General features: G+C 68.6%; 48 protein-coding genes. 23 read left to right on the forward strand and 25 right to left on the reverse strand.

Going from position 1 to position 57,671, the window contains the following annotated elements; genetic code table 11:
- A partial coding sequence (locus ACFQ4H_RS09385) for a hypothetical protein (RefSeq protein WP_377569286.1) occupies nucleotides 1–556 on the forward strand: 556 nt, incomplete at its 5' end.
- Nucleotides 557–648: 92 nt separating this feature from the next.
- Here the strand turns inward: ACFQ4H_RS09385 and ACFQ4H_RS09390 are convergent.
- The 3 genes from ACFQ4H_RS09390 to ACFQ4H_RS09400 are packed head-to-tail and all read right to left on the reverse strand — an operon-like array spanning nucleotide 649 to nucleotide 4,312.
- Nucleotides 649–1,866, reverse strand: coding sequence for a cytochrome P450 (locus tag ACFQ4H_RS09390; protein ID WP_377569287.1), 1,218 nt, complete (start codon nucleotides 1,864–1,866; stop codon nucleotides 649–651).
- Complete coding sequence (locus ACFQ4H_RS09395) at nucleotides 1,863–3,575, reverse strand: non-ribosomal peptide synthetase (protein ID WP_377569289.1); 1,713 nt, start codon at nucleotides 3,573–3,575, stop codon at nucleotides 1,863–1,865. The genes ACFQ4H_RS09390 and ACFQ4H_RS09395 overlap by 4 nt, the downstream gene beginning before the upstream one ends.
- Entirely contained in the window at nucleotides 3,572–4,312 is a 741-nt protein-coding gene (locus tag ACFQ4H_RS09400) for a hypothetical protein (protein WP_377569291.1), read from the reverse strand. Before ACFQ4H_RS09400 ends, ACFQ4H_RS09395 begins: the two co-directional genes overlap by 4 nt.
- A 91-nt stretch (nucleotides 4,313–4,403) precedes the next feature.
- On the opposite strand from ACFQ4H_RS09400, the gene ACFQ4H_RS09405 reads away from it, so the two are divergent.
- From ACFQ4H_RS09405 to ACFQ4H_RS09415, 3 genes are all read left to right on the forward strand, one after another.
- Nucleotides 4,404–6,071, forward strand: a complete 1,668-nt coding sequence (locus ACFQ4H_RS09405; RefSeq protein ID WP_377569292.1) for a condensation domain-containing protein — start codon at nucleotides 4,404–4,406, stop codon at nucleotides 6,069–6,071.
- 179 nt (nucleotides 6,072–6,250) lie between these two features.
- Entirely contained in the window at nucleotides 6,251–7,018 is a 768-nt protein-coding gene (locus ACFQ4H_RS09410; RefSeq protein WP_377569294.1) for a hypothetical protein, read from the forward strand.
- Between the two features lie 194 nt (nucleotides 7,019–7,212).
- Nucleotides 7,213–7,875 (forward strand): DUF6882 domain-containing protein, encoded by a 663-nt coding sequence (locus ACFQ4H_RS09415; protein ID WP_377569295.1) that lies wholly within the window; start codon nucleotides 7,213–7,215, stop codon nucleotides 7,873–7,875.
- A 103-nt stretch (nucleotides 7,876–7,978) separates the two neighbouring features.
- Here ACFQ4H_RS09415 and ACFQ4H_RS09420 read toward each other — a convergent pair whose 3' ends face one another.
- On the reverse strand, nucleotides 7,979–8,218 hold the full coding sequence (locus ACFQ4H_RS09420) for a hypervirulence associated TUDOR domain-containing protein (protein ID WP_377569297.1): 240 nt from the start codon (nucleotides 8,216–8,218) through the stop codon (nucleotides 7,979–7,981).
- A 170-nt stretch (nucleotides 8,219–8,388) separates the two neighbouring features.
- Here ACFQ4H_RS09420 and ACFQ4H_RS09425 point away from each other — a divergent pair, with 170 nt between their 5' ends.
- Nucleotides 8,389–9,276 carry a hypothetical protein gene (locus ACFQ4H_RS09425; protein WP_377569299.1) on the forward strand — a complete coding sequence of 296 codons (888 nt, stop codon included), beginning with the start codon at nucleotides 8,389–8,391 and terminating at the stop codon, nucleotides 9,274–9,276.
- A 714-nt stretch (nucleotides 9,277–9,990) separates the two neighbouring features.
- Nucleotides 9,991–10,929 (forward strand): DUF1963 domain-containing protein, encoded by a 939-nt coding sequence (locus ACFQ4H_RS09430; protein ID WP_377569301.1) that lies wholly within the window; start codon nucleotides 9,991–9,993, stop codon nucleotides 10,927–10,929.
- 224 nt (nucleotides 10,930–11,153) lie between these two features.
- Here the strand turns inward: ACFQ4H_RS09430 and ACFQ4H_RS09435 are convergent, their stop codons facing one another.
- The 3 genes from ACFQ4H_RS09435 to ACFQ4H_RS09445 form a co-directional block, all read right to left on the reverse strand.
- Entirely contained in the window at nucleotides 11,154–11,549 is a 396-nt protein-coding gene (locus ACFQ4H_RS09435; protein ID WP_377569303.1) for a hypothetical protein, read from the reverse strand.
- 32 nt (nucleotides 11,550–11,581) lie between these two features.
- Complete coding sequence (locus tag ACFQ4H_RS09440) at nucleotides 11,582–13,591, reverse strand: hypothetical protein (protein ID WP_377569478.1); 2,010 nt, start codon at nucleotides 13,589–13,591, stop codon at nucleotides 11,582–11,584.
- Between the two features lie 447 nt (nucleotides 13,592–14,038).
- A complete protein-coding gene (locus ACFQ4H_RS09445) occupies nucleotides 14,039–14,890 on the reverse strand; it encodes a DUF5937 family protein (protein WP_377569305.1) in 852 nt (283 codons plus the stop codon).
- Nucleotides 14,891–14,893: 3 nt separating this feature from the next.
- On the opposite strand from ACFQ4H_RS09445, the gene ACFQ4H_RS09450 reads away from it, so the two are divergent.
- Nucleotides 14,894–16,342 (forward strand): MFS transporter, encoded by a 1,449-nt coding sequence (locus tag ACFQ4H_RS09450; RefSeq protein WP_377569307.1) that lies wholly within the window; start codon nucleotides 14,894–14,896, stop codon nucleotides 16,340–16,342.
- Between the two features lie 537 nt (nucleotides 16,343–16,879).
- On the opposite strand, the gene ACFQ4H_RS09455 is transcribed toward ACFQ4H_RS09450, so the two are convergent.
- Nucleotides 16,880–17,872, reverse strand: a complete 993-nt coding sequence (locus ACFQ4H_RS09455; protein WP_377569480.1) for a DUF1152 domain-containing protein — start codon at nucleotides 17,870–17,872, stop codon at nucleotides 16,880–16,882.
- Between the two features lie 176 nt (nucleotides 17,873–18,048).
- Between ACFQ4H_RS09455 and ACFQ4H_RS09460 the strand changes: the two genes are divergently transcribed.
- Nucleotides 18,049–18,546 carry a YcxB family protein gene (locus tag ACFQ4H_RS09460; protein WP_377569309.1) on the forward strand — a complete coding sequence of 166 codons (498 nt, stop codon included), beginning with the start codon at nucleotides 18,049–18,051 and terminating at the stop codon, nucleotides 18,544–18,546.
- Between the two features lie 39 nt (nucleotides 18,547–18,585).
- On the opposite strand, the gene ACFQ4H_RS09465 is transcribed toward ACFQ4H_RS09460, so the two are convergent.
- Nucleotides 18,586–19,581, reverse strand: coding sequence for an RNA polymerase subunit sigma-70 (locus ACFQ4H_RS09465; protein ID WP_377569311.1), 996 nt, complete (start codon nucleotides 19,579–19,581; stop codon nucleotides 18,586–18,588).
- Here ACFQ4H_RS09465 and ACFQ4H_RS09470 point away from each other — a divergent pair.
- The 3 genes from ACFQ4H_RS09470 (at nucleotide 19,580) to ACFQ4H_RS09480 (ending at nucleotide 21,070) form a co-directional block, all read left to right on the forward strand.
- On the forward strand, nucleotides 19,580–19,960 hold the full coding sequence (locus ACFQ4H_RS09470) for a nuclear transport factor 2 family protein (protein WP_377569313.1): 381 nt from the start codon (nucleotides 19,580–19,582) through the stop codon (nucleotides 19,958–19,960). The two genes, ACFQ4H_RS09465 and ACFQ4H_RS09470, sit on opposite strands and share 2 nt — an antisense overlap.
- Nucleotides 19,947–20,279: a TfoX/Sxy family protein gene (locus tag ACFQ4H_RS09475; protein WP_377569482.1), complete on the forward strand. Its 333-nt coding sequence runs from the start codon at nucleotides 19,947–19,949 to the stop codon at nucleotides 20,277–20,279. The genes ACFQ4H_RS09470 and ACFQ4H_RS09475 overlap by 14 nt, the downstream gene beginning before the upstream one ends.
- Before the next feature lie 170 nt (nucleotides 20,280–20,449).
- The gene (locus ACFQ4H_RS09480; RefSeq protein ID WP_377569314.1) at nucleotides 20,450–21,070 is read left to right on the forward strand and encodes a pentapeptide repeat-containing protein; all 621 of its coding nucleotides are present in this window, start codon (nucleotides 20,450–20,452) and stop codon (nucleotides 21,068–21,070) included.
- A gap of 211 nt (nucleotides 21,071–21,281) precedes the next feature.
- Here ACFQ4H_RS09480 and ACFQ4H_RS09485 read toward each other — a convergent pair whose 3' ends face one another.
- Both ACFQ4H_RS09485 and ACFQ4H_RS09490 read right to left on the reverse strand, forming a co-directional pair.
- Nucleotides 21,282–21,506 (reverse strand): hypothetical protein, encoded by a 225-nt coding sequence (locus tag ACFQ4H_RS09485; protein ID WP_377569315.1) that lies wholly within the window; start codon nucleotides 21,504–21,506, stop codon nucleotides 21,282–21,284.
- A gap of 347 nt (nucleotides 21,507–21,853) precedes the next feature.
- Nucleotides 21,854–22,324 (reverse strand): GNAT family N-acetyltransferase, encoded by a 471-nt coding sequence (locus ACFQ4H_RS09490; protein WP_377569317.1) that lies wholly within the window; start codon nucleotides 22,322–22,324, stop codon nucleotides 21,854–21,856.
- Nucleotides 22,325–22,515: 191 nt separating this feature from the next.
- Between ACFQ4H_RS09490 and ACFQ4H_RS09495 the strand changes: the two genes are divergently transcribed.
- Both ACFQ4H_RS09495 and ACFQ4H_RS09500 read left to right on the forward strand, forming a co-directional pair.
- Complete coding sequence (locus ACFQ4H_RS09495) at nucleotides 22,516–24,129, forward strand: DUF885 domain-containing protein (RefSeq protein WP_377569319.1); 1,614 nt, start codon at nucleotides 22,516–22,518, stop codon at nucleotides 24,127–24,129.
- A 202-nt stretch (nucleotides 24,130–24,331) separates the two neighbouring features.
- Nucleotides 24,332–24,544 carry a helix-hairpin-helix domain-containing protein gene (locus ACFQ4H_RS09500; protein ID WP_377569320.1) on the forward strand — a complete coding sequence of 71 codons (213 nt, stop codon included), beginning with the start codon at nucleotides 24,332–24,334 and terminating at the stop codon, nucleotides 24,542–24,544.
- Nucleotides 24,545–24,758: 214 nt separating this feature from the next.
- On the opposite strand, the gene ACFQ4H_RS09505 is transcribed toward ACFQ4H_RS09500, so the two are convergent.
- The gene (locus tag ACFQ4H_RS09505) at nucleotides 24,759–25,457 is read right to left on the reverse strand and encodes a class I SAM-dependent methyltransferase (protein ID WP_377569321.1); all 699 of its coding nucleotides are present in this window, start codon (nucleotides 25,455–25,457) and stop codon (nucleotides 24,759–24,761) included.
- Between the two features lie 190 nt (nucleotides 25,458–25,647).
- Here ACFQ4H_RS09505 and ACFQ4H_RS09510 point away from each other — a divergent pair, with 190 nt between their 5' ends.
- The 4 genes from ACFQ4H_RS09510 to ACFQ4H_RS09525 all read left to right on the forward strand — a co-directional run bounded on the left by ACFQ4H_RS09510 (nucleotide 25,648) and on the right by ACFQ4H_RS09525 (nucleotide 31,258).
- On the forward strand, nucleotides 25,648–26,976 hold the full coding sequence (locus ACFQ4H_RS09510; RefSeq protein ID WP_377569323.1) for a BTAD domain-containing putative transcriptional regulator: 1,329 nt from the start codon (nucleotides 25,648–25,650) through the stop codon (nucleotides 26,974–26,976).
- Nucleotides 26,977–27,056: 80 nt separating this feature from the next.
- Nucleotides 27,057–27,599 (forward strand): hypothetical protein, encoded by a 543-nt coding sequence (locus ACFQ4H_RS09515; protein ID WP_377569325.1) that lies wholly within the window; start codon nucleotides 27,057–27,059, stop codon nucleotides 27,597–27,599.
- A 360-nt stretch (nucleotides 27,600–27,959) separates the two neighbouring features.
- On the forward strand, nucleotides 27,960–28,883 hold the full coding sequence (locus tag ACFQ4H_RS09520) for a trypsin-like serine peptidase (protein ID WP_377569326.1): 924 nt from the start codon (nucleotides 27,960–27,962) through the stop codon (nucleotides 28,881–28,883).
- Between the two features lie 512 nt (nucleotides 28,884–29,395).
- On the forward strand, nucleotides 29,396–31,258 hold the full coding sequence (locus ACFQ4H_RS09525; protein WP_377569327.1) for a S8 family serine peptidase: 1,863 nt from the start codon (nucleotides 29,396–29,398) through the stop codon (nucleotides 31,256–31,258).
- A 632-nt stretch (nucleotides 31,259–31,890) separates the two neighbouring features.
- Here the strand turns inward: ACFQ4H_RS09525 and ACFQ4H_RS09530 are convergent.
- The 8 genes from ACFQ4H_RS09530 to ACFQ4H_RS09565 form a co-directional block, all read right to left on the reverse strand.
- Nucleotides 31,891–32,301 (reverse strand): DUF6188 family protein, encoded by a 411-nt coding sequence (locus tag ACFQ4H_RS09530; protein ID WP_377569328.1) that lies wholly within the window; start codon nucleotides 32,299–32,301, stop codon nucleotides 31,891–31,893.
- 290 nt (nucleotides 32,302–32,591) lie between these two features.
- A complete protein-coding gene (locus tag ACFQ4H_RS09535) occupies nucleotides 32,592–33,113 on the reverse strand; it encodes a hypothetical protein (RefSeq protein WP_377569330.1) in 522 nt (173 codons plus the stop codon).
- A 146-nt stretch (nucleotides 33,114–33,259) separates the two neighbouring features.
- Nucleotides 33,260–34,297: a tellurite resistance/C4-dicarboxylate transporter family protein gene (locus tag ACFQ4H_RS09540; RefSeq protein WP_377569331.1), complete on the reverse strand. Its 1,038-nt coding sequence runs from the start codon at nucleotides 34,295–34,297 to the stop codon at nucleotides 33,260–33,262.
- Nucleotides 34,298–34,908: 611 nt separating this feature from the next.
- The gene (locus ACFQ4H_RS09545; RefSeq protein ID WP_377569333.1) at nucleotides 34,909–36,279 is read right to left on the reverse strand and encodes an L-serine ammonia-lyase; all 1,371 of its coding nucleotides are present in this window, start codon (nucleotides 36,277–36,279) and stop codon (nucleotides 34,909–34,911) included.
- 28 nt (nucleotides 36,280–36,307) lie between these two features.
- Entirely contained in the window at nucleotides 36,308–37,261 is a 954-nt protein-coding gene (locus ACFQ4H_RS09550) for a TolB family protein (RefSeq protein WP_377569335.1), read from the reverse strand.
- Nucleotides 37,258–38,490 carry an MFS transporter gene (locus ACFQ4H_RS09555; RefSeq protein ID WP_377569484.1) on the reverse strand — a complete coding sequence of 411 codons (1,233 nt, stop codon included), beginning with the start codon at nucleotides 38,488–38,490 and terminating at the stop codon, nucleotides 37,258–37,260. Before ACFQ4H_RS09555 ends, ACFQ4H_RS09550 begins: the two co-directional genes overlap by 4 nt.
- A gap of 69 nt (nucleotides 38,491–38,559) precedes the next feature.
- Nucleotides 38,560–41,601: a metallophosphoesterase gene (locus ACFQ4H_RS09560; protein WP_377569336.1), complete on the reverse strand. Its 3,042-nt coding sequence runs from the start codon at nucleotides 41,599–41,601 to the stop codon at nucleotides 38,560–38,562.
- A gap of 690 nt (nucleotides 41,602–42,291) precedes the next feature.
- Nucleotides 42,292–43,905 (reverse strand): S8 family peptidase, encoded by a 1,614-nt coding sequence (locus ACFQ4H_RS09565; RefSeq protein WP_377569338.1) that lies wholly within the window; start codon nucleotides 43,903–43,905, stop codon nucleotides 42,292–42,294.
- Nucleotides 43,906–44,332: 427 nt separating this feature from the next.
- Here ACFQ4H_RS09565 and ACFQ4H_RS09570 point away from each other — a divergent pair, with 427 nt between their 5' ends.
- Nucleotides 44,333–45,268 (forward strand): hypothetical protein, encoded by a 936-nt coding sequence (locus tag ACFQ4H_RS09570; RefSeq protein WP_377569340.1) that lies wholly within the window; start codon nucleotides 44,333–44,335, stop codon nucleotides 45,266–45,268.
- Nucleotides 45,269–45,463: 195 nt separating this feature from the next.
- Nucleotides 45,464–46,927 (forward strand): nitroreductase family protein, encoded by a 1,464-nt coding sequence (locus tag ACFQ4H_RS09575; RefSeq protein WP_377569342.1) that lies wholly within the window; start codon nucleotides 45,464–45,466, stop codon nucleotides 46,925–46,927.
- Between the two features lie 6 nt (nucleotides 46,928–46,933).
- Here ACFQ4H_RS09575 and ACFQ4H_RS09580 read toward each other — a convergent pair whose 3' ends face one another.
- The gene (locus ACFQ4H_RS09580) at nucleotides 46,934–47,083 is read right to left on the reverse strand and encodes a hypothetical protein (RefSeq protein ID WP_377569343.1); all 150 of its coding nucleotides are present in this window, start codon (nucleotides 47,081–47,083) and stop codon (nucleotides 46,934–46,936) included.
- A gap of 264 nt (nucleotides 47,084–47,347) precedes the next feature.
- Here ACFQ4H_RS09580 and ACFQ4H_RS09585 point away from each other — a divergent pair, with 264 nt between their 5' ends.
- Complete coding sequence (locus ACFQ4H_RS09585; RefSeq protein WP_377569345.1) at nucleotides 47,348–48,202, forward strand: GNAT family N-acetyltransferase; 855 nt, start codon at nucleotides 47,348–47,350, stop codon at nucleotides 48,200–48,202.
- A gap of 169 nt (nucleotides 48,203–48,371) precedes the next feature.
- Here ACFQ4H_RS09585 and fdhF read toward each other — a convergent pair whose 3' ends face one another.
- The 4 genes from fdhF to ACFQ4H_RS09605 all read right to left on the reverse strand — a co-directional run bounded on the left by fdhF (nucleotide 48,372) and on the right by ACFQ4H_RS09605 (nucleotide 54,382).
- Nucleotides 48,372–51,113 (reverse strand): formate dehydrogenase subunit alpha, encoded by a 2,742-nt coding sequence (gene fdhF / locus ACFQ4H_RS09590; protein ID WP_377569347.1) that lies wholly within the window; start codon nucleotides 51,111–51,113, stop codon nucleotides 48,372–48,374.
- Nucleotides 51,053–52,774 (reverse strand): NAD(P)H-dependent oxidoreductase subunit E, encoded by a 1,722-nt coding sequence (locus ACFQ4H_RS09595; protein ID WP_377569349.1) that lies wholly within the window; start codon nucleotides 52,772–52,774, stop codon nucleotides 51,053–51,055. Before ACFQ4H_RS09595 ends, fdhF begins: the two co-directional genes overlap by 61 nt.
- A 402-nt stretch (nucleotides 52,775–53,176) precedes the next feature.
- Complete coding sequence (locus tag ACFQ4H_RS09600) at nucleotides 53,177–53,770, reverse strand: STAS domain-containing protein (protein WP_377569485.1); 594 nt, start codon at nucleotides 53,768–53,770, stop codon at nucleotides 53,177–53,179.
- A 204-nt stretch (nucleotides 53,771–53,974) separates the two neighbouring features.
- Entirely contained in the window at nucleotides 53,975–54,382 is a 408-nt protein-coding gene (locus ACFQ4H_RS09605; protein WP_377569351.1) for an STAS domain-containing protein, read from the reverse strand.
- A gap of 201 nt (nucleotides 54,383–54,583) precedes the next feature.
- Here ACFQ4H_RS09605 and ACFQ4H_RS09610 point away from each other — a divergent pair, with 201 nt between their 5' ends.
- Genes ACFQ4H_RS09610 through ACFQ4H_RS09620 form a run of 3 tightly spaced genes read left to right on the forward strand, consistent with a single transcriptional unit; the run spans nucleotide 54,584 to nucleotide 57,182 of the window.
- Entirely contained in the window at nucleotides 54,584–55,261 is a 678-nt protein-coding gene (locus ACFQ4H_RS09610; protein WP_377569353.1) for a response regulator transcription factor, read from the forward strand.
- Nucleotides 55,258–56,616 (forward strand): sensor histidine kinase, encoded by a 1,359-nt coding sequence (locus ACFQ4H_RS09615; RefSeq protein ID WP_377569355.1) that lies wholly within the window; start codon nucleotides 55,258–55,260, stop codon nucleotides 56,614–56,616. The genes ACFQ4H_RS09610 and ACFQ4H_RS09615 overlap by 4 nt, the downstream gene beginning before the upstream one ends.
- Complete coding sequence (locus ACFQ4H_RS09620; RefSeq protein ID WP_377569356.1) at nucleotides 56,613–57,182, forward strand: GerMN domain-containing protein; 570 nt, start codon at nucleotides 56,613–56,615, stop codon at nucleotides 57,180–57,182. The genes ACFQ4H_RS09615 and ACFQ4H_RS09620 overlap by 4 nt, the downstream gene beginning before the upstream one ends.
- Nucleotides 57,183–57,671 lie beyond the last annotated feature (489 nt).

The raw sequence follows: 57,671 nt of genomic DNA on the forward strand, positions 1-57,671 counted from the left end.
GTCCCCGAGCCACCTGGCGGGGATCGACCGCGCCGGGCGCCTGCCCGCGCTGCTCGACGTGGTCGGCCACAGCGTCGAGCAGGCCATCGGGCAGCAGGACTTCGCGATCGGCCTGCCGGTGACCAGGCGCGCCAGCGCGGCCACCGAGCACCTCGTCGCCTGTCTGATCGACACGGTCAGCGTGCGCCGCCGCCCCGGCACCGCGACCTCGGCCACCGTCGCGGCGGTGTTGCAGCACGCGGATCTGCCGTTCGCCGAGGTGGCGCGGATGAGTCCGCGCGTCGGTGGCGGCCGCAACCCGGTCTACCAGGTCATGGCGGTGCTGCAGGACAGCCCTGAGCCGCAGCTGCTTCTGCCGGGCAGCCAGGTACGGCTCAGCCATGACGCCGAGGCCCATCGTCCGCTGTCCGAACTGATCATCGAGTTCTTCCCCGGCGCCCACAGCCGGCCCCGGTTGCGGATCATGCGCGATCCGGACCGGGTCGGCCACGCGACGATGGCTGCGGTCGTGGCGGGCCTCACCGCCCGGCTGGACACACTGGCCCGCGCGTCCTAGCCGCGACCTTGCCGCCCTGCCCGGCTGGACACTGGCCCGCAGGTCCTAACCACCGACCTCACCGCCCGGCCGGACACACTGGCCCCCCAGTCCTAACCACCGACCTCGACCGGCATCGAGGTGAAACCCAGGATGAAGTTCGACCGCATCCGGATGACCTCGCCGGCCAGCCGCAGCCGCAGCCCGCTGCCGAGCAGCGCCGAGAACGCCTCGGTCATCTCGGCGTCGCCGGTCGGTGCGCCGATACAGCGGTGGCTGCCGCTGCCGAAGGACAGGTGACGGTTGGGGCTGCGCGTGATGTCGAACCGGTCGGGCTGCGCGAACTCGTCCTCGTCGCGGTTGGCCGACGCGTTCCACAGCGTCACCACGTCCCCGGCGGCAATCGTCACGCCCCGCACCTCGACGTCACGCAGCGCGACCCGCTGTACGTAGGCGTTGGCCGAACTCCACCGCAGCACCTCCTCCAGCGCGCCGCGCATCAGCTGCGGCTGCTGGCACAGCCGGTCCCACTGCTGCGGGTGCTCGATGAACGCCAGGATCCCGGCGCAGGTGCTGTGTGATGACGTCTCGTTGCCGCCGACGGCGATGTTCATGCAGTTGTACAGGATCTGCTCGTCGGTGACGGGTCTGCCGTTGATGTCGGCGCGCAGCATCATGCTGATCACGTCGTCGCCCGGCGAGGTGCGCCGCTCCTCCAACAGTTCGGCAAAGAAGCCGAAGATCTCCGCCTGGACCTGGGCCAGCACCAGCCGCTGCTCCTGCGGCGCCGTGCCGACGGCCGACGCGTCGCGGAAACAGATCATGCGGCGGGTCAGGCCCACCAGGTGCAGCGCGTCGGCGCGTCCGATGCCGAACGCGACCATCAGCGCCCCGGCGGGCAGTTCGAGGACGAAGTCGGTGGCGATGTCACAGCCCCCGGCCGCCTTCATCGCGGCGAGCGCCCGGTCGACGAGCTGGCGTACCCGCTCGGCGATGCGGCGGACCATCACCGGGTCGAACGCGGGATGCAGCATGCGCCGCAGCTGGCGGTGCTGCGGCTGGTCGGACGCAACGAGCATCAGCCCCGACGCCGAGTCCTTCTCCCGCTGGAACGACCCTCCCATGATCGCGCCATACGCGGAGCTGAACAGGTCGTGCTGCCGATAGGCGTCCACCACGTCGCCGTACCGGGTCAGCGCCCAGAAGCCGCCGTCGCCGCTCTGGTTCCAGTGCACCGGCGACTCCTGCCGCAGCCGCCGTAGCAGTTCGTGGTGGCGGTTGGCGACGAAGACGTCGGTGTCGGCCAGGTCGATCATGGTTGCCGCCGTCATGCCACGACCTCCGGCTGCGCCTGCTGGTCGAGAAACGCGGCCAGCTCACGCAGCACCGGGCGGGCGAATATGTCGCGGAAGTCCAGCACGACGCCGGTCTGCCGGCGGATACGCTGCTGGGCGCGGAAGGCCATCATCGAGTTTCCGCCGAGCCCGAAGAAGTCGTCGTCGGCACCGACGACCTCCACCGCCAACAGCTCGGCCCAGATCCCGGCCAGCAGCACCTCACCGGGGGTGCTCGGTGGCGCATGCGCCGAGCGCCGCGCCCGCTCGGCCTCGCACAGCCGCTCCAGCGCCTGCCAGTCACGTTTGCCGTGATCGCTGGCGGGCATCTCGGCGACGACGAGGAAAGCACTGGGCACCATGTGCTGCGGCATCAGCTCGGCGGCGTACGCCCGCAGTTCGTCGGGGTGCACCGGGCCGTGCCGGGTGACGACCGCGACCAGCGCGCGGTCCTGCCCGTCGCCGGCGGTGAGCACGGCGACCTCGCGCACCTGCGGATGGCCGCCGAGTACCCGTTCCACCTCGCCGAGCTCGACCCGGTAGCCACGGACCTTGACCTGCCGGTCGGCGCGACCGAGGAACTCCAGCGCCCCGTCGGGGCGCCGGCGGGCCAGGTCGCCGGTGGCATACATTCGCCCGCCGGGCTGGAACGGATCGGGCAGGAAACGTTCGGCGGTCAGGCCGGGGTTGCCGAGGTATCCCCGCCCGACGCCGTGCCCTCCGACGTAGAGCTGCCCGCTCGCATCCGCCGCGACCGGCCGCAGCGCCTCGTCAAGCACATACACCCGGGCCCCGGCCACCGGATGACCGATCGGCACCGACTCCGCCTGCGCGGGCACGTCCACCACGGGGTACGCGGTGCAAGCCGTGGTCGCCTCGGTCGGCCCGTACAGGTTGTGGAACTCTCCGGAGAAGTCACCGGCGAGCAGTTCACGGCAGGTGCCGGGCAGGATGACGTCACCGCCGGTGCACAGCACCCGCAGCGACGAGAAGGCGTCGCGGTCCTCGCGCACGACGTGGTTGACCGCCATGGTCGGCACCAGCATCGCCGTGATCCGGCGCCGACGCAGCTCCTTGCGCAGGTCCGCGGCGAGCATCTCGGGAATCGTGGGCAGTACGACGATCGCGGCACCGTGCGCCACCGCGCACCACAGCTCATAGTGGAAGGCATCGAAGGACAGGCTGGAGATCTGCCCCATCCGGTCGGTGGAACGCAGTGGGGGCAGCGAGCTGTTGCGGGCGAACCCGCACACGTTGCGGTGTTCGAGAACCACGGCCTTGGGCGTGCCGGACGACCCTGAGGTGAACAGGACGCAGGCGGCATGGGCCGGACCGACCTCGACCGCAGGCGGCCCGTCCTCGGCGGCGGCGCGGTCGGGCAGCTCGGCCTCGGTCAGGGTGGTCACCGCCCCGCTGGCCTCGACCATGAGGTCACGCCGGGCGTCGGGATACCGTGGGTCGACGGCCACGTACGCCCCGCCCGCCTTGAGCACGCCCAGGATCGCCGCCAGGACGTCGACCCCGCGCGGCAGGCAGACCGCCACCCGGTCCTCCGGACGCAGCCCGCGCCGGTGCAGGTGCCATGCGATCGTGTTGGCGTACCGGTCGAGTTCGGCATAGCTGAGGGTCACGTCGTCGTGCTGCACGGCGGGCCGGTCACCGTAGCGCCGCACCGCGTCAGCCCACATCAGTACCAGGGTCGTCATCGGGCGTCCTCCCACCGTCGCAGAATCCGCAGCACCGCTTCACGTGCCGAGTCGTCCGCCAGCAGCCCGTTGCGCTCCACGTCCAGACGCACCACACTGGTCGCCGCCGCGCCCGGCCACGGATCGATCACCTGGTGCTCCCGTGATGCCACGTGCACGACTTCGCCGCCCCACGCGGGGAAGTCCGCCCGGCAGGCGGCGACGAGGTGCGTGATCCAGTCCACGTACGCGGTCACGACCGGTTCCGCCACCTCATCCAACTCCTCCCCCTCCAGCCCCGCCCCGTCCGCGAGACCCGCCCGCACCGAGGACCGCACACTGTCGCGTACCAGCGTCAGCACGTCGGCGGTGCGTTCCCGCAGCAGTTCGCGGTCCCACCAGGCCGGCAGCCGTCCGACACCGGTCGCCGTCGGGCGCAGCACCAGCCGCAGCTCGCGCTCGACCGCCTCGGGGGTGGACGGCTCCCCGTCGAGGAGCACCAGCAGCGGGGCGCCGGTGGCCGCGGCCACCTCCTGGGCCAGCGGGGCGGCCATGCAGTACGCGAGCACCGCGTCAGGCGTCGTGTCACGCGGTCCGACAGCCGACAGGGCCGACCGGGCGTACGCCTGGGCCGCGTGATCGGTCGGCAGCGACCGGGACAGCAGGTACACGACGTCATGGCCGGCGTCTTCCAGGCACAACTCGGCCACCTTCGCCTCGGCCCGGTGTCCCGGATAGTCCAGGACGAGAAGATTCATGACTGACCACTCTGGTCGGTGCCTTCACGGCAACCCAGTCGGGAATTTCCCCGACCGCTGCCGCGACCCGGTCTCGGCTAGCCTGCGGCTCATGTACCGCCCGACATCGTACGAGCAGCACGGGATGTGGGTCGCTCAGAACCTGCGCGGCCGGGACAACACGTCGTTCGCCATCCAGCAGGCGTTCCGCCTCCAGGGACCGCTGGACACCGACGCCCTGGCGGCCGCGCTGACGGATCTGGTGGCACGCCACGAGCCGCTGCGCACCACGTTCGCGGTACGGGAGGGCACGCTCGTCCAGGTGGTCGGCACGCCGTTCGCCGTGGCGGTCCCCGTCGAGCCGGTGCCGGTCGGCACTTCGGTCGACGGCGCCCGCTGGGTGCACGACCGGGCCGACGAGATCCACCGCGCCGGCTTCGACCTGCGCACCGGTCCGCTGCTGCGCGCCGAACTGTTCGCCGAGGCTCCCGAGCGGCACACACTGGTGGTCACGCTGCACCACATCGCCGCCGACGGCTGGTCCATGAACCTGTTCTACCGGGACCTCGCCGAGTTCTACGCCGCCCGCGTCCACGGCCGATCCGCGCGGCTGCCCGAGTTGCCCACCACGTACGCCGACTGGGCGCAGAACTGCCGCCGGCGACTGGACGCCGACAGTGAGGAGGCCCTGGCGTACTGGCGTGCGCAACTGCGCGACATCCCGGCCGCGGTGTCGCTGCCGACCGACCGACCGCCGCCGCCCGGGCCCGCTCCGCAGGGTGAACGGGTCAGTGCCGACCTCGACGAAACGGTCATGGCGGCTGTCGCGAGCCTGGCGAAGGCGTCGCGGACGAGTTCGTTCATGGTGCTGCTTGCCGCGTTCGCCACGCTCGCGGCACGCTGGTCCGGGCAGGATGACCAGGTGCTGGGCACGGCCACCGCCAACCGGTCCGATCCGGACACCTACGACCTGGTCGGCTGCTTCGTCGGGGTGCTGCCCATCCGGGTCCGGGTGCGACCGGAACGGTCCTTCGCCGACGTGCTGCAGGCGACCCGGTCGGCGCTGCTGGAGGGCCAGCACCATGAGCTCCCGTACGAGCTGATCGTCCGGGAGTTCCCACGGCCGGCGACGGAACCGGTCTTCCGGATCGGGATTTCCTCCTTCGAAGGGCTGGGCAGCGACGGGCTACGGCTGCCAGGGCTCGACATCTCGGCGCTGCCGGCGCACGTGAAAGACTCCCCGTACGATCTGTCGGTCTCGCTGGCGGTGGCCGATCATCGGGGACGTGTCGACATTGCCTACCCGTTCGCCCTGTTCGACCGGTCGACCATCGACACGCTGCTGGACGCGTACGTCGAGTTGCTGCGGGCCGCCGTCACCGAGCCGGGGCAGACGGTCGGGCGGCTCCCCCTCGCCGGACTGCGACGGGCCACACCCGACCTCCCCACTCCCTCCGTGGACGCACCCGACGTGAACGTGTCCGACGTGAACGTGTCCGACGGTGACGCGCCCGACGGTGACGGCGAGCCACCGGCAGGGCCGATGGAGGAGTTGATCCGTACGGTGTGGACGTCGGCGTTGCAGGCGCACGTCACGTCCCGGCACGACGACTTCTTCCTGCTCGGCGGGAGTTCACTGAGCGCGGTGCAAGTCAGCGCGGAGCTGTCCGACGTGCTCGGTTTCGCCGTGCCGCTGCGCACGGTCTACGAGTACAGCGACCTGTCCGAGCTCGCCGAGCGTCTCGACGAGCTGAGCGCCCGCCATGTTCCTGCCGATTGATCCATCCGCGAGAATTGCCAGCTGACCCCATCCTCGGCCAATCCGCCGGACCCGTTCTGCCCGGCCTGGTCTGCCGACGCTGGTCTGGTCTGCCGACGATTGCAGGTGTTCCACACCCGCTACGGCAAGATCATTGAATTCGGTGGTTGTGGCGCAGAGGAATACCGTACGCTGCGCCGATGCCGTCTCAGCCGCTGCCGCAGGTAGATCAGACCCGCCGCGTCACGAACCTCGCCCCTGCTGGGCGGCGCCGTGTCTTCCGCGTCGCCGCCGGGCTCGTCGCGCTGGCAGCACTGTCCGCCTGCGGCATCCTGCAAGGCGAGACGGTAGAAGACCGGACCTTGTCGTACGACTACTACCCCAGTTACGGCGAGGGATACATGAACCAGCTCCTGTCCATTTCCAATCACACCCAGCAGTCGGTGGTGCCGACGCTGGCCCTGCAGGCGCTGGACACGCACGGCAAGGTGCTGCAGGACGTGTCGGTCACCACCGTCTTCGGCAGCGACAGGGGCAAGGTGGTCGTGCTGCCCAACGGGGCCACCGACGTACTGATCTTCAATGGTGCGAACCTGGAGCGCGTGGCGGATGTCCGCGTCGTCGCCCGACAGATGGAGGTCATCGAGTTCCCTCGGGCAGAGGTCGATGTCCGTACCGAGCCACTCGACGCAGCGGGCCGGTCCGTGACGAGGAACGATCTCTTCAAGTCCGTTGTGCTGTACAACGACAACCCTGCACCGGTGACGGTCCGCCTCGTATACATCGTCTGGGACGTACCGTTGCCTGATCGCACCCAGCAGGCCCAGCAGGTGGTGCCGGTCGGTGACCTGATCTCGGTGCCCGGCAAAGGGTCGGTCACGGTACCGATGGACGGCGAGGCTGGAGCGGTGATTGAGAGGACCGCCGGCTACGCCCCCGCCAGCATCAAGGTGTACTTCTCCCGTTAGCGTTCCCGCACTGAGCACGGTCTGGCGGAACCGGTCGCCCGAATTCTCCTTACTTCGAGGCTCGCGCTCCGTCCCGCGCTGCAACACGAACTGATCACCGACAACACCGGCGGACCACGCACCCGCGTCGCCGCCGCGATCCGCCGACACGTGCTCGACATCGAGGCGCTTCCGCGGTCTGGCACACTGTGGCGATGTCCCTGTTCAACCGACTCTTCGCCGAGCATGTCGCCACCGGGCTAGCCCGCCAAATGGCGCTAGGCGACCTGATCGGCAAGCGTGGCTGGCAACTCGACCTGGCCAGCGGCACCGTGACGTTCGGGGACGACCTGCGGTATCACATCCAACTCCTTGGCACGGAGAGCCACGACGACGGCAGTTGGCTGTGGGCATGGGCCAACGAGGCAAGCAACCTCCCGCCGGCGCTGCTGCATCTGTCCGGCTGGCTTCGCGAGTACGGTCACCGCCAGGGAGTTGCCGAGTTCACCGAGCCCACGTTCCCGCTTCGGCGCGCAGACGGTCACCGCCTCGCCCTGCTGGCCTCTGGCCTGACCGGCCGCTGTTACTACCGCGGCCCGTACCCCGGCGGTGCGGTCTTCTTTCACCTCGACGACGCCCCGCCGCAGATCACCGCGCCGATCCGGCCGGAGCGCGCGCTAAGCGTCCTGGGTCAGGTCATTCAGGGTTTCCCGGTGGACCACCGCGTCGCCGTGGAGTCGTTCCTGCACCAGCAGTCGTGGCGCCTGGAACCGGCGCCCATGTCGGTGACCGCGCACCATGGCGACGGATCCACCCTGCGCATCGACTTCGACGCCCTGGGCCGCGTCAGCAACATGTCCGGCGCGGTCAGCCCGTAGCCCGGGGTCGTCTCATGGGTTCGGGCTCTGTCGGCCAGGCCGCCTCGCTGGCCCTCGTGTACGTACTGGCACAGGCTGGACCGAGGGTTGCTCCTCGCTGTCCTCAGGTGTCCCGGCCGTCTGCACTTCGCTCACGGCGTAGCGCCTCCGGCCGGTGTGCGACGTCTCTACCAGAGTCGTCGTTGCGGATCCGGTACTGCGGGTGCTCCAGTGACGCGTTGACCGGGTGCCCCCGGACCTTCACGCGTTCGGTGATTTCCTCCTTGACGATCCCGTATGCCCGACCGGAATGGCTGGCCCACGAGACGTGGTCACCCTTGCGGAATTTGTCACCCTTAGCCATGTTGCTGGGTTACCCGCGGCCCGCACCCCGAAACGACCGGGCGATGGGCTGGCCCGCGCTCTCCGGCCGTGCCCATCCCCCTGATGATGACGCCTGGAATGTCACCCGTGCCGGCCTTGCCGGGAGGCGTTCTGGGAGTCGGGAGGCTGCCCGCCCGTACGATCTCGGCCGTGCATACCACTCCGCAGGCCCCGATCGACATGGACGCGGTCTTCCCACAGTTGCGTGCGTATGCACGGACCACCACCCGGCTGCATCCACGACAGGGCTCGCCATCGGTCGAGCAGAGCTCCGTCGGCGGACCACTGCTGTGGCCAGCGAACGAGCCCTGGCCGACCTGCGACGGTAGCGGCCTGGACGATCATCCAGCTGAGACTGCGGTGCCGCTCGTGCCGGTCCTGCAACTGTTCGCCGACGACGTGTCCGACCTGCCATTCCCAGAGGACTCGGACGTGTTGCAGGTGTTGTGGTGCCCGTTCGACCATGCTCCCTGGAACTCTCCGCTTCCACGCTTGCGCTGGCGGCGGCGATCGGCGATCGACCCCCGGCTGACGACGACGCCGGCACCGCACGTGGACGCCGAGGCATGGTACGTACCCGACGCGTGCCTCATCGATCCCGAGCGGGTGACCGAGTACCCGTCGTACGACCTGCCGGACGAGGTGTGGTCGCAGATCCGGGAAGCGGCACGCCGGGTCGAGGCTGACCACGGCTGGGAGTACGACACCGACCTGGCAGTCGCCTCCGGGAGCAAGGTCGGTGGCTACCCCGGCTGGACGCAGTCGCCTGATTGGCCGGTTTGCATTTGCGGGGTTCGGATGGAGCATCTGCTCACCATCGCCACCTGGGAGTTCAGCCGGGGCGACGAGCAACGTTGGGTCCCGCTGGAGGACCGGCCCGCAATGCTCGGCTGGGGCTTCGACAGCCCGGATGACCATCCATGGCGATCGCTTCAGAACCCGTCAGGATTGATGCTCGGCGACGCCGGAGGCAGCTACATCTTCGTCTGCACATCATGTCCAGGGCGTCCCTACGACCACCGATTCGACTGCTCCTGATCCGACAGGAATCACCGACGACAGCCAAACCGACATCCGCATCTGGCCGGGTGTAGGTTCTCATCGCCGATGACGGATTCTCACGATCTTGGCGGGCGCTTTGGCAGGTCCGCCAAGATCACGAGAACCTATGGGCCATGGCGTCGAACTCCTGGATGTCAAGTAAGCACCATGTAGGGCGCGCCAGAAGGCGATGTCGCCTGGTCGGGCGAGCATGTCGAGGTTCGGTACCGGCGAGCGGATGATGCGTTCGCCGAAACGACCCTGGGTCGCGTATCCGTGGATCTGTTGATCATCGGGCTGCCGGTCCGGGCGCCCGGCTGCTGTTCGACGGCGAGGTCGTGGAGGTCTTCGCCGTGGAGGGCACCCGGGTGACTCTGCGCACGGTACGCACCGACGGTATGCAGACCGTCGGGTTGACCCACCTGGTCACTACGGCCCGCTGCGTGGTGGAGCCACCCGGCAAGAACGTCGTGGTGGGTGTGGTGCTGGTCGGGCTGACTGCAAAACAGCGCGAACAGGTGGCGCAGCGGGCCGAGCACGTGCGGGAGGTACTGACCGGGGTCAGCAGCGGTCGGGCTGACCGGGCAGCGCCGGGTCAGCCGGACCTGCGGTTCGCTGAGCAGGTGCCGTTGCAGCAGCGTTATGTGAGCAAGGCGGCGCAGCTGGGGTGGGGCTACGCAGGGTGGAGCGGTAGGTCGCCGGCTGCGGGCCGTGGGGCACCCGGTCGCCGGGCTCGCCCCCGTGGCACCATGTTGCGCCATGGATCATCAGGGGCAGCTTCGTCGTGCAGCGCTCGCCTTGGGCATCCCGGACGACGAGATCAGCAGGTTCACCAAGCACCTCCGTTTGTCGATCCGGTTGAGCGGAGGATCCAGCGGTGTTCCGGTCGGGCAGTTCGGTGGGCTGCCCCGGCTGCCGGTGGGCATGGACTGGCCGTCCGACGGGGTCAGTCCGTTGCCGTTCATCTTCTCGGTCGACTGTGCGGCGCTGCCAAGAGTCGACGGCTTCGGCCTGCCGGCAGACGGCTCGCTGCTGTTCTTCCTAAACCACGAGCAGGCCGCTGCCACCGGGGAGCGGAGGTACGGGCGAGTCGTGTATGTGCCGGCCGGCACCGATACCGAGGTGGCGACAGGATCCACCGACCACGCGTTCGTCGACATGCAGTACGACGTCGGCGCCACGCTGCGCCCGGAGTTCCCTGACTGGTTCGGGGCGGACGAAAACAACGAGGACGAGGAGGACGAGGACGACCTGTCGCCCTTCCAGCAGCAGTTGGCCCGTGACCTCGAGCGTGACCTGCCGCACCTTGACGAACTCTGTGCTCTGGCCAACGATCTCTGGCCGCCTGACAACGGGTACGCCAGCGCCTATATCGGCGGGTATGCCGACGAGGAGGTAATCAAGAGTATTGCGGAGCAGACCCTCGCGTGGCGCGAGAAGACCGGCGAGATCGTCATCCCGGTCGCGAAATGGTATTCCCATGTGGAAAAGGAGACGCACCGGCTGACGATGGAGTGGGTGTCGCTCGCCCGCTTTCCCGTAGACAACGAGTTCTATTACCGGAGCGACGGGAGTTTCGTGATCCGTCACGACGACCTGGCCGCTGGTCGGCTGGACGAGGCGCTTTCCGTGGCTGAGTTGATCCCATAGAACACCGGCGGCGCCGGATACGGCCACGATCTGCGTTGCCGGCAACGCCGACGCCAGATGCTGGGCATCCGCTGTTGCCGATGAGCGGCGTCGCGCTCGCTGTCGTACCGATGTGAGTTCGCCGAGAAGTGGCCGTGGGTGCCGGCCTGGTCGCACAAGTCTTGCATGCGACCGTACTTCTCGGCGACGTGCGGGCTGCCGGCAGACGCTGGATTGTCAGCGGGCTACAGGTTGTTGATTCGGGCCAGCAGCTCTGCCTCGGTCAGGCTTTCCAGGACCGCGTCCTGCTTGCGGCCCAGGACTGCCAGCAGCTTTTCCTTCTCCAGTTTCTTGGCTGCCGCTGCCTTCGCCGCCTGGTCCTCCGCGAGGCGGATGGCGATGACGTGCTTGACGACCTCCAACTTGGTCTCCAAGATTGCCTTGGCCGGATTGGTCTCGGTGGCCACGAACGACTCGGTGTCGATGGCCTTGAGTTCGGCGTTGACCGCCTTGGCCACGTCATCGAGGCTGAAGCCGGACTTGGCGGTCAGCGGAAGCTCCCACAGCTGTTCCGTGGTCAGCAGTCCCTTGGCCGACGGGTAGCGGAATTTCTCCCGCGTGGCCTTTTCAAAAATGGTCACGATGGCCTCTCTCAGATTTTCTGGGTAGGAAATCAGAACTGGATACTGATGAGGTGGCGCCGGCCGTCGGTCATGGTCACCTTGGCGACCACAGAGCTGCGGACCGTGGAGCTGAAGCCGAGGCCGGACAGCTGATCCGGGGACGGCTCGCACTTGGTGCGATCGCCGAGAACCTCGAACACCTTGCGGTGCGGTTGCAGGTCGCCGCGGAGGAACTCGTTGTAGATTCCCCGGGTCGGCTGGTCGTTCACGCACCCTTTCAGGATGAAGAGGTAGTGGCGGTTGCCGACCTCGCCGTCGTCGAAGTAGTTCGGCGAGTACATGATGGTGGACACCGGCACGAACTGTTCGGTGGTGATTCCCCACAGGTCCTTGCCTGCGCTGCCCGGCTGCATGTCCTTACCCGGCCGGAAAGCGGTGATCACCTCGTCGGCGACCGTCATCCGGCCCACCTCGACGGTCTCCTTGTGGCCGACCGCCCGCTCGTGGCGGTAATGCTCGATCTTCCCGTTGCTCTCGGTCTCGATCACGAAGCCGACCTCGGTGCTTTCCCGCTTGTTGAACTGGTTCACCTCGATCCGGTACTCCCCGTCGGGGACGTTGTCGGTCCAGGTAACGTTCTCCACCGGCTCGCGCGAGAACGTCCCGCCCGCGTTCATGTCCACGTCCAGCTTGTTGCGTTTGTCCTTGTACCAGATGTGGTCGCCGTTGGGTTCGAACACGTGCAGGTCGAGGTCGTCGTGGTTGAACCAGGACAGGCTCACCCGCAGCTTGCCGGTGACGTTGCCGCCGGCCCGCTTGACCTTCTCCTTGATCGAGTCGGTGACGTTGCCGTTGTAGGACCAGCCGAAATCGTTGTCCCAGGTGAACAGCCGCGGGGCGGCCGGGTGCCGGCCGGTGGTGAGACTTACGAAGTTTGGCTCGTGGCTGTTGGCGACCCACAGGTCGATGGTCGCGGCGCCAGGCAGGATGTCTTTCATGAAGGTGACCACGGGAATCTCCTCCGGCTTCGCGTCACGAAGGCGCGCACCTGCCGACCTCATGGTGGCCGCCTGCATGAGCAGCCCTTCGATGCCGTCCTTCATTCGCGACTGTGTGTCGTTGTCGACCCATAGCACGTTGGTGACCGACACGTCGGACAGCCGGGCGAACCGTCGCTGCAACGACTCCTCGATGCCCAACTCGTCGATGGTCTTCATGGCAGCCTTGACCATGGCCGGGGTGATCAACGCCGTGGGGCGCTGGTAATTCTGCGGTGCCACCTTCGTCTCGAACGACCGGACCGCCTGCTCCAGGTCGACGCCCGCGGAGAGATCCTGGACGAGGGTGCCGATCACCGTGTTGCGGAACCGGGCCGCCGGATTCATGGCGTTGGCGAAAATGAAGGCCTGTCCGTCGGTCGCCTTCGTCCACCGGTTCTGCAGTGACCGGAACTCGGTCACCGCCCGACGATGCTCCGTGCCGCGGTAGAGGGCGTTGTCGTCGATGAGGTCGACGACGGTGTCCAGAGCGTGCTGGGTCAGCTCGGCCAGGCCACGCTGGAACACCTGCACCGCGGCGTCGAAGGTGCCCCGTGCCGCGCCGACGTCTTTGATGCGATGCCGCTTCTCCACCCGGCCGTGCAGGTGGTGCCACACCTCGACCTGGCCGTCGCGCAGCGTCCGGGTCGTCCTCGTCCCGTACTGCGCCTCGGTGGACCGGAAGATGGTGGACAACGGCAGCGTGCTGACGAATTCGTCCATTGCGGCGGCGACGACGGAGAAGACCGGGTCGGATGCAGACACCCCGGACCAGACGGAGCGAACCTGTCCGTTGTGGATCTCGACGACGTTACCGAAGTTCTTGATAAACCCGCGGCAGGTCGAGCAGTCGTACTCGGACCGCTCACGGAACCGGAGATTGGTGCCGGCGGGGAAGGATTCGAGAAAGGTGAGCCAGAGTGAGTCCCGGTCGAGACCGTCGCCGACGACGTACAACTCGCCCTTGGACATCGTGGACAGACGTACAGTCACGTCCGTCACGAACTGCTGGAAATCACCCACCGTGTCATCCTCCTTGGTCACCGGAGATCCTATGGAGTGCCTGCAATCGGAGAAACGCATTTCCGGCTGTCCGCACGGTCACGGACGGGCGCCGGTGGCCGGCGGTCAGTCGACCGGATTCGCGTACGGCGGTAGGGTGCCGAGATCGCGAGGGTCGCCTGAGACCTGACCCGAGTAGCCGATCCCAAACAACTTCTCAAGCACGCCAGGCTCGCACCGAGGGACCGTGTGAACGTGCGCTTGATCAGGTGCTCGCTCATGCCGCGGACCGAGCGCCACGGAGCATGGCCCGCCGGCACGGGATGAAGACATCCGGACGTGTTGATGAGTGGGTGTTCGACCTTGGCGGTGAGTGTCCTGGGTGGCTGCGTCGTGGGCGCCTGACCGACTTTGGGACGTCGGGTTGGGTGAGATCGCCTGGGCCGCGTTGCTGGTGTATCGGCCGGATCAGTTGCCAAGGAGCGCGTTGCCTCGTGGGGTACGTACGTAGAAGACCAGGCGCCCGGCTCGCTGCCGAGTGACCAGGCCAGCGGTCACGAGCCGCGAGAGGTGGGCCGAGACTCCGCTTGGGGTCAGCCCGGTGCGGCGGGCCAGCGCCGTTGTCGTCGACGGGGTCGTCAGCTCGACCAGCAGGGTTGCGCGAGCCTGGCCGATCACCGGGGCGAGATCGGCCGCGGGCGGGTCGCTGTGCCACATCGAGCCTATGCCGCGAGTGGGATATCGCAGCACCGGAGCCCAGGGCTCGGACGCCTTGACGAAGACGTTCGGCCACGCGAACAGCGACGGCACGAGCACCAGACCGCGACCGCCGAGTTCGTAGTCCCGGTCCAGATCGGGTCGGTCCACCGACAGGATGTCGTTCGACCACGAGATCGCGGGATTGAGTTCGGGGAACATCCGGTGCGGGCCGTCGTCCGCCAGCCGCCGCGCCCGAAACATCACGTCGCTCTCCAGGATCCCGCGGATCCGCCCCCAGTATGGCGCCAGCGTGAGGCCCCAGTAGGTCCGCATCTGGCCCACGATCACCGGCAGGGTACGGCGCGGCGCGCGGCGCAGGTCCGACAGCGAGGCAGGCAGCCGGTCGCCGTACACCGTCTCCAGTTCCTCGCGCACAACCGCCGCCGGCGTCTCCCGCACCGCCGCGAACTCCGCCTCGGGCTCGGCGACAGGTGAGTGCGGCGCCGGCGCGAGGAAGCCCGGCAGGTGCCGCTGCGGTGCGATCACCAGGTCGCGCAGCTGACGCAGGCCGGGTGAGGCCAGCACCGCGGCCCGGTGTTGGGTCACCCATGGCAGGTGCACGGCGTGCGCACCGGGATCGCGGAGTACGCGCAGACTCGCGACGACCTCCCAGGCGGGGGAGATCGCGAACCTGACACTCGCGAGATCGGCCAGGGACAACGACATCCGCAGCATCAGATCGGCTCCACGAGGATTCACTCTAGTCTGAATCGTTGGCGTGCGGGGGCGGCCGGCTCCGAAGGTGCGGGCATGTCGATCCAGCACGCGCCCCGTCGTGGGCATGACACAGCCCAGGCCCTGTCCCGCGACTTCACTCGCTACCTCGTTGCCGCGGTGGCGGCGAAATGGGGCTTCAACATCGCCAAGGTGGCCATTCCGCTCGTCGCGATCGCGTCGCTCGGCGCTGGTCCGGGCGCGGCGGGTTCGCTGGCCGCTGCGGGCACTGCTCCGTTCCTGCTACTCGGGCTGCCGGCCGGCGCGTGGCTCGACCGGGTTGCTCGTCGCCCAGTCATGATCGCCATGGATCTGACCCGGTTCGTGCTGATCGGCTCGGTACCGGTCGCTGCCGCGGCTTCCGCACTGACCATGACCCAGTTGTGGGTGGTGGTGTTCCTCAACGGCGTCGCGACCGTCTTCTTCGACGTCGCGATGCAGAGCCACCTGCCGGACCTTGTCGGGGGTGGGGACGGCCGACGCCTGGTCGCAGCCAATGGACGGTTGGGCATCGTGGACCAGATGGCGTTGATCGGCGGCCCCGCGCTGGCCGGCTGGCTGATCGGCCTGTCGACAGCGGCGGCGGTTCTGGTCGCGACGGCACTGGGCTACCTGTGGTCGGCGCTGTGGATCCGCCGCATCCAGCGGCCGGAGCCGCGCCCGGTTGACCTCGTACGACGCTCGCTCGCGGCCGAGGTGCGGGAAGGCCTGTCGTTCGTCCGGCGCAACCACACCCTGCGTGCGATCGCCGTCGCCGGCGCGCTGGTGAACTTCGCGACCGCAGGCACGGTCGCGATGCTGCCGCTTCTCCTGGTTCAGCAACTGCACTGGTCGGAGAGCCAACTGGGCCTCTTCCTCGGTGCCGGCGGAATCGGTGGGCTGCTCGGGGCGTTCTGTGCGCAGCGGTTGTCGAGGGTCCTCGGCGTTGGCCGCTCGGTGCTTGCGATCGGGCTGGCCGTCGCCCCCGTCTCGCTCGTGCTGCCGCTCGTCGGTCAACCCGTTCCTGGACTGGTCGCCGCGCTCGCGTGGGCGCTGGTGATCTTCAAGGTCGGCTTCGACAGCGTGGTTCTGATGTCGTTCCGCCAGCACGTCACGCCGTCACGACTCCTGGGACGCGTCAACGGCACCCTGCGCGTGATGTTCAGTGGCGCGCTCACGCTCGGCGCGGCAACGGCGGCACTCGTCGGTGACTACGCCGGCCCGCGCGCTGCCACCTTCGTCGCCTGCGCCGCACTCACGCTGGTGTGGGTGCCGATCCTGCGCTCCCCGATACGCCACCAGACCCTCGACGCATCCTGAACAACTGCAGCCCGGCCCAGCCAGAGAACAAGATCGAGTGCACTTTTCTGCCGCGTTCCGGGCGCGCATGCGTCTGCGATGGGGTAACCGAGCGTAGCCGGACGGAGTAACTCCGCCTGAATGGCGAGGGGAACGCGGGTCGGCCATCCTGGGCTCCGTCGTCATGTGGGCCTTTGTACGTAACGACGTACCACCCATGCAGTCTGATCTATACGCCGACAAGTGCGGACCATGCAGGCGTTCCGCTCAGCAGTAACGCACCCGACAACCGTAACGGACACGCCGCCGCCAACCGCCGTGCGGACGGTCAACCGTGCGCTCCACAACCTCCGCGCCGGAACACGGCCAGACCAAGATCACGAGGATTCCGCCAGACCGATGAGAAAACACCACCGACACAACGGCGAGAACGCCGACTCAACCCCAGCTCGTCGAAGCAGGCTCCGCCATCTTCAACGCGAACCTACACCGGGCTGCGGTCGTAGGTCCGGTGAAACGGTCGTAGGTCCAGTGAACAAGTAGCCGCCGTCCGGATGTTCAGTGGGGAAACGCACGGGGGATGCGTGCGGTGCGGAGTTCGTCGCGGAACGCTTGGATGCGCGTGATGACCTGTCGCCTGCCGATGGTGTTCTCGATGCGGTCAAGGTACAGGCATCGGGCGGCGAGTTTGTCGAGGTCGACGGTGAAGTAGATCGCCATCAGCGGGTTGACGAACAGGTCGCCACCGCCGGTGCGTCTGGTGAACCGGATGTCTCCGAACGCGCCGCCGGTGGCGGCGGCGATCTGCCCCTGGACGATGCTCGGCCGGTCCGGGGTGGCGGCCTGGGCGTCGGCGACAGCATCGCGGTACAGCACCGCCTCCCGGCTGGCACCGGGGATGGACAGGGCACCGAGGTACCCGCCGTCGCGGTCGAGTGCGGCGAGGTTCTCCAGCACCTGCACGTGGTTGACGCCGTCGTAGGCGTCGATGCCGAAGCCGAGACTGGTCACCAGCTTGACCGGCACGTCCAGCGCGGCCACGGCAGCCAGGCTGGTGATGTCCTCCACCGGGGTGCCGAGATCGCTCTCGTCGCCGCGCAGCAGGACGTCCGTGCCGCCATCGACCAGCACCACCGCATCGATGTCGAGCTGTTCGACCAGATACCGGTACGCCGCCCGTAACGGCTGGACACCGAGCGGCGGAAAGGCGTACACGGTCGACGGCAGTTCGTGGGCCGCCAGCCACCGGGCGAGCGTCCGTTCGGGAAAGTACCAGTCCGGGCTGCCGGTGTCCGGCTGCACCGCCGCGACGTGCTCCGCTACCCAGGCGTCCCGGTCGAGCAACTCAAGCTCGGAGAAGGACAGGCTGGCCAGGTGCACCTGTGCGCCGCCGCCCGACAGGGCGAACGCCAGGGGCAGGCCGGCGTACACGTCGAACCCCCCGCCCGCGCCGGCGATGAGCACGCTCCGCGCCGGAGCCAGCGCGGCGAACAGCGGCGGAACGGCCAACGAGAACACACCGGGGTCGGCCGGCAGCACGGCGGTTTCCATCACCGCTCAATGATCTGCCACGCCCATGCGGTCAAGCCACTGTGGTCCACCGCTACCGGCGACAGCGATCAGGTGTACGCGCATGCCGCCGACAACGGGCACTCCCCCGACGATCCGGCCAGCGGGACGCGCGTCAGGCGCTGCCCGGGGGCGGCTGGGGGCACTATCGTTCTGGCGTGCACATCCGTTTTGACGTTCCAGCCGATCCCGCCTACCCAGGCCGGGTGGCCGCTGCGCTCAGCAGGGTTCGCCTGCGCAAGTACGGTTATGTCGGCGCGGTGCTGGTGGCGGCCGGGGCGATCGGTTTCGCCGTCTCGCGGGGGGTCGCGTGGGGCGACCAGATCTTGCCGCTGTGCATGGCGATGGTCGTGGGTGGCCTGCTGTCGATGCTGTACTCACCGTGGGTGCGGTTACGCGCCCGGCACCGCTCCGGTCGCTACGCTGTCGAGGGCGCCTACGACATCACCGACGACAACATCATGATGCGCAGCGGCTCGGAGTCCGGCGGCATCGCCTGGGACGGGGTCACCCAGGTAAGGGACACCCCCGAGTTCTGGATCGTGTACGTCGGCCGGATGCCGGCGACCGTGATCCCACGCCGCTTGATGTCCGCCGAGGACACCGAGACGTTGCGAGCCTTTATGACCAAACGTGGGCTGCTCCAGCTTCGGTGAACTCATTTGCCGACGCGAGGGGCCGTCAGGCCACCGGGATCAGATGTCGTGGAGGAACAGGGTCATACCGCTCAGGCGGTCCCCGGTCAGCGTGAGCACCATCAGCCCGCCGGGTCGCTCGTCCGTGTCGTCGACGAGGTGACAGGTGAACGCCGGCTGTCCGTTCGCGCGGATCGGGCGCAGCTCCATCCGCAGCCCCTCACGGACGCGCCAGGCGACACTGGCCCGCAGGAACGACATGATCGCCGCCACACCGTGGTACTCGTGCGGCGCGGGCGGCATGGCCAGCCACGCCCTGTCGGTGAGCAGACTGACCAGGGTGTCGATATCGCCGCCCGCGAAGGCCTCGGAGAAGCGCTCGACCACCTGACGTTCACGCGCCGACCCGGGCGCGGGTGGCGCCTCACGAGCGGGTTCGCGGTGCCGTTCGATCGCGCGGCGTGCTCGCTGCAGTTGACCTTTGATGGCGGTCGGTGTGGTGCCCAGCATCGGCGCGACCTCACCGAGTGGATATCCGAGCACGTCGCAGAGCACGAGCACGGCGGCCTGCCGCGGTGTGAGTCGCTGTAGCGCGGCGATGAACGCCAGTTCGATCGCCTCCCGAGCGGTGTAGCGCGCCTCGGGATTGGGATCTGTGTCGGGCGTGTGCGCCAGGAGCGCGTCGGGGTACGGCTGCAACCAGGTCACGTGACTGCGGTGGCTGGGCTCGGGAGGCTGGAACGGCGGCTGCGGCTCGGGTGGGATGCGTCGGCCACGGTCTCGCAGCGCGTTGAGGCAGCGGTTGGTGGCGATCCGGTACAGCCAGGACCGCAACGAGGCGCGGCCCTCAAATCCGTCCAGGCCACGCCAGGCCGCCAGCAGCGCCTCCTGCAGTACGTCCTCGGCATCGGTCACCGAGCCCAGCAGGCGGTAGCAGTGCACCAGCAACTCCCGCCGGTGCTCCTCCACTGCCTCTTCGAAGGTGACCTGCGCCACAGTCGTTCCGTTCCTCGTGTCGTCGGTGTCAGAACCAGCAACACCGGAAGGAGAGATCATGACCAGCCCAGCATTGCAGATCGCCTTGGCCTACCACCGTGCGTGGACCGGCAAGGACCTCGAAGCGGCGATGGCCTTCATCGCGGACGACATTGTGCTCGACGCACCAGCCGGACGCCTCACCGGCATCCAGGCCTACCGTCAATTTCTCGGACCGTTCGCGGAACAGTTCCTGATCCGCGCGGAGATGATCGCCGGGTTCGGGGACGACAGTACGGCCCTGCTCATGTACGACACCGAAACCATCCCCGCCAAGAGTGCACCGGCAGCCGAGTACCTCACGGTCCGGGACGGAAAGATCGTCTACAACCGGTTCATCTTCGACCGTCTGCCGTTCGAAGAGTTCCAACGTCGGCAGGCCGGTGATGGGGTTCGATAAGAAACTGGCCGACCGGGTACGGGAGGTCATCGGCGACCAGCCGGGGGTGACCGAGAAGCGGATGTTCGGCGGGCTCGCCTGGCTGGTGCACGGCCACATGGCCGTCGCAGCCCTGAACGGAGGCGGCCTGATGGTGCGGGTCGCCCGGGATGACCACCAGGAGATGCTCGCCGAACCCGGTGCCGCCACGATGGTCATGGGCGGGCGGCCCCTGCGAGGCTGGATCACCGTCGCCGAGCAGGGATCCGCCACCCGCCCGGACCTGGCCACCTGGGTGCGCCGCGGGCTGACCTACACGTTGACGTTGTCGGGTCGATAGGCCGTCAGCTCATACCGCCGGTACGGTACCGGCGGTATGAGCTGGGCATCCGCGCACGCCCGCACCGGGCTACAGTTACAGCGCCGTGTTCCGACCGGCCCGTCATCGACCTGATCCTGGAGCGGGCCAACTGCGGAACCTCGTCGTACCCGCTCCGTAGCATCCTCGAAATGGCTGAACGCAAACACGGCATACCGGCACCCGAGACCGACAGCACCGTCTACACCGAGGACTGGGATCGGGAGATCGGAGAGCGGGACCGGCACGACCGGGTGGCCTTCATCGGCCTGGACCTGTGCGAGACCACGCTGGACGGGGTCAAGTTCGAGAGCTGCACGTTCCGCAACGCACGCTTCAACTGTTCGACCCTGCGCGACGTCGCGTTCGTCAACTGCACCTTTGTCGGCTGCAACTTCTTCGAAGCCAGGTTCACCGACTGCAAGCTCGTCGGCAGCATGTTCGACCGGTGTTCCTTCGAAATCATGGAGGTGGACGGCGGGGACTGGTCATTCGTTGGCCTGCCGGGAGCCGACCTCAGCAGCGCCACCCTCACCGGAGTACGGATGCGTGAGGTCGACCTCACCGGTGCCCGCTGTCAGGGCGCGGTCCTCCGCGACGTAGACCTTTCCGGTGCCTGGCTGCACAGCGCCGACCTCAGCCGGGCCGACCTACGTGGCAGCGATCTGTCGGCGCTGGACCCGACAACCAGCGAAATTCGCCAGGCAATCATTACCGCCGAGCAGGCCGTGGTCCTGGCCATAGCCCTGGGAGTACAGGTGCGCGACATCTGAGGCATGCACCGGCCGGCGGTCGGGTGCTGTAACGCCTGAACGCCAGCGGCGTCGTCCAGGACGGTGATGGGTCACGAGCGAGTCGGTGCTCACCCGCGACCACACCGGCCGGGTAGGCCTCGGACCCGTCGGCGCGCAGATGGCCGACGACGAACATGCCCGGGAACGCTACGACGGCCTGCACGCGGACCAGTTGCTCGCCCTCGCCGAACTACCCGCCGCGCTCACCCGCGACTCCTCCGCCTGGGTGACCGTGCACGGTCGCAGCCTGCGTGAACTCGCCCAGGATGATCGGGCCCACTACGAGAAGCGGGTGGAGGAAGCCGAAGGACTCGTCCACCTGGTCACCGCCCTGCCCAAGCGTGCCGTCTGGGGCCGCCAACGCCGGGTCGGCATCACCGGCCCCGGTGCCCTCGCGGTCGCCGACATCCTGCACGAACACACCACGGCACAGGTCTCGATCGTCGAAGCACCCGAGCCGCTCAAGGTGCTGAGGGACGCGGCAGGGCGACGACTGCCCGCACGAGTTCATCGACCAATGGGCCCAGCACGACGTCGTCGCCACCGCGCTCGCTCTCGGGCACCGTACCGAGCACGAGGCGACCACCCTGCTCACCGAGCTACGGACGGTCGCGTCCGCCGTGGTGCTGGTCGAGCGGCTCGCCCCGGACGGACTCGACCCCGTCGCCGCAGCCGAGGATGCGACGAGGTGGGTGGCGTAGCCAGGTCGTGGCCACAGATCCCACCCAGTACGGGTTCAAACCGCAACGCGAACTGCGGTCGCTATCTGTCCGCCTGCTTTTCGAGGTGGACCAGTACCACGTCCGACTTCAACTGCACCCGACGAACCTGGATGTAGCCGTGCCGCTCGTACAGACGGATGTTGGCGTGGCTCAGCTGGCCGGTGAACAGCATGTAACGGTCCACCTTGCCGGCTGCCTCGCGCTCGACAGCGGTCAGCAGCCGGGTGCCGATGCCACGGCCCTGGAGATCCGGCGCAACCATGAGGCGGCCGATATGCAGGACCGATCCCTCGCGGCGGGCGCGGACCGAGCCCACAATGCGGTGCCCCATCGTCGCCTTCAGCGCCAGATCGGACCCGAGCTCGGCGGCCAACTCCTCGTACGTCTGAATCAGAGGGGGCAGCGAGGCATCGCTGTAGAGCTGGGCCTCGGTGACGTACGCGGCACGCTGGAGGGTGAGGATCTCTCCTACGTCCGCGGGCTGTACGGGAGAGATCAAGACATCAACCATCGGGCGATGGTAGGAGCCGACGATCGCAACAACAACCGAACTTTTCCGCCGCCAACCGCATTGCGTAGCGCCACAATCACCTGCTGCGCTGCGCTGCCCACTCGTACCGATGAGCGGAAGTTGTCGATTGCTTTGAACTACATCGACACAAGCACCTACGCCAAGCAGGACAGGGCACTAGCATCGCCTCCGTGATCGAGGACTTCGCCAGCCGGCTCCTGCGCGACGTGGCTCGCCTCGACCCTTGCGCGGCAGTGGTCGAGGTCGGTGAGCAGGAGGTCGACGGGCTCACCGACTACAGTCCGGACGGCCACCAGGCCCGCGTCGATCTCGCCGCCTGCGCCCTGCGCGAGCTCGAGACCCTGCACGGGGAGCTGCCCGCGACGAGCCCGCTGCACGCTCACCTCGCCGAACGGCTACGCGCCCGCATTGCCTTCCACGATGCCGGGGAGGACCTGCGCGAACTGCACGCGGCGGCTAGCGGCCCGCTCCAGCTCATCCGCCAGGCCGTCGAGGCCGCGGTGCCCGGCCGCGACACCGAGGGCGCAGCCTACGAGGATGGCTGGGCCCGTGTCGGCGCGCGCCAGGCCGCGATCCCCACGGCCCTGGACGGGTATGCCCGTAGCCTCCTGCTCGCCGCCGAGCGCGGTCACCTGCCGACGCGGCGCCAAGTGGAGCTCGTGACGCAGCGCTGCCGCAACTGGATCGACGACGATGTCGCCCTGGTGGAGCGCTACGGCGACGGGCGGCAGCGGGCGTCGTTGCAGGCGGCGGCGCAGGGCGCGCGGGAGGCGTACCAGAGACTGGCCGCGATGCTGACCGCGGACCTGGCACCGCAGGCGCGCAGCGAGGAGGCCTTCGGGCCGCAGCGGTACGCACTCTGGGTACGGGCCTTCCTCGGTACCGAGCCGGATCTGCCCGAGCTATACGACTGGGGCTGGGACGAGTTCACCTCGATCGAGGCGGAACTGGTCGCGGAGGCGAAGGCCCTGGGCGGGAGCGTGCCCGCGGTGCTCGACCGGCTCGACAGCCCCGACGCGCCAGGCACCCTGCACAGCCGGGCCGCGTTCGGTTCGTGGCTGCAGGAGCTGCTGGAGGCCACCACCGATCAGCTGCACGGCGTGCACTTCGACATCCCCGCGCCGCTGCGGCGCATCGAGTCCCGGGTGACCGTGTCGGCCGGCGTCGCCTACACCAGGCCGTCGCAGGACCTGACGCGGCCAGGCCGGGTCTGGTGGTTCCTCCCCGAGAACCAGGCGAGCTTCCCCACCTGGTTTGCCTACAGCACGGCCTACCACGAGGGTGTTCCCGGCCACCACCTCCAGATCGGCCACGAGGCCTGCCGGGGCGGCCTCGGGCAGCGGCTGAACCTGCTCGGCGGGCTCTCCGGCTGCCAGGAGGGCTGGGCCTTGTACGCCGAGCGGTTCATGGACGAGCTCGGGCTCTACGAGCAGCCTGGTGCGCGGTTGGGGTACCTGTTCATGCAGTTGCTGCGGGCGGCGCGGGTCGTGCTCGACATCGGCCTGCACCTGCGGCTGCCGGTACCGTCCGGTGGCGGCGCATCGTGGACGCCGGATGCGGCGCTGCGGTTGCTGCGGGACCGCTGTCATCAGGGGCCGTACGCTCCCGTGGAGCTCGCACGTTATCTGGGCAGGCCGGGGCAGGCGCTGACCTACAAGGTGGGTGAGCGGGTGTGGCTGGCAGGCCGCTCATCGTTCCCCGGCGACCGGCGAGCATTCCACCGTCGGGCGCTGGAACTTGGCTCGCTGGGACTGGACCAGCTGACGGGGGCGCTGACCGGATGACGAGTAGTGCGGACGGGCGTTCATGACGTGTGGGCGAACGCGCGCGGGCAGCACAGTCGAACCAGTTGAACCTCGGACCACGTACACCTGGTGACAGCCGGCGCCTGATGCCCGGACCCGGCATCCGCCGACCATGCTTGTGATGACGAATGGTGGGGTCCGGGTTCGCAGATCGGTGGGGTGGCCGAACTATCGTGATCGCGTGAGTACTCGTCATGTGCCGGCGCAGATCGGTGACCTGCCGCCGATCGGGCGGCCAGCCAACAGCGCCCTACTCGAAGCCGGCATCACGACACTCGTACAGGTGGCCGCCTACCGGCGCCGCGATCTGCTGGCCATGCATGGGGTCGGGCCGAAGGCGGTCAGCATCCTGGCCGCCGCGCTGGCCGAGCATGGCCTCGCCTTCACCGACTGACGGCAATGGGGGCCCAACGCCGGCAGAACCCGCAGACCTGCGTGCTGTCTCACCAGTGAACTCCCGATGCAGCCCCCGGCTCACTCTTCTGCCGCCGAGTGGGCGTCGGGGGCCGTACCTGTGAAACCGACAAGCCAGCCGACCGTTCATGCCGATGACAGGATGGCTGGCACACACGCGGAGGCGGCGGGTACGGCGGCAGCCTCCCCCGGACTCAGTGTGCTTCGAGGACGAAGAAGATGAAGCAGAGGAACGACGTGCGGTCCACGAGTTGCGGAGGCAGGAGCTCACGCGGAGTCTCGGCAGAGATGGGGGGTTCGCTGATGACCGAGAGGCGGAAGCCCGCGTCGGTGAACGCATCCGTCATCGCGTGCAGCGGCCGGTGCCAGTAGGTCAGCTCCGTACTGTGCCCGTCGAACGTGTACTCGTCTGTCCAGCGGGCGAGGGTGAAGTAGTCGGAGCCCGGGTTCATTACGGTGTAGACGATCGGGTGGTTCACGGACAGGAGGAGGCGGCCACCCGGCCTCAGGACTCGTCGCAGCTCAGCCAAGGGGGCAGTCCAGTCCTCCAGGTAGTGCAGGACCAGGGACACGACGACGTCGTCGAACACACCGTCGGCGAAGGGAAGCGGCTCGCTGAGGTCGGCCACCAGCAGCGTGGCGTCCTCTCCCAGCCGACGAGCGGCCAACTCGACCATCGCCGGGCTGGAGTCGAAGCCGGTCACGATGGCCCCTCGCTCGCGAAGAGCCGCGGACAAGAGACCTGAACCGCAGCCGGCATCAAGGATCCGTCGACCGCGCACATCCCCGGCAAGTCGGATCATCGCGGGTCGCTCGTAGTAGCCGTTGATCAGGTTGGTTTCGTTGTCTGCGGAGTAGCGCTCGGCGAAAACGTCGTAGTGGTCGGCCTTCACCAGGCTGTCTCCCAAACATGTACTCCGAGGTCGAGAACAAGATCCTGCCATGAAGGCAGAGACACGCCCACCTCTGTCGCGCGGCCGAGAACTACGTGCGGGACGTCCGCCGTGGTCCGGGTGATCCGCTGCAACCGCTGGCCCTCGAAGTATTGCATCGAACGGGCATGGCCAAGGCGTCCTTGTCAGCATGGAGTTCAGGCTGCTCGGACAGTTCGAAGCGATACGAGACGGGAAGCCGGTGCCGGTGGGCCGGCGCCGGCAGGAGCGGCTTCTGCTCGCCATCCTGTTGTTGGAGGCCGGCCGTACGGTGACCGTCGACCGGCTGACCGACCTGCTGTGGGACGGTGCGCCGCCAGCCAGTGCCCGGGGCACCGTGCACACGTACGTCGGCCGGCTACGCGCGGCCCTGTCGCCGCACGGCGTGGAGATCACGACGAAGGGCCGTGGCTATGCGGTGGCATCCGTGGAGGTCGACACGGCCCGCTTCGCCGACCTGGCCCGTGAAGCTGCCGGCACGGCCGATCCGGCTGAGCGGGTACGCCTCGGCGGCGCGGCCCTCGCCCTGTGGCGTGGGCCGATTCTCGCCGACCTGATCGAGGAGCCGCTACGCCAGCGGCTCGGTGGACCGTTGCGGGACCTGCAGCTCACCACCGCCGAGATGTGCGTACAGTCCCTGCTCGACATGGGGCACCACGACCGCGTAGTCCGTGATCTCGCCGGCCTGGCCGAGGAGCACCCGGTCCGGGAAGGGCTGGTCGCGGGCGTGATGACCGCCCTGTACCGGTCCGCCCGTCAGGCCGATGCCCTGCGCCTCTACGACCGTGCCCACAAGGCGCTCGCCAGCGAACTCGGCGTCGAACCCGGCCCCGAACTGGAAACCGTGTACCAGCGCATCCTCGTCGGCGACCCGCGCCTCGAGCGGCCGGCCGCCCCGGTGTACGCGGTCCGGGTACGCGACCATTGGCTGCCGTGGAGCGTGGGCAGCCATCCGGCGCTGGATTTCTGCAACACGTACGCGGGGTGGGGCGGCGAGCGGGTGCCCGGTGGGGAGTGGCTGCGGGGGTATTCCACGCTCGCTGTCTGGGCCGACCACCAGAACCTGCTCGACGACGGTGCCGTCACCCGTCTCCTCGCCGCCGCAACGCGCGACCCGCTCGGCGCCACAGCAGTGCTCGACGAGGCCCGCCACCTGCGCGAGCGGCTCTACACCTGCCTCACCAACCCGGCAGACGCGAGCGCATTCGCGGCCGTTGCCCGGTACGTGGAGGGCGCCGCCCGGGACCTGGTCTTCCGCCGCGGGCCGGACGGGCTGGGCCGCTGGCACCCGTCCCACCGGGCGGGGCTGTGTGCACCGTTGTACGCCGCCGCCCACAGCGCCGGTGAGCTGCTCGCCGACCCGCGCCGGTTGACCGTGTGCGCTTGCCCCGGCCGGCATTGCGGCTGGCTGTTTCTCGACCAAGGCGGACGACGTCGGTTCTGCAGCGTGGCCACGTGCAGCCACCCGGAAGTCGCATGAGCCTTCGGTCTCGCGAGCCGGGGACCCCGGACGACAGTCGTGGTGAGGTAGTGGTCAGCAGAGTTGGTGAGACTCCGTCCATGCGTCGAATGACTTCCTTCATGTTGGCCGCAGCCACCGCCGTGCTCGTCGCCGCCGTACCCGCTTCGGCGGCTGTCGACACGGACCGCAAGCTTCCCATCAACAACGACTGGGTGCCGGTGCCATCGGCCCCCTTCGACCAGGACGCCGGCGTCACCTGCGAATTCCCGATCCACGCCGAGCCGGTGCTGGACCGGGTGGTGAAGATGGTCCTGGAGAAGAACCCGGACGGCTCAACAAAGCGCGAGATGTACACCGGAGCGCTCATCTACCGGGTCACCAACAAGACGACCGGGGCGTCGGTCGAGGTGGACATCAGCGGGACCTCGGTGCTGGACTTCCGGCCGGGCGGGTCGTACAGCAACAACGTCACCTGGCACGTCTGGGGCCCGATCCTGCTGGGCATGCGGAAAGGAGCTGGCAACTACCCCGCCGGCATGTACGTCCCGAACGGGATCTACACGCTGAAGATCAGTGAGACCGGGTACCGGACGCTGACGTTCACGGTCGGCGGGGCGCGCAACATCTGCGACGAGTTGTAACCCTGGTCGAGGGTCTTCCTGCTTGACTTGCTTCGGACACCACCCGGTGGGCGGCCCGGCCGGGTCGCCCACCAACCCCGCAGTCGACACCACCGTTGTCCGGTCGGCCGTCACGGCTCGTGAGGTGAGCGCGGTGTGCCGTTGGAGGGACGCGGTGCGGGATTGCCGGCGCCGTTGCCGGAGAACGTCCACTCGACCCGTCGGGGACGAACCCTAACGCCCTGGTCGCAGCATTTCACACGCTACGATTCATCGAAGTTCATCTCTAGCCAAGAATAGACAGGTTCCGCTATCGTCTGCCCTCAGGTCCTTCTCACTTTGTGAGAACACCTTGAATCACTCGAGGGGAGTGTGGAGCCGATGCACCACAACGTCTGGCGAGGGGCAACCCTGCTGCTCACGACGGCGGCCACCGTCGTGGCGGTCGGAGGAACCGCGACCGCTGCAGCCGCCCCTACTACGGTCAACATCAGCGCCGTCGCGCAGGAAGAGGCCGCACAGTTCTGGACCCCCGAGCGGATGCGCTCGGCACAACCGCTCGACGTCCGCGTCAACGCCATGCCCAAGACGGTTCCGGCCGGCGACCCAGTCACCATCGCGAGCTTTCCCAACACCGGCGCCGCCTGGACCGGCGGCGGGACAGTGGTCACGACCACCGGACGCGTATTCTTCACGATGGGCGATCGCACCGCCTCCTGCTCCGGCTCAGCCGTCGTGAGCACCAACAAGAGCACGGTCATCACCGCGGGCCACTGCGTGAAGTACCAAGGCGCATGGCACACCAACTGGACCTTCGTCCCCGCCTACAACAACGGCAACGCCCCGTACGGAACCTGGACCGCACGCTCGCTCCAGGCAACCCCACAGTGGGTTGCCAGTGAGAACATCAGCTATGACATCGGCGCCGCCGTCGTCAACACCCTCAACGGACAGTCCCTGACAGACGTCGTCGGCGGACAGAGCATCGCGTTCAACCAGGCCAGAAGCCAGAACATGTACGCGTTCGGCTACCCGGCCGCCGCACCATACGACGGCACCAAGCTCGTTTACTGCAGCGGCAAGGCGTTCGACGAGTTCCTTGGCACCGGCGACATCGGCCTGAACTGCAACATGACCGGAGGGGCCAGCGGAGGCCCCTGGTTCCTGTCGTTCAGCGAGTCTGCCGGCACGGGCGCTTTGAATTCGGTCAACAGCTTCAAGTACAGCTTCTCGACCAAGTATATGTTCGGCCCATACTTCGGCACGGACGCGCTGAACCTATACAACGCAGCCCAGAGTGCCTGATTCACACCAGGTGAACCGGTCACGATGATCGGGACGGCACCCTGATCGCGACAGAAGCCGGGGTTTCGCCATCGCCCCAGCGACTGGTCCCGACCAAGAGCCCGAAAGACGCGCGGACCAGCCCACCACAAGGCCCGACCGTAATCGGTCGGGCCTTGTTCAACGGAAACGATGACACCACCTCGCGTCGAGCCGGCCAGCAGACCGGAGTTGCACTGTTTCGACTGGCTCACCTCGCCCCGTACCGCGCCTCGTTGAGACAGGAGCAGTTGTACGCAGTCCCCGGGCCGTGGGCCGCGAACGCCGGAGCCGCACGCAGTGAATCGCGCCAATATCGACAGTGCTAGTTTTACCGGGCACGCGCAACGGGGGCGTGGTCGATGGACGTCCTTCAGCCGCAGGGCGACCCGCCGCGCGCTGGACTTCACCATGGACCATCCGGCGGCGGCGCAACGGAGCGCCCGACCTCCGACCGTTGCGACGGGGAACGCACTTGTTTGGGAGGTCAAAGGTTGCGAAAGCTGAATGGCAGATCCGCGGGCCGATCCGTACTGGTCGCGCTGATCGCCGGCGTACTCGTCACCACCGTCGCGGCACCCGCTGCGGCGACCCCGCCGGACGGGCCCACGCTTGCGCCACTGCTGCCCGGCGGGCCACAGACCGCTGCGGACCGCTACATCGTGGTGCTCTCCGACGCGCCGTCCGGTACCAGCCGGGCGGCCCGCGCCGCGCGTACCGCGGACGTCGTCGCTACCGCTGAGCGGGCCGGGGGTGCCGTCCTGACCCGGTACGAACACGTCCTGGACGGGTACGCTGCCCAACTGCCCCCGGCCGCCCTGGCCGCGGTGCGTGCCGATCCCGCCGTGGCGTACGTGGAACGGGATTCGCTGATCCACGGCGGGCTGACCGGCGCCGGCGTAACCGAGACCGACCAGCCGAACCCGCCCTCGTGGGGGCTGGACCGTGTCGACCAGCGCTCGCTGCCGCTGAACAACAACTACGGCTACGGTTCCACCGGCGCCGGCGTCACGGTCTACGTCGTGGACTCCGGCATCCGGGCCACCCACGTCGACTTCGGTGGTCGTGCCAGCGGGGTCTACGACGCGGTCGGAGACGGCAACGGCACGAACGACTGCCATGGACACGGTACGCACGTGGCCGGAACGGTCGCGGGCGCGGCGTACGGTGTCGCCAAGGCCGCCACCATCAAGGCGGTACGCGTACTGCAGTGCGACAACAGCGGCTGGACGGCCGATCTGATCGAGGGAATCGACTGGATCGCCGCCAACCGTGATCCGGTCTCGGTGGCCAACTTCAGTCTTCAGGGCTACGGCACCGCCCCGAACGAGGCGGTCGAGAACCTGCTCGACCTTGGCGTACACGCGGTCTTCATCGCGAACAACTTCAACACCGACGCCTGCACCAACGGGCCCCGGTCGTCGCGTGGCGTAACAGTCGGCTCGGTCGACAGCACCGACACCCGGGCATCCACCTCCAGCTACGGCACGTGTGTCGACCTGTTCGCGCCGGGCGTCGGCATCACGTCCGCCGGCATCTCCTCGGACACCGCGTCCGCGCCCGGCTGGTCGGGCACCTCGATGGCCGCACCGCACGTGGCTGGCTGGCTGGCGCGGTACCGGCAGTTGTACCCGAGCGCCACGATGGCGCAGGCCAAGACCGATCTGATCGCGGCGACCACCAAGAACGTCGTCGTCGACCCAGGACCGGGCTCGCCGAACCGGCTGCTCTACGCCGACCCGAACGACGCACCCGCCGACACGCAGGCGCCGACCACGCCCGGCCAGCCGACCGCCAGCAACGTGACGAGTACATCCGTCCAACTGTCCTGGCCGGCGTCGACCGACAACGTCGGTGTGGTCGGATACGACGTCTACCGCGGCAGCACCCTGGTGGCGCAGCCGACCACGACGTCCACTCCAATCACCGGCCTGTCGCCGGCGACCCAGTACACATTCTCGGTGCGGGCCCGGGATGCCGCCGGCAACGTGTCCGCCGCCTCGCCGACGGTCACCGTAACCACACCGGCCGGGGCGGGCCTGTCCTGCGGGGTGTCCTACCAGGTCGCCGAACGGTGGACCACCGGCTTCACCGTCAACCTGACGATCACCAACACCGGTACGACCAGCATCAACGGATGGACGCTGGCCTGGGACTTCACCGCAGGTGAGCAGTTGACCAGTGGCCACAACGCGACGTGGAGCCAGACCGGCACCCGGGTGACCGCCGTGAACCCCAGCTGGAGTCAGGTGATCGCTCCGAACGCCTCGGTCACGCTTGGCTTCCAGGGCACTCACTCCGGCAGCACGCCCACGCCGGCGCCGATCACGATCAACGGCGAGACCTGCACCGTCTAGCGGCTCGACGGGTCTGCGTTCCAGCCGACAGAGCGCCGGCTCGACCCGACCACACCGGCCGAACCGGGATCACGGATCAATCGCCCCGGTTCGGCCGGTCCGTTCGCCACCTCCGGCCGGACCGGCAGGAGAAGTCGAGGGAGGGTACTGACGTGTCGCAGCGTCTACGGACCTCCACGGCTTACTCGGAAGAGAGCCAGAAGCCGCTAAGCCTCGCGCCCTCTGGCACGCCGTCGAGGATCAGGGAAGTGTTCACCCCTGAGGAAGCGACCATGGGATCGATGAAGCTCGTGCAGAAGTGTCGGATCCCTCGGACCGTGACCTGGCACCGCACGGTCCCCTGATCCAACCAGAGCCGATCACCCTCTCTAATATCCCCGGCTTCCGGGCACCCCGTCACCACCAAGCCAACGTCGGGAACCACGAAGACGTCTGCGACAAGCATCCGAGCCATCATGACCTCCCCTTCGGCGGTCTCGGCCCCAGCCTTACAAAGATCAAGACTTCTGTCCGCTGACGTCGACCGCCGCCGCTGCCCTGCGCGCCGCGTCCGGTGGCGTCAATCTTCGCCGTACGTCGTCAGCTGGCTTGGCTGTACAGCCATCCGTACAGCCGAGCCAGCGCAAACACCGTTATGGCTCCCAAATCGCTATGCCGCCACCCGGCGTACACACAATCAGGAGACCTTCGTCGGAACGCAGTTGCCAAGCCTCGTACATGTCGTCGGCTGGGACAATTACATGCGCACGCGAGTCAAATGAGATGGTCAGAGTGCTGTCTGGGGCAAGACCCACCGTCGTAATGCGCGTATTGAGCAGCCGCAGTAGTCGCGTGGCTACCTCAGCACTAAGCGGCTTGCCCTGCCATTCAGGCTCGCCTGGCAGCAGGATGCGAAGCGACCCCTCAATGTTGATCTCGCACCAGCCGGGGCCACCGAGGTCGACGCGAACTCCGCAACCCATACGGAAGCCGATGAACTGGTGGCCGGTGAGGTCTTTTAGCAGGCGACCGGCGTGGTCCCGGTCCTCCGGTACGGTGGACACCTGCTGATCATGCCTAGTGGGCTGTCCATGAACGTTCACCGGGTTGGTGACACGCCGGGCGGCGTCTGTGGGGACCGGGCCGCAGCGGCGTCCCGCGAGGCGATCATCCATGTGCTGATCTGCCGCCGACCGTACGCGCCGAAGTATCGACGGGCGTAACAGTCGGTGACCGGTGCACCCGTACGACCGTGCATAGGAGCTGCCGGCGTGCGGATGCGCGTCAGAGCCGAACTGGGTGTGATGATCGTAGCGGTGGGGTGACCTGCCCGTATTCTCTGTGACGGTGCGCCTCAGCCCGCGACGAGGTGATACGTCGCTGTGACGCTGAAACCGTGCCCATCCGTGCCGTCCAAGCGGACCGTGTGCTCGCCGGGTGGCAACTGGTCGACCATCGCCCAGATGCCCCAGACCCGCATCGGGACGGCCCGCCGGGCGCGGGTGACGGGATTGAGGAACGCGCCGCGGACGTCGAACAGCTTCGCCGCGTCAATGGTGACAACGGGGTGCTGCTGCCCATCGACGTGGACCGTGCCCCGCGCTTGGGGCAGCGGCGGAATGTACGTGCCGTTCGGACACCACATGTTGAACGCGGGCATGAACAGCGGACGGTCCGAAGGAATGCTGCACCGCCGCTCGACGGCCCCGCCAAAGCAGCCCGCGAGAAACCACACGTCCTTTGGCTGACGCATGTGCGCGTAGCGGCCGGTCCGGTCCAGTACCGGGTTTCTCCACGGTCCGGTGGCTGCGGCCCACTGCACCCAGCGCGCCGCAAGCCCCTCGGGACTGTACAGCTCGTATGGGAAGATCGACACACCGGAGATGGTAGCCGTTGACGGGCTGGGGCACCGCGCCGCCGTTGGCCGTCGAAATGACAGCTCAATCAACCGCGCTGCCTGCTCGCCGAGCCAGGACAGGCATGCTGCGGGCTGGGTGCGTCACTTCAGACAATCACGGCAGGCTATGGCGCGCCGCCCGTCCCGGGTTGGGTACGGCGCAACAGCGAACGCGTCAGCGCCACGCACATGGCGGCGAAGACGACGCCCCATGCGCCGACAGCGAGCCAGGTCCAGTTCTGTCCGATGCCGGCAACGATGGGCAGCCGCGCAGCCGTTCCCAGCTGCATGCTCGCCATCGCATACATGCCGAGGGGGAACACGATGCTCCACAGCGCCGGACCGTATTCCAGCTCGACCCGGCGCAGCACGTGGCGCCACAGGCCGAAGGCGATCAGCATCGGAATCAGCCACGTGCCGAACGCCCACAGCACCAGCCCGAGTCCGGCCAGGACCGGACCGGTGGCGAGCACCGCGGGCGCTTCCGGCATCTGGATGATCCGGGCCGCGGCGAAGACGGTGATCGCGGTAGCACCCATGATCACCCAGTACGGCGGAGTCAGATCCTGCGGGCGCACCTCGAGCAGCAGCAGCCGGGTCAGCACCAGTGTGGCGACGATGAGATACAGCACGAAGCCGACCGACCACATCAGCACGGCAACCAGCGCGGCGGTGTACGTGTAGCGGCTACCGGGCGAGTCCAGGGCCGCGGCGGCGATCGCAATCGACTGGGTGCCGACCACCCAGATGAACCAGGTTCCGTTCACCCCTTCCAGGATCGGCCGGTGCCGGGGACCCAGAATCAGCCGCACGGGAATCGTATAGGACAAGACCAGCCACACCGCCGCGCCCGCGATCGCCAAGACGCTCGCGACGACGCGATGGCCATCCGCGACCAGCCGCGAGGCGAGGACGTTGCAGGCCGCCACCACGGTGAAGAACGCGAACGCCTTGTCCGGTGCGGAAAGGTCGTCGAGGACCCGGCGCGGATAGCGGACCAGCCGCCAGCCCAGAGCGATGGTCAGGACAACGAAACAGGCCACCGCGATGGCGAGAAGAACGGCCGACGCGGTCGACTGCCCGATCTCCCGCAGTGCCGCAGAACAGATACCGGTCGCCATGACCAGTGCAAAGTAGCCCGGATGCAGGGCCGCCACCGACATGCCACCACAATCAAGGTGGCGGGACGTCGGTGCACGGGGCATCGGACCCTAGCCCGACGGGCCATAGGGCTCTGTGGCCGCCGTGAACGCGGGTCTATAAGTCCGTTGCCGGCCACAGGTCGGTGACTTCACCGCTCAAGCCCGCCACGGTCTTGCCAACGCTCAATGCAACGGTGTCGTTCCGGCTGCTGGACGAATTCCTCCACTGCCCGACGGACACGACGGTCTGCCCCAACATTTACGCCGCGCACCAGCAGCGGCAAACCGCGCAGACCGACAACGGGTGCACGGCCTGGAGGCAACCCGCACGCCCCCTGGTCCAGCACGAGCGCGATAGGCCGCGGGTGAAGCCGAGACAATACGAGCAGCTCAGCCAGTTTGAGAGCCACTACTCAGCGCCGGTGCAAGCGACCCGCTGCTACCAATCTGCTCCCACCTGCCACCGCACAACCAGGCCATCCGACCACCGGTTGCAGAATCGTGCCGCAGGCGGGACCGGGCAGGCCCCCGGGCCGGGCTCGACGCGACCGGATCTGTCCGTCGAGTCCCTCGTCCGGCCCGGGACGTCCCCAAGTTCCTTCCGGCCCACCGCGACCGGCAGTCGAGCCCCATCAGCACTCGATCACGTTCACCGCGAGTCCACCGCGTGCGGTCTCCTTGTACTTGACCTTCATGTCCGCACCGGTTTCCCGCATTGTCTTGATCACCTTGTCCAATGAGACGGTATGTCGGCCGTCACCACGGAGCGCGAGCCGGGCGGCGGTGATCGCCTTGATGCTGGCCACCGCGTTCCGCTCGATGCATGGGATCTGCACCAGCCCGCCCACCGGGTCGCAGGTGAGCCCGAGGTTGTGCTCCATTCCGATTTCGGCGGCGTTCTCCACCTGCTCCGGCGTACCGCCGAGCGCCTCGGTCAGTCCGGCCGCCGCCATCGAGCACGCCGATCCCACTTCGCCCTGGCAGCCGACCTCGGCGCCCGAGATTGAGGCGTTCTCTTTGAACAGCACTCCGATTGCGGCTGCGGCAAGTAGAAAGCGGACCACCCCTTCGTCACCCGCGCCAGGCACGAACCGGGTGTAGTAGTGCAGCACGGCTGGGATGATGCCCGCCGCGCCGTTCGTCGGTGCGGTCACCACCCGCCCTCCTGATGCGTTCTCCTCGTTGACCGCCAACGCGTAGAGAGTCACCCAGTCCATCGCGCGCAGTGGGTCGGCGTCGGCGTGCTCGGCCACCAGCCTGCGCCGCAGCTCCGCTGCCCGCCGCCGCACCCGCAGGCCACCGGGAAGCACGCCATCACGGTGGCAGCCCCGATCCACGCACTCCTGCATCACCCGCCAGATCTCCAACAGTCCGGCCCGTACGTCCGCCCCGGAGCGCCACGCCCGCTCGTTGGCGAACATCACGTCGCTGATCGACAGGTTTGCCTCCCGGGTCGCCGCCAGCAACTCGTCGCCGGTCATGAACGGGTACGTCACGATGGTCGGATCCGGCTTGATCCGATCAGCCCCGGCCGCCGTTTCGTCCACCACGAACCCGCCCCCCACCGAGTAGTAGGTGCGCTCCCCCAGTACTCGGTCCGCCCGGTCGAACGCCCGGAACGTCATCCCGTTCGGGTGGTACGGCAGCGAGCGGCGACGGTGCAGCACCAGATCCTGACCGAGGTCGAAGTCGATGTCGTGGCTGCCGACCAGAGTGAGTCGGCCGCTGTCCCGTACCCGCTCGACAAACTCGTCCACCCGGTCGGTGTCCACCGTCTCCGGCTTCTCCCCGGCCAGTCCCAGCAGCACCGCTTGGGCGCTGCCGTGCCCGTGACCGGTGGCCCCCAGGGACCCGAACAGTTCCGCCCGCACGCGTACGGTATCGGCGAGCCGTGCCCCGTTCCGCAGTCCCGAGACGAACCTGTGTGCCGCCCGCATCGGTCCCACGGTGTGTGAACTGGACGGTCCGACACCGATGGTGAACAGGTCAAAGGCGCTGATCACCGAGACACTCCCTGGTCGCTGGGGCGGGTCACCGGGGTGCTCCGGGGGACGAGCCGGCGCGGAGCCGCCGGGGCTGCCCGCTTCCGTCTGCGGGGACGGCGAAGATGGCCGGGTGACCGTCCACCGGCCGGGCGTATGCGACGGTGTCCGGGTCGAGCCAGGCCGGCTGGTCGTCGACATGGCCGGTCTCGGCGAGCGCCGTGTCCGCCCCTGTGTCGAGGTGGAGCACGTACAGGCGCCACCGGTTGTCGACGCGCTGTTTGTACGCCAGTCGATCACCGTTCGGGGAAAGTGACGGGCACTCGACGTTGTCCCGTACCGCCTCCAGCCGCCGCGCTCCCAGATCGCCACGCATCAGCCAGGTCCGCTCGCCGGACGCCATCGTCGCATAGAAGGTACGGTCGTCCGCGGCGAAGGTGATGCCCCAGAAGTTGCGGTTTTCGGCGGTGAACCGCTGGCCGTCCACGACGGCGGTGAAGTCTTCCAGTGATCCGTAGTGCTGCCGGGTGGCCAGGTCGTAGACACCGGCCGTGGTGGAGAACGCGCCGCCGGCCATATACGAGTCCCCGGAGCGGAACACGGTCCAGGCCACCAGCCGGCCGGAGGTGGAGACCCGGGTCCGGCTGGGTGTGCCCCAGAGGTCGAGCACCGTCGGTTGCGCCAAGCCTCGGGGGAAGATGGCGACCTCGAACCCGCCGGGAACGGTCGATGTGCGCAGGCAGGAGAGGGTGCCCCCCGCGGCGTAGGCGCGCACGCAGGCCGGGCCGACACCGACGACCTGTTCCGGGGCGTCTCGGGAGACCTGACGGGTCCGCCCGTCCCGGTCGTCTACGTAGAGGAGGGTGCCAGGGCGGTCGAGGTCCAGGGGGGCCGCGCCCCGGGCATGGTCGGTGCTGGCCCAGCGCCAACCGGTGTAGCCGATGGCGCCGACCAGGGCCAGGGCGATCAGGAGGGCACCGAGCAGGCGTGGTCTGGTGGTCATGGGGTGTCTCCCTGGTGGCGCGGCAAAGCGCCGACGATGATGGCGAGGCCGAGGACGACGGCCAGCCCGGCAAAGGCCCACTGTGGTGCGGCGACCTGCAACGCCGCCCCGAAGCCAACCGCGCCGGCCGCCCGGGCCAGTGCTTGGACGGTTTGTACGGCCGCCAGCCCGGTGGCCCGCAGCGGTTCGGGGATCAGCGGCCCCACATGGGCCATCAGTACGCCGTCGGTGGCGGCGTAGAACAGTCCGTGCAGACCGAGGGCGAGCACGGCGATCGGCCAGCCGATCGCCGTGAACCCGACGAGCAGGTACGCCACGAGCAGAAGGCCGTGGCCGGCGAGGAAGACCCGCCAGCGGCCCCACCGGTCGGCCAGGCGGCCAACCGGCGCGGCGGCGGCCAGAAAGGTGACCGCGGTGGCCAGTGGGAGCAGCGGTAGTACGGCGGTGGGCAGGGCGGCCCGCTGCTGGATCGCGACGTACAGGACCATGTCGCCGACGGTGAACAGACCGAGCAGGCCGGCAGCCAGCCAGGTACGGCGCACCGGCGGCCGGTTGAGCACGGACAGCGCGACGCGGGGCGCCACCCGGTGCCGGGGGGACGTGACGGCCGGGGGAACGCGGACGAAGAACAGCAGGATCAGCACACCGACGGTGCCAAGGCTGAAGCTGGTCACGAAGACCGTGTCGTACCCGACCGCGAGGGTCACCAGCGCGGCGGCGGCCAGGGGGCCGAGCATCGCGCCTATGGTGTCCATCGCCCGGTGGACCCCGAACGCCCGGCCGAGCCGGTCGGCGGGAGCGGCCATGGTGATCATCGCGTCACGGGGGCCGGTACGGATTCCCTTGCCGGCCCGGTCGACGGTGAGTACCGCCCCCAGTCCGGCCAGTGAGCCGCCGGCCACGGGCAGCCCCAGCTTGGCCACGGCGGAAAGCGCGTAGCCCACGGTGGCCACCGCCTTGGGCCGGCCGAGGCGATCCGCGACGTAGCCGCCGGCCACACGCAACACGGCGGTGGCGGTCGCGTACAGCCCTTCGATCATGCCGAGTTGCAGGAAGCCGGCGCCGACGCCGTAGACGAGGTACAGCGGCAGGACGGCGGTGACCATCTCTGCGGACACGTCGGTGACCAGACTGACCATGCCGAGTCCGAGGACGGTCGGGGGTACGGCGCGTGCCACGGTACCGGCGGGTCTGGCGGCGTCGGTGCTGCGGGTGGTTGACAGATACATCACGCGTGACTTCCGGTCGTCAGGTGGGACCGACCGGCGCACGTACACACGCGCCGGCCGGTCCCGGGATCAGTTGGTGACGCTCAGGTCGTCGACCTGGGCCTCGAAGAGGCTGGCGGTGCCGGCGTCGGCCGCCTCCACCTGGATACGGACGGTCCTGCCGGCGTAGGCGCTCAGGTCCACCGTGGCGTTCTGCCAGATCGCCTCGACCTCGGCAGCCGCACCAACCTTCTCGAACACCGTGGTCACGGTGCTACCGTCCACGACGCGTACCCGCAGGTAGTCGTCGGGGCCGGAGTTGTCACCATGACCGACGCTGTAGGCGAAGGTCAGCCTCGCCGTCCCGGCGGGGACCACGATCTGCGGCGACCGGATCGAGGTGACGCCGCCGTCGAGGTCGTTGGCCCCGTACGCGGATCCCGCCGCCGCCCCGGTGACCAGGCAGTTGACCCCACTGGTGGTGGTGCCGAGCTGCTTGACCTGGTTACTGTGGGTAGAAACCGTCTGGTCCGGATTGCCACGCTCGAACCGACCCGAGGTGGCGGTGTCCGTACCGGCCGGGTTGACCGTCCATCCCCTGTCCGACTCGAAGTCGTCGGCGAAGCCGCCGGCACCAGCACTGGTGACGGTGACCCGGACGGTCACGGCATGCGACAGAGCACCGGCGGTACCGGTGACGGTCAGGTCGAACGTGCCGGTGGCCGTGGTCGCGGTCGTGTTGATCATGAGCTGGCTGGAAACGCTGCCACCAGCGGGAGGAGTGACCGGGTCGCTCTGCCATTGGGTCTGCACTCCGGCCGGAGCACCCGTCACGTTCAGGTCGACGGCGGAGCCGAAACCGTTGATGCTGGCGACGTTCACCGTTGTGTAGTTCTTCTGTCCCTGTGGGATGATCACCGCGGTCGGGTTCGCCGTGACCGCGAAGTCGGCCTGACCGGTGCCCGCACTGGTGATCTCCAGGTCGTCGACCTGGGCCTCGAAGAGGCTGGCGGTGCCGGCGTCGGCCGCCTCCACCTGGATACGGACGGTCCTGCCGGCGTAGGCGCTCAGGTCCACCGTGGCGTTCTGCCAGATCGCCTCGACCTCGGCAGCCGCACCGACCTTCTCGAACACCGTGGTCACGGTGCTGCCGTCCACGACGCGTACCCGCAGGTAGTCGTCGGGGCCGGAGTTGTCACCATGACCGACGCTGTAGGCGAAGGCCAGCCTCGCCGTCCCGGCGGGGACCACGATCTGCGGCGACCGGATCGAGGTGACGCCGCCGTCGAGGTCGTTGGCCCCGTACGCGGATCCCGCCGCCGCCCCGGTGACCAGGCAGTTGACCCCACTGGTGGTGGTGCCGAGCTGCTTGATCTGGTTACTGTGGGTAGAAACCGTCTGGTCCGGATTGCCACGCTCGAACCGACCCGAGGTGGCAGTGTCCGTACCGGCCGGGTTGACCGTCCACCCCCCATCCGACTCGAAGTCGTCGGCGAAGACGGTGTTGCCACCAGTGACCGTCACCTGAAGGTTGGCGGTCCGGGTGACAGCCCCCGAGGTGGCGGAAATGGTCGCGGTGCTGGTGCCGACCGCCGCCGACGACGAGGCGGTCAGGGTGAGCGTGGAGGTCGCGCTACCGTTCGCCGGCGGGGTCACCGAGGCCGGGCTCAGGGTTGCCGTCACCCCGGCAGGCAGCCCCGAGACTGACAGCGCGGTCGCGGCGGAGAACCCGCCGCTGCTGGACACCCGCACCGACGTCGAGGCACTGTTGCCCTGCTTGACCGTCACCGCCGTCGGGTCCGTGGTCACTCCGAAGTCCGGGGACGTGCTGGCCTTACGGCAGGTGCCGGTGACCCGGTCGGTGAAGGTCCGGCCGGCGACTGGCACGAACTCAACGGTGTACCCGGTGGCCGTCAGCGTCATCTTGCCCACGCCGAAGGTGTTGTTGTTGAACACTTCCGACGGACCGGCGGACGACGTGGTGGCCGAGTACAGGGCCCGGCCGCCCGTGCCGATCACGAACTGGCGTACACCGTTGGCGTCGTCGCGGGTTCCGTCCGGTCGGGCCGGCGCGAAGCGCTCGTAGTGGTGGTCGTGGCCGTTGATGATGAGATCGGTCTTGGCGTCGTAGAGCGCGCTGTACAGCGCCCCCATGCCGGAGTTGTCGCCGTGGTCGCCGCTCGAGAACCGAGGGTGGTGCCAGTATGCCGCCGTGCACGGCTTGGTGTTCGCGGCCAGGTCGTTCCTCAGCCACGTCACCTGGGGCGAGCTCGCCGAAACGCTGACATTGGAGTTGAGCGAGATGAAGTGCCAGTCCCCAACATCGAAGCTGTAGTAGCCCTGATCACGTGCGCCGGTCTCGACGCCGTGGCCGTTGTAGTAGTCGAAGTAGCCAGCCGCTCCCGAAGTGCGGTACTCGTGGTTACCCGGTGAGGGACGGACGAGGTTGTTGAACTTCCCCCAGTGCGGGTGGTAGTTGTTGTTGAACTCCGACAGGGTGCCGCTGTCGTAGGCGTTGTCACCGGCGGTGATCACTGCCGTCGGATTTATCGCCGCCACCACATCGTCGGTCTGGTTGCAGGCGGTGCCGCAGATGTCGCCCGCCGCCGCCACGATCACGTTCGCGGCGGCCAGGGACTGACTCCCCGACTGGTACGCGTCGATGCGGTAGCTGCTGGCCGGGTCGGTGAGGCTCGGACTGATCTGCACGCACTCGCCGGCGAAGGCACGGGTGTGGAACGCCTTACCGGGCCAGTGCCTGCCGGTGAAGGTGAAGGTGCCGCCGGCGACGCCCGACACGGTGACGGTGTCCCTGCCCCGTAGTGACAGGTCGGTGAACCGCAGCCGGAGCCACTTGGCCCCCTGCTGGCACACGGTCTGCGGGGCGGCGGCACGCGCCTGCCCGCCCACCCCTCCGATGGCGGTACGGCCGGTGGTGGTGCCTCGCTCGGACAGTTGAGTGATCTGCGCAGCGGGTTCCGGAGCCGGCATGGTCGTCAGGTCGGGCTTGCTCCGGGCGCTCGCCGACGATCCGGCGGTCAACAGCGCCGCAGCGACCAGTCCGGTGGTGGCAGCGGCTGCGAAGGCGGATGTTCGTCTCCGTCCGCGTCCAGGCGGTAGCGAAATCTGCATCTGTTCCTCTTTAGGGATGGAGGTAGCAGGCAGCCGGGACCGTTCGGGGTGAGGGAAATACGGTCCCGGCTGCCCAGGAGAGGTAGAACATGGGTGATGCGCGGCAGGTTCTTCGCTTTTGACACCCTGCCTGCTTGAGCGAGGTAGGTGGCTTTGTCAGCCTTGCTCGCGGCCGTGGCACGGCAGCCGAACGATTCTTTACGGCCACCGCCGTAAATGGTGTTTCCTTTTGAAGGGCACGGTTGACCGGCTGGCGCGCCGAGGGGCGGCCACCACACGCCGCCGGCTCCCGTGTGGACAGTCAGTCGTGGCGTATTTGCTCGACTGTCCGGTGACTTGCTGATCGGGTTCTCTCTACTCCTTCCTGCCGTCCTCCTCTCCGTGTGGTGTGCGGGTATGCGCGGCAGTCAATGCCGCCGCACCACGGTTTCCCTGGCGTCCCGAACCAGGGAGATACCGCTGCCCTGGGGGCACCGCTGACCTTAATCAGTGTCAATTCCGCGTCAACAAATCGGTTGGCTGAGTACTGAATAAAACTGGCCGGGCCAAAACCCGCCCATCCTGGGATGACCGGCCGGGCCGGGTCACCGGACCTGGATACCGAGGCGGGGGCCGACCGGTGGTCTGCCGGTCGGCCCCCGCAACAACCCGATGCCTGCGCGTCGGTCGAAGCGCTCAGGAGCGGGCCGTTCAGAAGGTCAGGCTCCACTGGTCGAGGTACCCGGTGTCGAAGCCGAAGCTGTCCCGCACACGGAGCTGCCACACACCACTGGCGGGCTCCGCCGAGGCATCGACGACGTACCGGGTGTCAAGGTTGTCGGCCAGATCGGAGATCTCGGCAGCCTTCAACGGGTAGACCGTGCCGTCCGGGGCCAACAGGTCCAAGGCGAGGTCCCCCCGGTACGGATGAACGACCTTCACGGCGACGACGAGTGCCGACGGGGCGTTGCCGGTACGGCCGGAGACGGTGATCGAACTGTGCACCACCGACCAGTCCGGGATGGCGAGATCGGTGGTGTTCTCGAAGGTCTGCGGCGGGGTGGTCGTACCGCACGGCATGAACAGCAGCCGGTTCGGCGACCCCGCACCGGCGTTGGTGACCACACCCGTCGTGGCACAACCGGCCAACGCGTCGCTGACCTGATGCGGTGTCGCAGCCGGATCGGCGGCCAGGTACATCGCTGCGGCCCCGGCCACCAGTGGCGCAGCCATCGAGGTCCCGGTCATGGTCGCGGTGCCGGTGTCCGACCGGTGTCCGGCCGACACGACGCTGGTGCCGGGAGCGAACAGATCCACGCAGGTGCCGTAGTTGGAATCGGACCTGCGGGCGTCGGAACTGGTGGAATTTCCGACCGTGATGGCCTCGGCGACCCGGGCCGGGGAATGCCCGCACGCGTCGCCGCCGTCGTTGCCGGCGGCCAAGGTGTAGACGACACCGGACGCGATCGAGGTCCGTACCGCCTCATCCATCGCGGGCGTGACGACATCGCCGAGGCTCATGTTCGCCACCGCCGGCTTGACCGCGTTGGCGGTAACCCAGTCCACGGCGGCGATCACGCCCGAGTTGGCACCGTTCCCGTCGCAGCCGAGCACCCGCAACGCGTGTAGGGTCACTCCCTTGGCAGCACCGTAGGCGACACCGCCGACGGTGCCGGCGACATGGGTTCCGTGGCCGTGGCAGTCGTCGGCGTTGGCGTCGTTGTCGACGAAGTCGTAGGCGTGGCGGGCACGGCCGCCGAACTCCCGGTGGCTGATCCGGATGCCGGTGTCCAGGACGTAGACGTTGACGCCCGTCGCGGTGAACGGATAGGTGTACGTGGTCGACAGCGGTAACGCACGCTGATCGACCCGGTCCAGGTTCCACGGCGCGTCGGGCTGCGTCGTCTCGTTGAGCCGTACGATCGTGTCGGGCTCCACCCTGGCGACCCGGGGGTCGGCAGCGAGCCGGGCCGCCTGCGTCGCCGACATCCGTACCGCGAACCCGGTCAACGCGGTGCCGTAGACGTGCCGTACGGCACCACCGTGACTGGTGACCAGGTCATTGGCGGCTGTGGCGACGGCGGCCCGAAACGCCACATCACGCGACGGCGGATTGCCAGCCGCCGGGGCTCGACGAAGCCCGGGGGCGGTGTCCCGCAACGTCACGATGTAACTGCCGGGAATGGTCTCTGCTCCGGGCGGTGCTGCCGCGACGGTGGCCGGGGACGGATCGTAGGGGCGGGCTGCTGCCGGCGGTGCCACGAGTACGGCGGCCGACAGCGCCACGGCGGCGACGCAGAGGCTTGCCCTGACAGGGATGGACACGAGGGTGCTCCTCACAACTGGTGGGAGAAACCCCGAGCAGGCATCGACGAAGCACGATGGCAGGTCGGCCGGGCGGGATTTCCATGGTCAGGCGGGCACGCTCCCGTGCCCGGTCAACCGCCCCTCGGTGCCGGAGATCGCCGACAGATCACCATCTTGCCAGCGGACCGGTTAGCGCAGACTATAGAAACCCGCGCTACGGGCGTCAACGCAGGCAGTGGACCGTCGGGATTGGACATGTTCTGGCTCGGCTGGCCCGGCCAGGTATCGCTCCACCGGCCCAGCCGGGCTGGCTCAACGACCAACGACGGGCACGTCCGCGTCGCCGGCGAGCGCTACCCGGCATCCAACTCTCGCCCGTTTCCACACAATACGCGCAGTACATGTGGCTACCGGGCAGCATCGAAGGCCAGCGAGGTGTTCAAAGATGGAGTCTCCGACAGCGAGCCACTCGGGCCCGCCGGTCGCACCCGGCGAGTTCAGCACCGCGTTGCGGGTGGCCATCCAACGTAGCCACCTGAGTCTGGAGGAGATCGCGAGCCTGTTGCGGGAGAACCGCACTCCGGTCAGCGCCAGCACGCTGAGCTACTGGCAGAACGGGAACAACCAGCCGGAACGCACCCGCTCGGTGGCCGCAGTCGGTGTGTTGGAGCGGATCCTCGACCAGCCGGCCGGCAGCCTCACCTGCCTGATCGGTCCACGTAAACCACGGGGCCGCTGGCTTCCCCGTCCGGGGACCTCAATGGCGTACGACCAACTCTGGAAGGCCCCGGAGGCTGTCGTCCGGGCGTTGGCGAAGATCGACGCAGGCCCCGAGGACCTCGACCATCCCGCCAAACTGTCCCAGCACCTGTCCTATCGCATCGACCACGCCGGACATGAGGAGTCTGTCCGGGTGCGCCGCCTGATACGCGCCGAGCGGGACAACGTCACCCGGATGATCTTCGTTACCCGGTGCGTCACCCTTCCCCAGCCGCCCATGGTCACCTTCGCCGAGGGCTGCCGCCCGGCCCGGTTCCGCGCCGACGTACCCACCTCGACCTGCGTGTTCGAGTTTCTCCTCGACCGGCCGCTGCACGCCGGCGACCTGGCGTCGGTCGAGTTCGCGCTACGGTTCCCGCCGGGCCAGACCGACCAGCACGCCGAAATCGCGGTGTGGACGCCGACCCGGGAGTTGGTGGTGCAGGTCAGCTTCGACCCACGTCGGTTGCCCGACCGCTGCCACGCCTACTGGCAGCCCCGGAACACGCTGCCCTGGCAGCACAAGGGCGACGCCAGGCTGAACGCCACGACGCCCGGTTTCCAGTACATCGCCCTCGACCCGCCGCCAGGCCAGCACGGAATCACCTGGCAATGGCGCTGAGCCCCGAACCGATCCAGCGTTATCCAACGGTCCACCGCAACCGACATTGACCATGGCCGACGAACAGGTAGCGTTTCCCCGGTCACAGACCGCACAGCCGCAAACCGGACTGTGACACTGCCGCGCGTGCCCCCGTCCCCCACCGACCCAGTCGCGGGCCGGCGTCCCACCATCCGCAGGGAGAGCCGCTGCACCATGTCCGCCAGCCACACCTACCACCGGCTGACCAACTACTCACCGGAACGTCCCTGGCACGAACCCCTCGACGACCCGCGTCTCGTCACCGGATTCGAAATCTGCGACAAGGACCGCCGCCCACCAGAGTTCAAGACCTACGACGAAGGGCTCCCCGTCGTCGACCTTCCCGTCGACCTGCCCCGCCACCCTCTTCCCGCCACCGCCGTACTCGGCGGTGCCACAGCCGCCGGACGGCACGACCTGACCCTGGCCGAGCTGGCCCGCCTGCTCTACTACAGCGGCGGCATCGTCCGCTACCGCGACACTGCCGACGGCCGCGTCCATTACCGTGCGGCCGGTTCCGCCGGCAACCGGCACCCCTTGGAGCTCTACGCGGTCACCAGCGGCCTGGCCGGCCTCCCCGGTGGGGTGTGGCACCACGACCCGCTCGGCCACCGGCTACGGCACATCGCACCGGCACCCGCACGAGACGGTGCGACCTTCCTCGTCGTCACCGGTGTGCCGTGGCGGGCCGCGTGGAAGTACGCCGAGCGTGCCTGGCGGCACCTGTGGTGGGACTGCGGCACCCTGTTGGCACAACTACTCGCCCTCGCCGACGCGGCAGGCCTCCCCGCCCGGCTACAACTGGCTTTTCCCGACCAGGCCGTCGCCACCCTGGTCGGGGCAGATGACGTGGACGAATTCCCTCTCGCCCTCGTGGTGCTCGCCGATGGCGAGCCCGCCCTGACGCCCACCAGCCAGGCGCAACACGGAAAACTGGTCAACGATCCCACCAGGTTCCCTCTCATCACAGCGATCCAGCAGGCCACCGAGTCGGCAACCTGCTGGCCAACCACCATTCCACGGGCCCGCCGGGCTCCCGCCGTACCGCCCCTGCCGTCCCGATTGACCCTGGAGGACGTGGTCCTCCGACGCGGATCGGCTCGACGATTCGACACCCATGCGACACTGCCCCTGTCTGCGGTGACCTGGGCAATGGCAGTCGCCACCCGCCCGGTCCGATGGGACGCCGGGCCATCCCTGCTGCACCACCACCTCATCCTGCACAGTGTCGACAAAACGCGCCCCGGTATCCACCGCTGGCGCGACGGACACCTGGCCCCGGTCAGCACCGGCGACCAGCGTCAGGCCACCCACCACTACTGTCTCGGCACTGATCTCGCCCGCGATGCCGCATGGCTGGCCATCCACGGCACCGACCTATCCGCGACCCTGGACCGGCTCGGCGAACGCGGCTACCGCGCCGCCGGCCTCGAAGCCGGCCTCGTCACCGGCCGACTGCACCTGGCCGCCCACGCTCTTGGCCACGCCGCCACCGGGTTAGTCGTCAACGATGAACTCACCCCCGCGTTCCTGCGCAGCGACACCACCACTCTGCTCTCCACCGCCCTCGGGCTGCGGGTCCACCAGACAACCCCTGGCGGCACGCCGCGCAGACCGGCTCGTCTACGCCCCGGGTGACAAGCATCAACGCCAACGCGTCCGCAGGTAGGACAGCCTCTGATTCACTCCGGGTGGAAAGAGCGGTGCGGCGTAGAGGATCTGCTGCTCGTCTGCGCAACCCGCTGCCGGTCGGCTGCGCCGGGCCACCGAGTTGGCAGTGCTGTCGGCGCGCACCGGGCAGATGGTGGCACGGACTCGCCGCCGCCGGCCCGGTGACCTGCCCACGTCCGCGACTCGCCTGGTCAGCCTGCACGACCCAGATGCCGTCCGATCGCCGAAGGGCACGGACAGACTGAAACTGCGTTGACAGTGACACCGGCGGACGTGCCTACTACTGCCCATCGGCGCGCCGTCGCGCCAGCCCGACGTCAGATGTCAGGGCCGGTCGGCGGACAATTGGCGGCAGGGAAAGGGCAGAGGATCATGGGTGGCTCGGGCATGGACGCGCTGATCTGGAAAGAGTTCGGCGAGGAGCACCTCGCGGCGCTGACCGATCTGGCCGAGGCGTGCCTGGCCGTCGACGGTGGGCTGCCGCTGTTCACCGGCTCTGCGCTGCTGCGGGCCCGGCTGCTGCAGTCCCGTACGTTCGGCGCCTGGCACGAGGGCGGCCTGGTCGCGGCCGTGAGCGTCGGCACCGCCAGGCAGCCGGCCACCAGCACCGGCCTGGTGCATCCGGACTGGCGGGGGCAGGGCGTCGGTAGCCGGCTGCTGAGCTGGGCGGACGACCAGGCCGGCAACAACGATCTGCTGCTGACCACCGAGTCGTGGAGCCCGGACGCGGACGCCCTCTTCACCGCGCGCGGCTTCGAGCGGACCTTCGCCGAGTGGGTGTTACGGCACGACCTCGCCGCCCTCCCAGAGGTCGCCCACCCCGACGGCGTTATCACCGAGCCGGTGACGCTCGATTCAGAGCTGTTCGCGACCTACCGGGCATCCTTCGCGGACCGGCCCGGCTTCGTCGAGCCTGCGGCCGAGGAATGGCTGGAGGATCTGCGGGAGGACGACGGATACCGGTCGGACCTGTCGCTGATCGCTCGCGGTCCCGACGGTACGGCGGTCGGCTTCCTCAACGTCATCGACAACTGGATCGACCAGGTGGGTGTGGTCCCCGCCTGGCGGGGCCGGCGGGTCGGCGCCTACCTGGTGGTAACCGTACTTCGGTCGCTGGCCGCCGACGGTGCCCAGGAGGCGTGGCTGTGCGTCAACGACGACAATCCGGCCGCCGCCCTGTACCGGCGGCTCGGCTTCCGCGACGCCGGCCGCCGCGCCCGCTATCTGCACCGCCGCGGGTAACCGACGCCACCCAGAACCTTTTCGGCCCTGTGGTTCGGTAGCTGTCCCGATCACAGCTACCCAACCGCAGGGCCACGGCAGCGCGATCACGAAGATGTCGGGTTGCGGCGAAGGGCACCTACGTCACCAGCGAAAGTCAGCCAGAGCCGTTGGCGAGACAACCGCAGAACTAGCTGGGGCGCAGGGCGACGGCGGTGACCTTGTATTCGGGGCATCCGGTGGTGGTGTCGGCGCAGTCCGAGGTGAGGGCGTTGGTGGGCCGGTCCGGGAAGGCGAAGGTGGTGAAGACCTGGCCACGGGCGACGGTGTCGGTGAGGCTGACCGGGAAGGTCACCCGGTCGCGCCGGCTGGTCACTTCGACCAGGTCGCCGTCGGCGAGCCCGAGCCGGGCTGCGTCGTCGGGGTGCAGGTCGAGCACCTCCCGGGGAGACAGGTCAAGGTCGGGGGTGCGGCGACTCATCGACCCGCTGTTGTAGTGCGGCAGACGGCGGCCGGTGACGAGCAGGAACGGGAAGCGTTGGTCGGGTTGTTCGCCGGGTGGTAGGTACGGGCGTGCGGCCAGGGCAGCCCGGCCGTCCGGGGTGGCGAACCGGTCGAGGTAGAGACGCGACTCCCCGGGCTGGTCCGGCCCACGGCAGGGCCAGTGCAGCGGACCCTCCTGGTCGAGCCGGTCGTGGGAGATCCCGGCGAAGGTCGGGGTCAGGCTGGCGCACTCGGCCATCGCGTCGGCCGGGGTCGGGCAGCCGAGGTCGGCGTCCATGCGCTGGGCGAGTAGGTGGAGGATCTCGAAGTCGGTCTTGGCTTCCCCGGGTGATGGCAGTGCCGGGTGGACCCGCTGTACGCGGCGTTCGAAGTTGACGAAGGTGCCGTCCTTCTCCAGGAAGGAGGCGGCGGGGAGGACCACGTCGGCGTGTTCGGCGGTGCGGGACAGGAACAGGTCGTGGCAGACGACGAGGTCGCAGGCTGCCAGCGCGGCTTGGACGCGGCGGGTGTCGGGGTCGGTCTGGGCGATGTCCTCGCCGATGACGTACAGGGCGTGGAGCCGGCCGGTGGTGGCGGCGGCGAACATGTCCAGGATGCGCAGCCCGGGCCGTTCGGGCACCTCGACGCCCCAGGCACGCGAGAAGCGGGTTCGGATGCGCGGGGCGGTGATCGGTTGGTAGCCGGGGAGCAGGTCCGGCAGGGCGCCCATGTCGGAGGCGCCCTGGACGTTGTTCTGCCCGCGCAGGGTGAGTACCCCGCAGCCGTCGAGGGTGCCGACCGCGCCTTTGAGGATGGCCAGGTTCGTCAGGGTCCGGACGCCGTCGGTGCCGTGGGTGTGTTCGGTGATGCCGAGGCCGTAGACGATCGCCGGCGTTCGGGCGCTGCCGTAGAGGCGGGCAGCCTCTGCCAGGGGCGTGGGGTCGACGCCGGCAAGGTGGGCAGCCCGGTCGAGCGGGTAGTCGCGCAGCAGTTCGGTGAGTTCGTCGAATCCGCTGGTCCGTTCGCGGACGAAGGTCTGGTCGACGTGGCCGTTGTCGAGTAGGGCGCGGGCGATGCCGTTGAAGACGGCTACGTTGGATCCCGGCCGGGCCTGCACGTGGACGTCGGCGAAGCCGACCAGGTCGATCCGGCGGGGGTCGATGACGACGAGCCGGGCACCGTCGAGGACGCGCTGCTTGATCCGGGCACCGATGACCGGGTGGGCCTCGGTCGGGTTCGCCCCGGCGACCAGGATGCAGTCGGCCCGGTCGAGGTCGTCGAAGGGGTTCGTACCGCCGGCCATGCCGAACGAGGCGGTCAGTCCGGCCGCCGACGGCGAGTGGCAGAGCCGGGAACAGTTGTCGATGTTGTTGGTGTGTAGGACGGTTCGGGCGAACTTCTGGGCCAGGTAGTTCTCCTCGTTGGTCGCCCGCGCCGAGGAGATCATTGCGATCGCCTCGCCGCCGTACCGGTCGCGGACGGCGGTCAGTCGGTCCGCTACCGCGTCGAGTGCTTCCTCCCAGGTGGCGGGTCGCAGGGGTGAGTCCCGGCCGGCTTCCCGGATGAGCGGCGTGGTGAGCCGGTCGCGGGATCGGGTGAAGGCGTACGCGAAGCGGCCCTTCACGCAGGCGTGGCCGCGGTTGACCGGGGCGCCGTGGACCGGGGTGATCGCGGCGACCTGTTCGTCACGGACGTGTACCCGAAGGGAGCAGCCGACTCCGCAGTAGCCGCAGGTCGTGGTGGTGGCGCGGTCGATCGGCGCCGGATCGAGTAGCCCCGGCTCGGCCAGCGCTCCGGTCGGGCAGGTGTCGACGCACCCGCCGCAGGCCACGCAGGGCGAGGAGATCCACTCCTCGCCGGTGCCGGCCACGACGACGGTGTCGAATCCCCGTCCGGCCATGGAGAGTGCGAAGGTGCCCTGTACCTCGGCGCACATCCGCACGCACCGGCCGCAGGCAATGCACAGGTCACGGTCGAGTTTCACGTACGGGTGTGAACGGTCGACGTCCCGGGCGTGGCCGGAACCGTGGAACTGGCTTCCAGTGATCCCGAAGCGCTGGCAGGCGCGGACCAGTTCGCTACGATCGGCCGGGATCCGCAACGCCCGCTCCGGTTGCTCGGAGACGAGTAGTTCCAGCGCGAGCCGCGCCGCGCCGGCCGCCCGCGGATCGTCGGTCCGCACCGCCATGCCCTCTCGGACCGGCATCGTGCAGGAGGTGACCGGCCGGCCGCCGTCCACGCTGACCAGGCAGACCCGGCAGGATCCCTGCGGCGAGACCCGCTCGTCGAAGCAGAGTCCCGGCAGGTCTGTCCCGGCCGCACGCGCGGCAGCTAAAATACTGCTTCCCTCGGCCGCCTCGACGGGGATGCCGTCAACGGTCAGTCGGATCATGGCGACGACCGGGAGAATTCGTCGGAGTACGCCCGGGTCACGCTTCGTACGGCGCATGCCACCCCACGCCCGAACGCGCAGAGACTCGCCGCGTCCAGCACCTCCAGCAGTGGCTCCTGCCGCGCCAGCAACCCCGCTGGCTGGCCCGACTCGTCGATCTGCTCGGCGAGTTCCAGGCCTCGGCGGGTGCCGACCCGGCACGGGGTGCAGGCACCGCAGCTTTCCGCCGCGCCGAACGCCCACTCGTGCCGCAGGATCGCCGCCGCCGGTAGCTCGGTGTCGAACGCGATCAGACTGGCGTGTCCCAGCGGCACCCCGGCCTGCCCCAGCGGTTTGGTCAGCAGCGGCAGGTCGAGCTGAACCGGGGTGAGAAACCCGCCGAGCGGTCCGCCGACCTGCACCGCCCGCAGGGTACGGCCGTCACGCAGACCGCCGCCGAGATCCTCCACCAGATACCGCAGCGGCACACCGTACTCGACCTCGTACACCCCGGGCCGGCGGAACAACTGGCTCAGGCAGACCAGTTTCGTGCCCGGCTCGTCGGGATGGCCGAGCCGGGCGTACGCGGCCCCGCCGTGCCGCACTATCCACGGGACGGCGGCCAGCGTCTCCACGTTGTTCAACACTGTCGGCCGCCCGAGGAAGCCCTTGCTGGTCGGGTACGGGGGCCGGGGGCGGGCATCGCCGCGCAGGCCGGAGACGGTGTGCATCAACGCCGTCTCCTCCCCGGCGACGTACGACCCGGCGCCCTCGACGACCTCGACGTCGAAGTCGAACCCGGAGCCGTGAACTCCCCGGCCCAGGTGCCCGGCCGCCCGTGCCTCGGCCAGCGCCGCGCGCATCCGGGCGACGGCAAGCGGGTATTCCGACCGGACCAGCACCAACCCGTGACGTGCCCCGACCGTGAAGGCCGCCAATGCCAGCCCTTCCAGAATCCGGTGCGGGTCCTGCTCCATCAGCAACCGGTCACAGTACGAACCAGGATCACCCTCGTCACCGTTCGCGATCACATACCGGGGCCCCGGTTCACCGGCGGCCATCGACCATTTCTTCGCCGTCGGGAAACCAGCCCCGCCCCGACCCCGCAGCCCAGACGCCGCGACCTCACCGCTCACCTGCTCCGGTGACCCGCCGGTCACCACCTCCGGCCACACCTGCCACCCGCCCTCGACGCCGAGCAGCCCGGCCAGCACCACAGGCGGGTCCGCCCGGCTCTCGTACGGAATCGGCGGTGGGGTGCGGATCGACAGGGCGGAGCCGCTGTCAGCGTCGGGCTGCCCGTTGAGCAGACCACCCAGATCCTGGCCGGTGCCCGGCCGACCGCCGTCGAGCACCGCCGGTGAGTCGTAGCAGTACCCGAGGCAGCGCACCGCCTGCAGCGACACCGACCCATCCGGGGCGCACGTGCCCCGGCGCACGCCCAGCACCCGTTCCAGATCCCGAATGTGCTGACCGCCAGTGCTGGCGAAACACGACGCACCCTCGCACACCCGGACGTGCCGCTGGCCACGGCAACCCTCCGCGAAATCTGCGTAGAAGGACACCGTTCCGGTCACCGCTGCGACCGGCAACCCGAATTCGTCCGCGAGCCGTCTCAGGTCGCCCGGGCTGATGCCGCCCTGCGCCCGCTGGACTCCACGCAGCCGCTCCAGCAGCAATGTCCCCGGCCGACCCAGACGCGCCTGCAGGCCGACGAACACCTCCCTCGGCTCGGTCATCACCACGCCCCCAGCGTCACGTCGGCCCTCAGCACGGAAGGTACGTCTCGGGGCTGCGCCAGGACTGACAATCAGCAGCAGGTACCCGAAGGAGATTTGGCCCTTGTCCGGCTGTGATCAATCCCAGCTGCAGATCCTCCGCCGGCCGGGACACCAGGACCTGCATTGTCACCTGAAGGCACCAGCGGCCACCTGGATAACTGATTCTCAGGTCGTTAGGGGTCGTAGAAGGTCAGGAGCGCTTGACCGGCGCCGCTGGTTTTGTGGTTGTGCCGGATCGTGGCGGACATGGTCAGGATGCGCTGTGCTGCGCAGCCACCCGTACAGCAACGCCAGCGATGGTGCCTGCCAACCAACCCGACGCCGCGCCCGACCGGACCGCCCGGTCCGCTACCGCACCCATCAGGCAAGACTGGCCAGCGCATGTTCACTGTTCTCGAAAATCGGAAACACGCTCTCCAGCCGCATGGTGTGCAGGACGGTACGGATGAAGCGGGACGGTGCCGCCAGGCAGAGGGTGCCACCACATTGTTTGGCGTCACGGTGTGCCCGTACCAGGACCCCCAGACCGGTCGAGTCGATCAGACTCACCCTGGCCAGGTCGAGGACGACCAATTGCCGTACCGACAGGGCGACGGTGAGCAGTTGGCGCAACTCGTCGGCGACGAGCAGGTCGACATCACCCACGAGTCGCACGACGGCCGCGAACCGCTCGTATTCGATTCCTACATCACAACGGTGGCGCGGCTCAGGGTGCCGCGTTCCGTCCACGGGCGCATGCCTTCGCGTCGTCGCGCATCGGGGACACCGGTGCGGCCCGATGGCGAACGGGGAACCGCTCCAACCGTGCGCCGTGGTAAGCGGCCAGACCACGTCATCTCGGACACTCCCGGCCGCCCCGGTGACAACTACGCCGCATCCGTCACAGATCATATGGACAGCCGCGCCCTGCCGACCGGGTACCACGGTCATCACGGCCTCCACGCCGTCGTGCATGGCGAGTACGGAATCCGGCTGGGCGAACACCGCTACCGGATCCAGGGAGTCGCTGGATCGCGGATCGCGACCGTCAGCGCGGGATGTGGTCTGGGTGCGTGGCAGAGCCGGGCTCGAACCGATACCCGGCCCTGCCACACGTTCTTCCCGGAATCGGCACCATCGCGCTCTGGTGCCGGCGACCGCTGCGCGGCCCGAGACCCCTCATCTGCCCATCCGGCCGAAGGCTTCGCACTGGTCGGATGCCTCGTTTCGCCCACCGTTCGCGCGCTGTGCCGTCGCCCCCGTGGAGTCGGACTCCACTTGGAGGACCTGGTCCACGCGCGCGATCTCCAGAAGCCGCCGCAGCCGTGTCGAGGGCGACCGCAGGGTGAGTTGGCTACCCACCCGCCAACTGCGGCGGTGCAGGTCGAGCAAGAGCGCGATCCCGGCCGCATCGACATACCGACACCCGGCGAGGTCGATCACGATCTCCGCCGGACGCCGGTCGAGGGCCTCGTCGAGCAGAGCGGCGACCCGTGGGATCGCCGCGATGTCCAGCAGGTGGGTAACGGCCACCTCGACCCGAAGGGGCTGGGGACCACCTGCCGGGTCCAACTTGTTCCCAGACATCTCGCCTCCCTTCGCGCCGCTCTGCCGACGCCACCAGCCTGGATCATGGCTATCGCGGTATCCCCGCGATCGCATGACGGTTTCATGACATTCCACCGAATCGTGCCGCGGCACGTGGCAGGCAACCGCCCCCTCCACAGCGGTGTTTTCTTGACCTTGACGATTTCCGCGATCAGGCAGGCCGGCGGGATGATGGTGGGCATGACAGGTGTGCTGGTGATCGAGGACGACGACCGCATCCGACTGTCTCTGATCCTCGCTCTGCAGGACGAGGGCTACCGCGTCCGTGGGGCGGGGACCGCTGAGGAGGGCATTGCTGAGCAGCGCCGCGACCCGGCCGACACCGTCCTGGTCGACCTCATGCTGCCGGGGCTCGACGGATACGAGTGCATTCGTGAGCTCCGACGGGCCGACGCCGTACCGATCGTCGTGATCAGCGCCCGAGACGACACCCACGACGTCGTCGCGGCGCTGGAGGCGGGAGCGGACGACTACCTGGTCAAACCCGTCGCGGTGAAGGAACTGTCCGCCCGACTACGGGCACTACGCCGCCGACTACGGGCGGCCACGATGACGCCCGTACCCACGATGCGCTTCGGACATCTCGAGGTGGTACCCGAGGCCGGTGAGGTCCGACTCCGCGGCGAACCGGTCCCGGTGACCCGTACCGAGTTCCGATTGCTGTGCGAGCTGGCCCACCATGCTGGTCGGGTCCTCAGCCGCCAACAGCTCCTCGAACGGGTCTGGGACTACACAGTCGGAGACGAACGGCTGGTCGACGTCCACATCGGCCGACTGCGCCAGAAGATCGAGGAGGACACCACCGCACCACGCCACCTCGTCACGGTCCGCGGCCTCGGATACCGGCTCCAGGCATGAGGCGGGCCGGTCTGCACCTCCGGGTCACGGCGGGATTCGCCGTCGGCGCACTGACCCTGTCCACGACGATGGCTCTGGTGTCGTACCAGCTAACCCGCAATTCGCTTCTGGTGGAACGGGAGCGTACCGCAGTGCGGGCAGCCTACCTGGAGGCGTCAGTGGTACAGGCCCGGTTGACCGCGGAGCGGCCCGACATCGTGGAGACGCTCCGGTCGCTGAACATGGGCGAGAACCGTCGAGCGGTGGTGCGGCGCAACGGCGTATGGTACGCGCGGAACGCGGACGCGGGCATCACCACCGCGATATCGCCGCAGTTGCGGCAGTTGGTCGAACAGGGCCAGCCGTCCATGCAGCGGGTCAGCATCGACGGGCAGGCCGCCGTGGTTATCGGCCTGCCGTTGTCTTCCTCGACCACCTTCTACCACGTGGATTCGTTGCAGGAACTGGACCACACGTTGCGGGTGCTCAGTCTGGTGCTGACCACGGTGGCGATCATCACGGCCGTGGCCGGTGCCGGTACGGGCTGGTACGTCACCCGCTACACGATGCGGCCGCTGCGCATGGTCACCGACGCCGCTCAGGAAATCAGTAGAGGTGATCTCGATGCCCGCCTCGACGCCGCCACCGAGCCGGACCTCGCCCGGCTCACCTCGTCGTTCAACGACATGGTCGACCAGCTCGCCCGCCGGGTGGAACGGGACCGCCGATTCGCCGCCGATGTCAGCCACGAGCTGCGTTCGCCGCTGCAGACGCTGGCTGCAGCTGTTAGCGTCCTGCAACGGCGCCGGAACAATCTCGACGAGCGCACCGCCACCGCCGTCGAACTGGTCTCCGACGAAATCACCCGGTTTCAGCGACTCGTAGACAATCTGCTGGAACTGGCCCGCAGTGACCGGCCCGCCGAACGGGACCCGGTAGACATGACGAAGCTCGCTCGGCAGGTATGTCGCTCGCGGTACCTTCCGGAGTCACTGGTCGAGCAGCAGGGCCCACCGGGCAGTCAGATTTGGCGGGTCGACCGCCGGCGGACCGAGCAGGTGCTGGGCAACCTTCTTGACAACGCCGCCAAGCACGGCGGCGGCCCGTCGGCTGTTCGGCTGGGCAGGTCGACCGGGCTGTATTACATCGAGGTCGACGATGAGGGTCCAGGAGTCGGCCCTGATGACAAGCTCGTCATCTTCGACCGGTTCGTCCGGGGCCGAACGGCCGGATCGCGCGGCGGGAGCGAGGGTACCGGTCTGGGACTCGCGATAGTCGCGCAGCACGCCTCGGCCCACGGTGGCCGGGTCGCAGTGCAGGACCGCCCCGGCGGGGGTGCCCGGTTCCGGGTCGAAATACCGGAGGTGAAGCCTTGATCCGCCAAGGGCCGTTCCCGGTCCTCGTCGGTCTCGTCGTCGCGTTGACCGGGTGCGGCGTACCCGCCGAGGACGAGCCGCGGAGCGTCGAGCCACCACGTGGCGTACAGCGGGTCACCGCCTCGCCCGCCCCGACGGTCGCCCAGCCGGGCATCTTCGTCGAGCGCCTGTACTACCTCCGCGGTGACCAGTTGGTGCCCGTCGTACGGCAGCTACAGGTCGAACTGACCGCCCAGGCACATCTTGACCTGCTGCTCGCCGGCCCCACCGACGCTGAGGAGGCCGCAGGTCTGACCAGCGCGGTGACCGGCAGCAACGCGGTGACTGGTCTCCGGGTCGGAGACGGTGCAGCGGAGATCGACATCGGCGACGGACTGGCCGGCACCGGACGCAACGACGAGATCCTGGCCTTCGGGCAGATCGTCCTCACCATAACGACCCGGCCCGACGTCAGACAGGTGACGTTCGTGCACAATGGCGAGAGCATCGGCATCCCCCGGGCGGACGGCTCCCTGTCCCGCTCTGCCCTGACCAAGAGCGACTATGCCGCACTGATCTCGAACTGATCAGTCGGGCCGACCCGGTATCGCGTTGCATTTCTCGACTCGCCGACTCTGGTCGCTCGTCACAGGTGCATGCCGTCCGGCTCGGCCGTGCAGATGGCTGTACGGCGGCCAACGCATGGCCCGGCAGAGCCCTGGGCTGACGACATGTCGCCGAAGCGAGAAGTAATTGACCTAGACGAGCACGATCACCAGCCGACGGAGTCGAGCCACACCACCCCTGACGACCACCTCATCGCCAGACGGAAAATGAACGTACGGCTCATCGCTGCCTTCGTGATCGGCGGTGTCGCTGCAGCGACTTGCGAGACTCCCGGGAAGAGCGAAACCGGAACGCCTCGGTTTCACTGGTGGCATTCCCTGCAGCCAGCGGTAGCGGGGGTTCGGACGCCACGGGCATCTTCCAAATGGACGGGCAACTTGCAGTGATTAACGCTGGCCCCGCGCCGATCACGGTTCATGCGTCAACCGGTCAACGACCCGGCGTCGATG

The organism is Micromonospora sonneratiae (assembly GCF_042679305.1).
GTDB classification, from domain to species: domain Bacteria; phylum Actinomycetota; class Actinomycetes; order Mycobacteriales; family Micromonosporaceae; genus Micromonospora_H; species Micromonospora_H sonneratiae.

What these genes read in the sequence shown, in the direction of transcription:
- ACFQ4H_RS09390 (WP_377569287.1), bottom strand. Translation starts at nt 1,866, where the DNA reads ATGACGGCGGCAACCATGATCGACCTGGCCGACACCGACGTCTTCGTC.
- ACFQ4H_RS09395 (WP_377569289.1), bottom strand. Translation starts at nt 3,575, where the DNA reads ATGACGACCCTGGTACTGATGTGGGCTGACGCGGTGCGGCGCTACGGT.
- ACFQ4H_RS09400 (WP_377569291.1), bottom strand. Translation starts at nt 4,312, where the DNA reads ATGAATCTTCTCGTCCTGGACTATCCGGGACACCGGGCCGAGGCGAAG.
- ACFQ4H_RS09405 (WP_377569292.1), top strand. Translation starts at nt 4,404, where the DNA reads ATGTACCGCCCGACATCGTACGAGCAGCACGGGATGTGGGTCGCTCAG.
- ACFQ4H_RS09410 (WP_377569294.1), top strand. Translation starts at nt 6,251, where the DNA reads ATGCCGTCTCAGCCGCTGCCGCAGGTAGATCAGACCCGCCGCGTCACG.
- ACFQ4H_RS09415 (WP_377569295.1), top strand. Translation starts at nt 7,213, where the DNA reads ATGTCCCTGTTCAACCGACTCTTCGCCGAGCATGTCGCCACCGGGCTA.
- ACFQ4H_RS09420 (WP_377569297.1), bottom strand. Translation starts at nt 8,218, where the DNA reads ATGGCTAAGGGTGACAAATTCCGCAAGGGTGACCACGTCTCGTGGGCC.
- ACFQ4H_RS09455 (WP_377569480.1), bottom strand. Translation starts at nt 17,872, where the DNA reads ATGGAAACCGCCGTGCTGCCGGCCGACCCCGGTGTGTTCTCGTTGGCC.
- ACFQ4H_RS09470 (WP_377569313.1), top strand. Translation starts at nt 19,580, where the DNA reads ATGACCAGCCCAGCATTGCAGATCGCCTTGGCCTACCACCGTGCGTGG.
- ACFQ4H_RS09465 (WP_377569311.1), bottom strand. Translation starts at nt 19,581, where the DNA reads ATGATCTCTCCTTCCGGTGTTGCTGGTTCTGACACCGACGACACGAGG.
- ACFQ4H_RS09475 (WP_377569482.1), top strand. Translation starts at nt 19,947, where the DNA reads ATGGGGTTCGATAAGAAACTGGCCGACCGGGTACGGGAGGTCATCGGC.
- ACFQ4H_RS09480 (WP_377569314.1), top strand. Translation starts at nt 20,450, where the DNA reads ATGGCTGAACGCAAACACGGCATACCGGCACCCGAGACCGACAGCACC.
- ACFQ4H_RS09490 (WP_377569317.1), bottom strand. Translation starts at nt 22,324, where the DNA reads ATGGTTGATGTCTTGATCTCTCCCGTACAGCCCGCGGACGTAGGAGAG.
- ACFQ4H_RS09510 (WP_377569323.1), top strand. Translation starts at nt 25,648, where the DNA reads ATGGAGTTCAGGCTGCTCGGACAGTTCGAAGCGATACGAGACGGGAAG.
- ACFQ4H_RS09515 (WP_377569325.1), top strand. Translation starts at nt 27,057, where the DNA reads ATGCGTCGAATGACTTCCTTCATGTTGGCCGCAGCCACCGCCGTGCTC.
- ACFQ4H_RS09520 (WP_377569326.1), top strand. Translation starts at nt 27,960, where the DNA reads ATGCACCACAACGTCTGGCGAGGGGCAACCCTGCTGCTCACGACGGCG.
- ACFQ4H_RS09540 (WP_377569331.1), bottom strand. Translation starts at nt 34,297, where the DNA reads ATGTCGGTGGCGGCCCTGCATCCGGGCTACTTTGCACTGGTCATGGCG.
- ACFQ4H_RS09550 (WP_377569335.1), bottom strand. Translation starts at nt 37,261, where the DNA reads ATGACCACCAGACCACGCCTGCTCGGTGCCCTCCTGATCGCCCTGGCC.
- ACFQ4H_RS09555 (WP_377569484.1), bottom strand. Translation starts at nt 38,490, where the DNA reads ATGTATCTGTCAACCACCCGCAGCACCGACGCCGCCAGACCCGCCGGT.
- ACFQ4H_RS09560 (WP_377569336.1), bottom strand. Translation starts at nt 41,601, where the DNA reads ATGCAGATTTCGCTACCGCCTGGACGCGGACGGAGACGAACATCCGCC.
- ACFQ4H_RS09570 (WP_377569340.1), top strand. Translation starts at nt 44,333, where the DNA reads ATGGAGTCTCCGACAGCGAGCCACTCGGGCCCGCCGGTCGCACCCGGC.
- ACFQ4H_RS09575 (WP_377569342.1), top strand. Translation starts at nt 45,464, where the DNA reads ATGTCCGCCAGCCACACCTACCACCGGCTGACCAACTACTCACCGGAA.
- ACFQ4H_RS09585 (WP_377569345.1), top strand. Translation starts at nt 47,348, where the DNA reads ATGGACGCGCTGATCTGGAAAGAGTTCGGCGAGGAGCACCTCGCGGCG.
- fdhF (WP_377569347.1), bottom strand. Translation starts at nt 51,113, where the DNA reads ATGCGCCGTACGAAGCGTGACCCGGGCGTACTCCGACGAATTCTCCCG.
- ACFQ4H_RS09595 (WP_377569349.1), bottom strand. Translation starts at nt 52,774, where the DNA reads ATGACCGAGCCGAGGGAGGTGTTCGTCGGCCTGCAGGCGCGTCTGGGT.
- ACFQ4H_RS09600 (WP_377569485.1), bottom strand. Translation starts at nt 53,770, where the DNA reads ATGCACGACGGCGTGGAGGCCGTGATGACCGTGGTACCCGGTCGGCAG.
- ACFQ4H_RS09605 (WP_377569351.1), bottom strand. Translation starts at nt 54,382, where the DNA reads ATGTCTGGGAACAAGTTGGACCCGGCAGGTGGTCCCCAGCCCCTTCGG.
- ACFQ4H_RS09610 (WP_377569353.1), top strand. Translation starts at nt 54,584, where the DNA reads ATGACAGGTGTGCTGGTGATCGAGGACGACGACCGCATCCGACTGTCT.
- ACFQ4H_RS09615 (WP_377569355.1), top strand. Translation starts at nt 55,258, where the DNA reads ATGAGGCGGGCCGGTCTGCACCTCCGGGTCACGGCGGGATTCGCCGTC.